We start from the raw sequence: 46,668 nt of genomic DNA, 5'->3' as shown, positions 1-46,668 counted from the left end.
CACCCGTTCAAGAACCCAGCACGCGTGTCACCAACGTCTCCGGACAGCACACCTAGGTCCTGTCCGGTCGATCAGGCCGGATCAGTGAGCGGGCACGCGAGCCCGGCAAGATCGGCCGGACTGGGCCTAGCCGTACGGGATGACCAGCACGGACCGGTCCGTGCCGGTCTGGAGCCGGGCCGTGCCGTGGCCGATGGCGTGCCACACCTCCAGGCGTACGGTGCCGCCCTTCAGGTCGCCGAGCGCGCCCGTCGCCGACTTCAGCCCGCGCGCCTGGCTGTACTCCTCCCAGCCGGTCACCGGGTCGGTCGCGAAGTAGTGGTACGTCTCCGTCCGCTCGAAGGTCCCGTCGCCGGTCAGGTCGTAACCGACCCGCGCCTGCTGACCCAGCCCCACCGTGCTGCCCGCGTCGACCTGGAGCCGGAAGGCGGTGGCCACGCCCGCCTTGAGCGTGCCGTTGACGCCCCTGGCCTCGTACACCAGCGGCTGGTGCGGGGTGCCGTCGTGGTTCGTGCCGCCCGCCGAGGCGATGGTGTCGCTGCCCGCCGCCGCGCCGGTCGCCGTGGTGAGGGTGCCGCCGGTGCGGAGCTGGAAGGTGTCGCCGGTTCCGGGGATGGGGCCGGGGTCGCCGCCCGTGCCCGTCCCCGTGGCGGTCGAGCGCGCCGGGACGGTGAGCTTCGCGCCGTCGGAGAAGGTCACCGTGCGGGCGGAGGAGCCGTGGTTGTGGGCCGCGTACGTCCGTACCGTGCCCTTGCTGAAGACGGCCGACGTCGGAATGTCCCCGGTCACGGTGGCGTCGGGCGCGCCGAGCGCGTCCATCGTGGCGATCCAGTGGTACGTGTGCGCCTTCGACTCGCCCGCTTCGGGGGTGTACGAGGCGTGACCGGCGTCCCACTTCGCCTTGGCGGCGGCGGGGTCGGCCAGCGACTGGAACTCCCAGAGGAGGTCGCGCCATTCGACGGCCGGGCCGCCGTTCTCACGCTCCATCTCGGCGATGTTGCGGCGGATGGCCGCCTTCTCGCCGCCCAGGTGCAGGGAACCTCCGGTGACCGGCAGGACGTTGATCCCGTGGATCTCCTCGGGATTCGCGGTCCACCAGGTGGCGTACGCGGCGCCGCTCCCCCACACCATGCCGGCGGTGTCGTGCCCGAAGGAGGCGGGGAAGACCTGCTGGTCGGCGTCGAACCAGTACTGGGCGATGGCCTCGGACTCGGTGGTCAGCAGGTACGTGCCCAGGTCACGCAGGGCGGTGTCCCCGGTGGCCGAGCCCCACAGGACGAGGCCCGCGCTGAGGTTGGTGGACTCGGACGACGACTCCTGGTTGTTGCCGGCCGCGAAGCCCTGGTGGCCGGAGGCCCAGCTGTGGCCCGCGTACACGTCGAAGCCCCGCAGGAAGGGGAAGGCGCTGTCGGTGCGGCTGGGGTTGACCGCGTCCCGTACGAGCGTCCTGACCATGCCGCCCCATGCGGAGTCGGCGGCCCAGGCGGGGTCGTACTGGGCGACGATCGCCGCCGCGTAGACGTAGTACGAGTAGTGGAAGTGGTGGTCGTTGAGCTCGGTGTCGCTGCCGTAGGAGGCGGGGTAGCCGGTGAGGGTCTTCCAGGTCCGGTCGTACGAGAACTCGTTGGCGCCTCCGGCCGTGAACCAGTCCTGGAGCCGCCCCTTGAGCAGGCCGATCAGCTTGTCGCGGATCGCGGTCTCGCCGATCTGGTCGGCGAGGGGCACCAGTTGGGCGAGGCGGCCGAGGGCTTTCCCGGTCCAGTACGTGTCCGTGGCGCCGGAGAAGGGGTCGGCGGCGTTCGCGGCCTCGTTCAGGTAGCCGCGCAGGCGGGCCGCGTCGACGCCCCCGGACTTGGGCAGCCCGGGCAGTACGGCGGCGGCCCGCTGACTGGTGGTGAAGGTGGTGGACTCGCGGACCTTCATGGTGCCGCGCGGTGAGACGTACGTGTACGGGGTCAGCGCGTCCGTGGTGTTGAGCCACTGGTGCCGGTAGAGGGCCTGGAGAGTGCCGGTCTCGCTGCCCTCCTGGGCCTGGGTGGTGAGGCTGTAGGTGGCCCTGACCGTTCCTCCGGTGGAACTCCAGGCCACTTTCGAGCCGGTGACGAAGCTGTACGCGTATTTCCGGTACGTGGCCAGCGCGTCCGGCGACGGCAGGACGGCGAGCGAGAAGTAGTCCTTGCCGCCGAGCCCGGCCGTCAGCGTGGAGCCGGAGACCGTCCAGTCGGTGCCCGCGGGGGCGAACAGGGCGTAGTGGTGGCCCGCGACGGTGATGCCGAGGACGTTGCCCTGGTCGGCGAAGACGGTCGGGGCGGTGGCGGTGGTGATCCGCGCGTCGCCGCCCGTGCCCTTGGCGTACACGAACGGCATGCCGTGGCCGATGGTCGTACGGAGAGCGCGGGCGCCGTCCGACCAGTAGGGGGTGACGGTCCAGTCCGACCAGGCGTCGGCCTTGGTGTCCGGCGAGTTGAGGCCGGTCAGGCCGAGGGTGAGGTCGCGCTTGTGGGCGTACTCGTACTGTCGGCCATCGCCGACGATCGCGGGGGTGGTCGGGTAACCGATGTCGAGGCCGGCGGCGGTGGCCTGGTAGGTGAGCGGGTGGCCGTACATGGGGGTGGACCAGGGGTTGTCGCCGTACCGCTGGAAGGCCAGCGAGGACCACCAGTCGTTGGTGGGCATCGGCTTGCCCTGGGCGGCGGGGGTGAGCTTGGGGGTGACGGGGGTGCCGGTGTTGGTGGTGGGGCCGGAGGTTCCGGGGGGACGGGTGTCGGAGTAGCTGCCGGCTCCGACGGGGACGGTGGCGGCCGTGGCGGGGGTGGCGGTGGTCGCGGTGAGGCCGAGAGCGGCCACGGTGGTGACGAGGAGCAGTGCGGCTGGCCGGGTGCGGGGGGATGGCATGTCGGCACCTCGAATGGATGGGCGGGAGAGCGTGGCGAGAGCGCTCTCAGGTGCCCAGGAACGTAAAACTCCTGAAACGTGACTGTCAATACAGGGAACCCGTAGGGAAATTGCTGGGGGAGTGGTCGGCATCGACGGCCGTTATGCGTTCGAGTCTTGACGGGGGAAGGGTGCGCGCGGCACGCTCCAGGGCAGCTGCCTGAGAGCGCTCTCAGAGCGTGCCTGGCGCCAGGACCCTGGGACCGCCCTGAACCGCCGCCGCTCCCCCGCCGAAGCCAAGGAGGCTTCCCATGCTCATCGCCCGAGCCGCCACCGTCAGGAGGGCCACCGTCCGACTCGGTGCGCTCGCGCTCACCGGGGTACTGCTCGCCGCCTGCGGATCCGGCGCCTCGGACCAGGCGTCCGACGGCACGGTCACGCTCACCGTGGACCTCTTCGGTTCCTTCGGCTACAAGGAGGCGGGGCTCTACGCCGAGTACGAGAAGCTGCACCCCGGCATCAAGATCAAGCAGACGGACACGGAGGACGAGCAGGACTACTGGAAGTCCCTCCAGACCCGCCTCGCCGGCGGAGGCGGACTCGCCGACGTCCAGGCGATCGAGGTCGGGCGCATCGCCTCGGTCACACAGCAGCAGGCGGACAGGTTCGAGGACCTCACCAGGTACGGGGCGGACAAGCTGAAGGGCCAGTTCGCCGAGGCCAAGTGGTCGGCGGCGACCACGAAGGACGGCCGTGTCCTCGGCCTCGGCACGGACGTCGGGCCCGAGGCGATGTGCTACCGCACGGACCTGTTCCAGCAGGCAGGTCTGCCGACCGACCGCACCGTACTCGCCGAGAAGTGGGCCACCTGGGACGGCTACCTGGAGCTCGGCAAGCAGTACAAGGCCAAGGCGCCCGCCAGGAGCGCCTGGCTGGACAGCGTGGGCAGCCTCTTCACGATCATGATCGGGCAGGAGGAGGAGCGGTACTACGACGCCTCCGGCACGCTGATCTACGAGTCGAACCCGGCCGTCAAGACGGCCTGGGACGCCGCCACACGCGCGGCGGCGGACGGCCTGAGCGCCAAGCTGGACCAGTGGTCCCCGCAGTGGAACCAGGCCTTCGCCGCCGGGTCGTTCGCCACGATCCCCTGCCCCGCCTGGATGCTCGGGTACATCAAGGGCCAGGCCGGTGAGGCGGGCAAGGGCAAATGGGACATCGCCAAGCTGCCGGGCGGCGCGGGCAACTGGGGCGGCTCGTACCTGAGCGTGCCGCGCGCGGCCGAGCACAAGAAGGAGGCGTACGAGCTGATCCAGTGGCTCACGGCGCCGGAGCAGCAGGCCAAGCTCTTCGAGAAGCAGGGCAACTTCCCCTCCTCGACCGGTGCCATCGCTCGGGTCGCCGACGCCAAGGACCCGTACTTCTCGGGCGCCCCGATCGGCCGGATCTTCGGCGACGCCGCCAAGGAGGCCCCCGTACAGGTGCTGGGCGTCCACGACAAGAACGTCGCCGACCAGATCACGAACGCGCTGAGCGAGGTGGAGCGGAAGGGGACATCACCGGAGAAGGCGTGGTCGAACGCGAAGAAGGGCGTCGAGAACGTCACGGGCTGACCCCGAGGCGGGCCCGCCGTCCGGGGCGCTCCCCCGGCCGGGGCGCGGCACCCTGCCGGTGCCTCCCCGGGCGCCCCCGGGGTTGCCCGAGCGCTGGGGGCGTGCCGTTGGGGTCCGCTCCGTGGGCCGTGTCCTGGGCTCTCCTTCGCAAGCTCAGTCGTTTTACGCAGAACACGACCCACTGCGCGTTTCCTTCTGGGGCGGGCCCAGGCCCCGGTCACGTGCGAGCCACGCACCCCGCCGTAACCGTCCACGTCCGTACCGACCCCGAAGGGCCGCACAGTGACCCTCACCGCTCCGGCAGGAACGGCGCGCCGCGCATGGCGGGCCGTCTCGCCGTACGCGTACATCGCCCCGTTCTTCACGCTCTTCGCCGCCTTCGGCCTCTTCCCGCTGCTCTACACGGCGTTCGTGTCGCTCTACCGCGTCGAGCTCCAGACCCCCGGCGACATGGAGTGGCGCGGGCTCGGCAACTACGCCGCCCTCTTCACCGACGGGTTCTTCTGGATCTCGCTGCGCAACACCTTCACCATCGGGGTCATCTCCACGGTCCCGCAGCTCGTGATGGCGCTGGGCCTGGCCCACCTGCTGAACTACAAGCTGCGCGGGCGGACGTTCTTCCGTACGGCGATGCTGCTGCCGTACGCCACCTCCGTCGCCGCCGCGACGCTGGTCTTCGCGCAGCTCTTCGGCCGGGACTTCGGGCTCGTCAACTACGCACTGGGTCTGGTCGGCGTCGACCCGGTCGACTGGCAGACGGACACGGTCGCCTCCCAGATCGCCGTGTCGACCATCGTCGTCTGGCGCTGGACCGGCTACAACGCACTGATCTACCTCGCGGGCATGCAGTCCATCCCGAGCGAGCTGTACGAGGCGGCGGAGATGGACGGGGCGTCGCGGTGGCGGCAGTTCTTCCACGTCACGCTGCCGGGGTTGCGTCCGACGATCGTCTTCACCGCCGTCGTGTCGACGATCGGCGCCACCCAGTTGTTCGGTGAGCCGTTGCTGTTCGAGGGGTCGGTCTCGGGCGGCATCTCGCACCAGTACCAGACCCTCGGGCTGTACATGTACGAGCAGGGCTGGGGCTTCTTCCACCTGGGCCGTGCCGCCGCCATCGCCTGGGTGATGTTCCTGCTGATCCTGGTGCTCGTCGGGGTCAACGCCCTGATCGTGCGCCGACGTTCCCTCAAGGAGGCCGGCCGATGACCGTACGGCGTGCTGGGCGCACCCTGCACGGCGGCAGGGTCGCGTACGCGATCCTCGTCGTCGCCGTCCTCGTGTCGGCCTTCCCGTTCTACTGGACGATCGTCGCCGCCAGCCGTTCCAACGCCGACCTGGCGAAGGTGCCCCCGTCCCTCCTCCCCGGCCCGAACCTGATGCGGAACTTCGAAGCCGTGATGGAGGAGGCGGACATCGGCAAGGCCCTGCTCAATTCTCTGATCGTCTCCGGCTCCATCACCGTAGGCACGGTGCTGTGCTGCACCCTCGCCGGGTTCGCCTTCGCCAAGCTGCGCTTCCGTGGCCGGGGCGCGCTGCTCGCAGTCACGGTGGGGACGATGATGATCCCGCCGCAGCTGGGTGTGATCCCGCTGTTCATGCTGATCGCGGAGCTGGAGTGGGTGAATCAGCTCCAGTCGGTGATCCTGCCCGGTCTGGTGTCGGCGTTCGGGGTGTTCTTCATGCGGCAGTTCCTGGTGCAGGCGCTGCCGGACGAGCTGATCGAGGCGGCGCGGGTGGACGGCGCCTCCTCCGCGCGGATCTTCCGGTCGATCGTCGTTCCGGTCGCCCGGCCGGGCATGGCGGTGCTGGGTCTGCTGACCTTCATGGCGGCCTGGAACGACTTCTTCTGGCCGATCGTCGCGCTGTCCTCGCAGAACCCGACCGTGCAGGTCGCGCTGCGCCAGCTCGGCGGCGGTTACGTCCACGACCAGTCGGTGATCATGGCGGGCACGCTGCTGGGCACGCTCCCGGTGCTGCTGGTGTTCGGTCTGCTGGGCCGGCAGATCGTCGGCGGGATCATGCAGGGCGCCGTCAAGGGCTGATTCCCCTTTTCCTCCGTCTTTCGTTGGGAGTCTCATGACCGAGCTCACGTTCCCGGCCGGTTTCCGCTGGGGCACGGCCACGGCCGCGTACCAGATCGAGGGTGCCGCCGACGAGGACGGCCGGGCGCCGTCCATCTGGGACACCTTCAGCCGTACGCCGGGCGCGGTCCGCAACGGCGACACCGGTGACATCGCCGCCGACCACTACCACCGGATGGCCGAGGACGTCGCCCTGATGAAGGACCTGGGCGTGACGGACTACCGGTTCTCGGTGGCGTGGCCGCGTGTGCAGCCGACCGGGCGGGGTCCGGCCAACCAGAAGGGATTGGATTTCTATCACCGCCTTGTCGACGAGTTGCTGAGCGCGGGTATCAGGCCGGTCGTCACCCTCTACCACTGGGACCTGCCGCAGGAGCTGGAGACTGTGGACATCAGCGGCTCCGCCGCGGGGGGCGGCTGGCCGTACCGGGAGACGGCCGAGCGGTTCGCCGAGTACGCCGGGCTGGTGGCGGACGCGCTGGGCGACCGGGTCGCCACGTGGACGACGCTCAACGAGCCGTGGTGCGCGGCGTTCCTGGGGTACGCCTCGGGGGTGCACGCCCCGGGCCGTACCGACGCCGCCGCGTCCCTGCGCGCCGCGCACCACCTGAACCTGGCGCACGGGCGGGCCGTTCAGGTGCTCCGTGACGCCCTCCCGTCGTCGGCGGAGGTGTCGCTGACGCTCAACCTCCATGCGGTGCGGGCCCTTTCCGGCAGCGGGGCGGACCGTGATGCCGCGCGGCGCGTCGACGCGCTGGGCAACCGGCTCTTCCTGGACCCGGTCTTCCACGGGCGTCTCCCGGCGGACCTGGTGGAGGACACGGCGGCGCTGACGGACTGGTCGTTCGTCCGGAACGGGGACCTGGACGTGATCGCGACGCCGGTCGACTCGCTGGGCATCAACTACTACTCCCCCACGGTCGTCGCGGCCGGTACGTCCGCGTTCCCGTCGCCATGGCCGGGCGCCGAGCCGCATGTCCGTTTCGTACCGGCGCCGGGCCCGCGTACCGCGATGGACTGGCCGGTGGACGCGGAGGGGTTGTACGAGCTGCTGACGCGGCTGCGGGACGAGCTGCCCGGCGTACCGCTGATGGTGACGGAGAACGGCGCGGCGTACGACGACTACGCCGACCCGTCGGGTGACGTCCACGACCCGGAGCGGGTCGCCTACCTGCACGCCCACCTGGCGGCGGTGCACCGGGCGCTCGCGGACGGGGTGGACGTACGGGGGTACTTCCTGTGGTCGCTGCTGGACAACTTCGAGTGGGCGTACGGCTACGGCAAGCGGTTCGGCATCGTGCACGTGGACTTCGCGTCGCAGCGCCGTACGCCCAAGGACAGCGCGCGGTGGTACGCGGACGTCATCGCGCGGGGTGGGCTGCGCGGCCTGCGCGCGCTTCGGGGCTGAGCCGGTACCGCCGGCGGGCCTCCCGCGCGAGCGGAAGGTAGCGCAGCCGCTCGGGCAGTACGGGTACCACGGCCCGGACGACCCGCCCGAAGCGGCGCAGCGCCCGCTCCTGCTCGTCGGTCCACTCCAGGCCGATGGCCTCCCGGGCGTCCGGTGGCATCAGTCCGATGGTGACGAAGCGGCGGAAGCGGGCGAGCGGCGGGAGCAGCACCGGCCACAGGAGGCGGAGGAGGAGCCGCAGCGGCAGCGGGCCCTTGTCGGGCGGCGGGACGGGGCTGTTGGTGGCGACGAGTTCGCGTACGACGACGGTGGCCTCGATCTCGTCGGCGAGGATCTTGCGGTAGTAGGGCCAGAACTCCTCGATGGTCCGGGGCATGTCGCGGTCGTGGATGCCGAGGACGCGCCCGACCTGGAGCCACTCGGCGTACAGCTTGCGTTCCTGGGCCTCGGTCATGGGCCGGATCAGGTAGCGGGCGGCGTGCTGGTAGACGGGGAAGCCGGTGGCGTGGACCCAGGCGTAGTTCGCGGGGGTGAGGGCGTGGTAGCGGCGCCCTCGGGTGTCGGTGCCCTGGATGGTGGCGTGGAGCTTGCGGAGCCGGCGCCCTTCCTCGGCGGCGTCCTCTCCTCCGTACACCCACAGCTGGAGCGAGCGCAGGGAGCGCTCTCCGCGGCCCCAGGGGTCGGTGCGGAAGACGGAGTGCTCGTCGACGCCGGCGCCGACGGCGGGGTGGGCGACCTGGAGGGTGAGTGCGGCGGGCAGCATGAGCAGGCCCCGGATGTCGCCCGCGAGGCTCCAGAGCACTCCGCCGGGCGGGGGCGGTGCGGGGGCGTACGCGGCGGAGGAAGTGCTCATGGTCCCAGTATCCGCCGCGGATGAGTTGGTGTGGTGGACCGGGGTCCGCAAGATTCCCGGCACACGATGGCTACCGGAAAGTAACCGTGGCTGATTTGATGTGCGGCGCGATGTCCAACCCCCCACTTCCGTCTGGAGTTTCCGTGCCGCGATCTGTGAAGCGCGCCGCGCTGTCCGCCGCCCTTTCGACCGTGCTCGCCGCCGCCGCGGTGGCCGCGACGGCCCCGTCCGCTTCGGCCGCCTCCGCCGAGGCCGGGACGCCGGCGCTCAAGGTGCTGTCGTACAACGCGTTCCTTTTCAGCAAGGCGCTGTACCCGAACTGGGGACAGGACCACCGGGCGAAGGAGATACCGGCGGCGCCGTTCTTCCGTGGCCAGGACGTGGTGGTGCTCCAGGAGGCGTTCGACAACTCCTCCTCGGAGGCTCTGATGCGCAACGCCGCCGCCCAGTACCCGTACCAGACGCCGGTGATGGGCCGTGGCAAGGACGGCTGGGACGCCACGAGCGGCGCGTACTCGGCCACGACGCCGGAGGACGGCGGTGTCACGGTGCTCAGCAAGTGGCCGATCGTCCGCAAGGAGCAGTACGTCTACAAGGACGCCTGCGGCGCCGACTGGTACTCCAACAAGGGCTTCGTGTACGCCGTGCTGAACGTGAACGGCTCGCGCGTGCACGTCGTCGGCACGCACGCCCAGTCGACCGACCCGGGGTGCTCGGCGGGTGAGGCGGCGCAGATGCGCAGCCGGCAGTTCAAGGCGATGGACGCCTTCCTGGACGCGAGGAACATCCCGTCGTCCGAGCAGGTGCTGGTGGCGGGCGACTTCAATGTGGACTCGCACAGCGGCGAGTACGCCACGATGCTCGCCGACGCGGGCCTCGCGGGGGCGGACGCGCGCACGGGCCATCCGTACTCCTTCGACACCGAGGAGAACTCGATCGCCGCCGAGCGCTACCCCGACGACCCGCGCGAGGATCTCGACTACGTCCTCCACCGCGCCGGCCACGCGAAGCCGGCCGGCTGGACCAACGAGGTGATCAAGGAGCAGAGCGCGCCCTGGACGGTCTCCAGCTGGGGCAGGCAGTACACGTACACGAATCTGTCGGACCACTACCCGGTCATCGCGTCCGGCAGGTAGGCGCAAGGCCTTCGCAGCTGGTCAGGGACCGCTTTTCGGCAGTGGCTGCAAGGCGGTCCGGCTGCCATGGTGGTGTCCATGACTGGTCATGGACACCACCATCATCACCATCACGGGGAGCGGATCGACGCCGCTTTGGAGGTGTCGGCGGCGGGGCTGCGGACGCTGTGGTTCTCGTTCGCGGTGCTGGCGGTCACGACGGCCGTCCAGGCGGTCATCGCCGCGCTGTCGGGCTCGGTCGCGCTGCTCGGCGACACCGTGCACAACGCCACGGACGCCCTGACGGCGCTGCCGCTCGCGCTCGCCTTCGTGCTGGGGCGACGGGCCGCCACCCGCCGCTACACCTATGGCTTCGGCCGGGCCGAGGACCTGGCGGGGGTGTTCGTGGTGCTGGTGATCGCCGCGTCGGCGGCCTTCGCCGGGTACGAGGCGGTGCGGCGGCTGCTGGACCCGCACGACGTGAGCCATCTGCCGGCCGTCGCGGCGGCCGGTCTGGTGGGCTTCGCGGGCAACGAGTGGGTGGCCAGGGCCCGTATCCGTACGGGCCGGGCGATCGGCTCCGCCGCGCTGGTCGCCGACGGGCTGCACGCCCGGACCGACGGGTTCACCTCGCTGGCGGTGCTGCTGGGCGCGGGCGGGGCGGCACTGGGGTGGCGGTGGGCGGACCCGCTGATCGGGCTGGCCATCACGGGCGCGATCCTGCTGGTACTGCGGGGCGCCGCGCGCGAGGTGTGGCACCGGCTGATGGACGCCGTGGATCCCGCGCTGGTGGACCGTGCCGAGCATGTGCTCTCCCATGTCGAGGGCGTACGGGGTGTGGGCGCCGTGCGGATGCGGTGGCTGGGCCACTCCCTGCGCGCGGAGACGTCCGTCGTGGTGGCCCCCTCGCTGACGGTCGTCCAGGCGCACGCGGTGGCGGTCGCGGCGGAGCACGCCCTGCTGCACCAACTGCCCCGGCTTGCGGCGGTCACCGTCCACGTCGACCACGCGCGTGTGGCCGACGCGGACCCGCACGCCACGCTGGCCCACCACTTCCCGGCGACGGCAGGTCAGGGCTCGTAGACGTACGGGGTCGTCGCGGACAGCCGGGTGAACCCGAGCCCGCTGAGGATGGGGCGGCTCTGGTCGGAGGCGTCGACCTGGAGGTAGCGGTAGCCGCGCTCGGCCGCGAGGCGGGCGCGGTGGGCGACCAGGGCGCGGTAGATGCCCCTGCCACGCCACTCGCGTACGGTGCCGCCGCCCCACAGGCCGGCGAAGGCGGTGCCGGGCGGCAGCTCCAGGCGCGCCGAGCTCACCGGCCGGTCGCCGGCCATGGCGACAACGGCGGCCACGGTGCCCGGCCGCGCGGCCAGCTGGTCGAGCAACCGGCGCCGGAGGCCCGCGCCGTCCGTGTCGAACGCCCGCTCGTGGACCTCGGTCACCAGCTCCACCCCGGCCTCGTCCGTGACCGCCCGCACCTCGATGCCCTCGGGTGGCTCGGTACCGATGACGGTGCCGTGGAGGCCGGCGATCTCGGCGGCCATCAGCGCCTCCTCCGGTTCCGGGCGGAAACCGGCCGCCTCCAGTCGGTCCGGAAGGTCTCCGGGCCGGTCGTGGGCGTACAGCTTCCACTCGAAGGCACGGCCGCACGAGGTGAAGTACGCGACCTGTCCGGCGATCACCCCCTCCACGCCCGCCGTGTCGAGCCGGTCGAGGCCCGACCACAGGACGCCGTTCCAGCCGTGCGCCGGTCCGACCTGCCGCACCACGTCCCCCACCCGCTCGACCCGCGACCCGGGCCCGTCGGGGCGGGCCTCACGCCGCATCTGCCGGTCGAACAGCCCCAGTACCGTGTGTCGATCCATGTGGGCAGCCCAGCAGCGCGGCACGAGAGACGGCAACCGGTTTCCCGGCGTCGCCCTCAGGCCCCGTGGTCGTACACCGTCACCGGTATCCCCCGCGCGACCAGCCGCCCCGCTATCAGCGGCTCCACCCGGGACCACTTCCCGCCCGCCAGCCCGCAGCCGATGCGCGGCATGTGGACGGAGGCGCCCAGCTCGGCGGCCCGGTCGGCGAGCGAGGCGAGGGCCGTGTCGATCGCCTCGTACCGCACGGGCACGCCTTTGCTGCCCGTACGTATCCCCCGCTGGCCCACCATGTTGGCCACCCATAGGTACGGCCCCACCTGGACGTACTGCACGGCGCCCAGCCCGAAGTCGTCCCCGGCGCGCTCCCGGTGCCGGCGCCGGTACGCCGCTTCGGGCTCCGGCCAGCGGCGGGAGAGGGCCGGCACGAATCCCTTGCCCCAGCCGCCCAGGTCGTTGCAGACATGCGCGATGATCTTGACGCCCCTGCCGCCCGGCGCGGTGGCGTCCCCCCGTACGTACGCGATCCCCGTCATGGGAACTACCGTACGGGCCACCTCTGACAGAGCGCCCCGTGCCGGTGCGGGACCTGCTCAGCACGGGGCGGTGCTCACGGGATACGGAACTCCTTCGCGTCCGGGTATGTCACGTGGGTACAGCCGCGCTGCTTCGTGATGTCGGCGACGTACGCGCGGAACAGGGCGGACAGCCTCTGAGAGCCGAGCACGCCGTCGTAGGTGTAGCTGGAGCTGAGGGTGTGCAGGGCGGGCTTGCCACCGCAGATCGAGGAGGCCCACCAAGCGCCACTTGCGTGCCCGGCCGTTCCCGTCTTGATGATCTTGTCCTCGCCGCCGATGACGTCGTATCCGACCGTGCGCGCCTCTGCGCCGAAGTAGGAGACGGTGCGCAGCCACCAGGGCGAGTGGGTGAGCGCACTGCGGGCGTAATCGTGCTCGTCGTCTTTCAAGCCGCCGGCGATACGGCGCACCTGGTCGGGGCTGACCGCCAGCAGGCAGCTCTCGATGGGGTTCGTGCGCCGGGCGGGTACTGCGAGGGCACGGTCGGGCAGCCGGCCTTGCCCCTGCGCCTTGATGTGGCGGGCAAACCAGTTGCACGAACCGTCCGCCGCCTGCGCAGGGCGAAGGGCTGACGGAACGGGAGTCAACCGGTGGTCGGGCAGGGCGGGCAGCTGCGTCTGGCAGCCGATCCGGTCGGTGAGCTCCTCGGCTGCCGAGCGCGCGATGCGGGCCAGGCGATCACGGTCCGCCGCGGAGACGTTCTCGTAGTCGGCGCGGGCGGTGACGTTCAGCAACTTGGGGGCCGTCGCGCTGCTGCCGGGGCCGCACTCGGCGCGGATGGTGGTGTACCAGTTCCCGTACCAGCCCAGGGTGCCATCACCCACGGGCCGCGATTCGGGGCGCCGATCGGCGACAGCGGTGACATCCGGCTCGTCGCTGCCGTCACTGTCGTCACCGCCGGAGAATGGCTCGAGCCTGACGTCATCACCGATCCAGTTCAACGGCTTGGAGCTGCCACTGCCCCGCACCACCAAGGTGAACAGGCTCGTGGTCTTGCCGGGGCCGGGCACCTTGTAGATGGCGCAGGACCCGAATGGCTCGCGCGGATCGAGCCTGAGCTCGTCGTCGCCGGCCGTTGCCCTGACCATCCCGCCCTGCAGGTCCATCACCTCCGCCCCGGACACCAGCCGATCGCACGCCGCACTGATGTCGCGCTCGCTGGAAGCGCGGTCCCGGATGTCATCGACCGTCAGCCAGCCCGCGTACAGGCTCAGTCCGATCCCGCCCCACGCCACCCACCGCCACAGTCCGATCCACCCCGCGCGCACCGCACACTCCCCTTGAGACCCGTCTGGCGCGATCGTTGCGCGCCAGGCAACGAGCGTAGATGTCCGGCCTCGGGCAAGTCGGCGGAGGGCAGGGTACTGTCCTGCAATGCCGCGACTTGCACTGAATGAATTGTTGCGTGTCAAGTCCAGCGGGTGACCGTCAACCGGGCGTGACCGAGCGCGGTCACGCGATGCTGCCCACAGCCTCACCGCCAGCCGTATGCCCCGCCTGGGTAGGCGGTGAGGGTACGCAGGTAGGGCCCCGGTCACGTGGCAAGGCGGAACGGCGCGCCGTGGACAGTGGTGCACAGGATGCGTTGGAGCCGTCGGTCCCGATCCGTGCCGCCGCGGCCCGCCGGTGCGGGACGCCACTCTCCAGGGCGAGGAGTTACCACTGACAATCATCCATGACTTTCACAGCAATGGTGAGACAGCAATACTGTTGTACTGGACCAGCGCACCAGCCGGAAGTGAGGCCCCCGCATGGCGACCGAGGTGACCGAGGCGACGGAGGCGACCGGGACGGAGGAGCAGCCGCCGACGCTGACCGTCGACGAGCTTGCCGCCCGGGCGGGCGTCACCGTGCGCACCATCCGGTTCTACAGCAGCCGTGGACTGCTTCCGCCGCCGGTCATCGGCCCGCGACGGGTGGGGCACTACGGGCCCGAGCACCTGTCCCGGCTCGCGCTCATCGAGGAGCTCCAGCACCAGGGCATGACGCTCGCCGCGATCGAACGGTACCTGGAGCAGCTCCCGCCGGACCTGAGCGCCCACGATCTGGCCATCCACCGGGCCCTGGTGGCGACCTGGGCGCCGGACGCGCCGGAGGAGTTGACCCGGGCGGAGCTGGAGCGGCGGGCCGGCAGGGCGCTCGGCGACGAGGACCTGGACCGGCTGGCCGCGATGGACGTCCTGGCCCGCACGGGGCAGGACGACACCTTCCGGGTGGACCCGGGCCTGTTGCGGCTGGGCGTGCGGCTGCTGGACGTGCCCATCGCGCACGAGACGATCCTGGCGGCGCGCACCATGCTGGTGGAGCACACCCGGTCGGCCGCGCACGAGCTGACGCGGCTGTTCCGGGACGAGGTGTGGGACCCGTACCGGGAGCGCGAGTCGGACCCGGAGCACCTGGCGGCGATGAAGTCGCTGTCCGCCCATATGCAGCCGCTGGTGGTGCAGGCGCTCGTCACCGCGTTCCAGCGGTCCCTGAAGGAGGAGCTGCGCGCCGCGTTCCGCGCGGAGTGAGGCGGAGTGAGGCGGAGTGAAGCCGAGGGTGGCACGATGCAGGCCATGGCCATGCTGTTCGAGCACCAGGGGCACGCGCCCACCGTCGACCCCACCGCCTATGTCGCGCCCAATGCCACGCTCTGTGGCGACGTGCGGGTCGGGCCGGGCTGCCGGGTCCTGTTCGGGGCGGTCCTGACGGCCGAGGGCGGGCCCGTCGAGCTGGGTGAGGGCTGCATCGTGATGGAGAACGCGGTGCTGCGCGGCACGCGCCAGGACCCGCTGCGGCTGGGCCGGCACGTGCTCGTCGGCCCGGGCGCGTACCTCGTCGGCTGTGAGGCGGCCGACGACGTGTTCTTCGCCACCGGTACGCGCGTGTTCAACGGTGCGCGTGTCGGGGCCCGCTGCCAGGTCCGTATCAACGGCGTCGTGCATCTGCGGACGGTCCTGGCCGAGGACACGACCGTACCGATCGGCTGGATCGCCGTGGGGGATCCCGGGCAGCTGTTCCCGCCGGACGACCATGGCGAGATCTGGGCGGTGCAGCGGGAGCTCGACTTCCCCGGGTACGTGTTCGGGCTCGCCCGCCCGGCCGCGGGCGAGTCACTCATGCCGGAGATCTCGCGCCGCTACGGGCGGGCGCTGGGCCGGCACCTGGACGACCGTCCGGTGGACCCGGACGGCCGCCCCGGCGGCGTCAGTCGCTGAACGTCCCGCCCCGTTCCGCCTTCTCCACCAGCAGCGCCGGCGGCTCGAACCGCTCCCCGTACCGTTCGGCCAGCTCCCGCGCACGCGCCACGAAGCCCGGCAGCCCGCCCTCGTAGCCGTTGATGTACTGGAGCACACCGCCGGTCCACGCGGGGAAGCCGATGCCCATGATGGAGCCGATGTTGGCGTCGGCGACCGAGGTGAGGACGCCCTCCTCCAGGCAGCGGACGGTGTCCAGCGCCTCGGAGAACAGCATCCGCTCCTTCATGTCGTCGAAGGGGACGGCGGCCTCGGGCTTCGAGAAGTGCTCGCGCAGGCCCGGCCACAGGCCCTGGCGCTTGCCCTCCTCGTCGTAGTCGTAGAAGCCCGCCCCGCCGCTGCGGCCGGTGCGGCCGAACTCGTCGACCATCCGGTCGATCACCGCGTCCGCCGGATGCTCCTGCCAGGTGCCGCCCGCCTCCTCGACGGCCCGCCGCGTCTCGTTGCGGATCTTGCGCGGGAGGGTGAGGGTCAGCTCGTCCATCAGGGACAGCACCTTCGCCGGGTAGCCGGCCTGCGCCGCCGCCTGCTCGATCGACGCGGGCTCCACGCCTTCGCCGACCAACGCCACGCCCTCGTTGATGAACTGGCCGATGACGCGGGAGGTGAAGAAACCGCGCGAGTCGTTGACGACGATCGGCGTCTTGTTGATCTGCCGTACGAGGTCGAAGGCGCGCGCGAGCGCCTCGTCACCGGTCCGCTCGCCCTTGATGATCTCGACGAGCGGCATCTTGTCGACCGGTGAGAAGAAGTGCAGGCCGATGAAGTCGGCCGGGCGCTCGACGCCCTCCGCGAGGAGCGTGATCGGGAGGGTGGAGGTGTTGGAGCAGAGCAGCGCGTCGGGCGCGACGATGTCCTGGATCTCCTGGAACACCTTGTGCTTGAGCGCCGTGTCCTCGAAGACGGCCTCGATGACGGCGTCGCAGCCGGCCAGATCGGCCGGGTCGGCGGTCGGCGTGATGCGTGCCAGCAGCGCGTCGCGCTTGGCCTCGGTCGTACGGCCCCGGGCCAGCGCCTTGTCGAGGAGCTTGACGGAGTACGCCTTGCCCTTCTCGGCCGCCTCGGCCGATACGTCCTTCAGGACGACGTCGATGCCCGCCTTGGCGCAGGAGTACGCGATGCCCGCGCCCATCATCCCCGCGCCGAGGACCGCGACCTTGCGGACCGTGCGGGGCTCGATGCCCTGGGGGCGGCTGGCGCCGGAGTTGACCGCCTGGAGGTCGAAGAAGAACGCCTGGATCATGTTCTTGGCGGTCTGGCCGGTGACCAGCTCGGTGAAGTACCGCGCCTCGATGGTCAGCGCGGTCTCGAAGTCGACCTGGGAGCCTTCGACGGCCGCCGCGAGGATGTTGCGGGGCGCCGGGTAGGGGGCGCCGCCCAGCTGCTTCTTCAGGTTGGCCGGGAAGGCCGGCAGGTTGGCCGCGAACTTGGGGTGCGCCGGGGTGCCGCCGGGGATCTTGTAGCCGGGGACGTCCCAGGGCTGCTGCGACTCGGGGTGCGCGTCGATGAACGCCCTCGCCTTGGCGAGCATCTCCTCCTCGGTGGCGGCCACTTCATGGACCAGGCCGTTCTCCAGGGCCCGCTGAGGCGGGTACTGGGTGCCCTGGAGGAGCACCTTCAGCAGGGCGTCGGCGATGCCCATGAGGCGTACGGTACGGGTGACGCCGCCGCCTCCGGGGAGGAGGCCGAGGGTGACCTCGGGCAGGCCGATCTTGGAGCCGGGCGCGTCGAGGGCGATCCGGTGGTGGGAGGCGAGGGCGATCTCGTACCCGCCGCCGAGGGCGGCGCCGTTGATGGCGGCGACGACCGGCTTGCCGAGGGTCTCGATGCGGCGCAGGGACCGCTTGATCTCCGTGGAGGCTTCGAAGACCTGCCGGGCGTCGGCGGGCCCGGCCTTCATCATGTCCTTGAGGTCGCCGCCCGCGAAGAAGGTCTTCTTGGCGGAGGTGTAGATGATGCCCCGGATGGAGTCCTTCTCGGCCTCGGCGCGGTCGGCGACGGCCGCGATCGATGCCTTGAAGGCCTGGTTCATGGTGTTGGCGGACTGGTCGGGGTCGTCGAGGACGAGGGTGACGACGCCGGTCTCGTCCTGTTCCCAGCGGATGGTGGTGGACTGGCTCATGGCTGTGGCTACTCCGTAAGGCCGTACGGGAAAGGACGGGGTCAGACGCGCTCGACGACGGTGGCGATGCCCATGCCTCCGCCGACGCAGAGCGTGGCGAGGCCGTAGCGCTTGTCCTGGCGCTCCAGTTCGTCGACGAGGGTGCCGAGGATCATCGCGCCGGTCGCGCCCAGCGGGTGTCCCATGGCGATGGCGCCGCCGTTGACGTTGACCTTGTCCAGGGACAGGCCCATGTCCTTGACGAAGCGCAGCACGACCGCCGCGAACGCCTCGTTGATCTCGACCAGGTCGATGTCGTCGATGGTCAGCCCGGCCTTGGCGAGAGCCTTCTTGGAGGCGGGCGCCGGGCCGGTGAGCATGATGGTGGGCTCGGAGCCGGAGACGGCCACGGAGGCGATCCGGGCGCGGGGCGTCAGCCCGTACCGCTCGCCGACCTCCTTGGTGCCGATGGCGACGAGGGCGGCGCCGTCGACGATGCCGGAGGAGTTGCCGGCGTGGTGGACGTGGTCGATCTTCTCGATCCAGTGGTACTTCTGCAGCGCCACGGCGTCGAAGCCGCCCATGTCGCCGATGGCCGCGAAGGAGGGCTTGAGGCCTGCGAGCGAGTCGGCGGTGGTGCCGGGCCGCATGTGCTCGTCGTGGTCGAGGACGACCAGGCCCGCGCGGTCCTTGACGGGGACGACGGACCGGTCGAAGCGGCCGTCCTTCCAGGCGGTGGCGGCCCGCTCCTGCGAGAGCGCGGCGTACTCGTCGACGTCGCGCCGCGAGTAGCCCTCGATGGTGGCGATCAGGTCGGCGCCGATGCCCTGGGGGGCGAAGTTGGTGTCCCAGTTGGTCATCGGGTCGGCGAACCAGGCGCCGCCGTCGGAGGCCATCGGCACCCGCGACATCGACTCGACGCCGCCGGCGAGGACCAGGTCCTCCCAGCCGGAGCGGACCTTCATCGCGGCCATGTTGACGGCTTCGAGGCCGGAGGCACAGAAGCGGTTCTCCTGTACGCCGGCGACGGTGTCGGGCAGGCCGGCGGCGATGGCGGCGATACGGGCGATGTCGGAGCCCTGGTCGCCGACGGGGCCGACGACGCCGAGGACGATGTCGTCGATCGCGGCGGGGTCGAGGCCGGGGAATCGGCCGCGCAGTTCGTGGATGAGGCCGACCACCAGGTCGATCGGCTTGGTGCCGTGCAGGGCGCCATTGGCCTTCCCGCGCCCGCGCGGGGTGCGGATCGCGTCGTACACGTACGCTTCGGTGCTCACTGGGCAAGCCTTTCAGGGAGGGGTCAGCCGAGCAGGGAACGGCCGATGATTTCCTTCATGATTTCGGTCGTACCGCCGTAAATGGTCTGGATCCGGCCATCGGTGAAGGCCTTGGCGACCGGGTATTCGGCCATGTAGCCGTAGCCGCCGTGCAGCTGCAGGCAGCGGTCGGCGACCCGCTTCTGCAGTTCGGTGGCCCACCACTTGGCCATGGAGGCGTGAACGGCGTCGAGCTCCCCGTTGGTGTGGTCGACGATGCAGCGGTCGAGGAACGCGCGCGTGACGGCGCATTCGGTGGCCATCTCTGCGATCTCGAAGCGGATGTGCTGGAGCCTGGCGAGCGGCCGCCCGAACGCCTCGCGCTCCTTCACGTACGCCGTGGTGATCTCCAGCAGGTGCTCGGCGGCGGCGATGCCGGCGACCGCGATGCTCAGCCGCTCCTGCGCGAGGTTGGTCATCAGGTGGACGAACGCGCCGTTCAGGTCGCCGAGGAGGTTGTCCTTGGGGACGCGCACGTCGTGGAAGAACAGCTCGGCCGTGTCCTGGGACTTCTGGCCGATCTTGTCCAGGTTGCGGCCCCGTTCGAAGCCGTCCATGCCGCGCTCGACCACCAGGAGGGACAGGCCGTGCGCGCCGCCCTCGGGGGTGGTCCTGGCGACGACGATCACCAGGTCGGCGAGGATGCCGTTGGAGATGAAGGTCTTGGAGCCGTTGAGCAGCCAGTGGTCGCCCTTGTCCTCGGCGGTGGTGCGGATGCCCTGGAGGTCGGACCCGGCGCCGGGCTCGGTCATGGCGATCGCGGTGATGATCTCGCCGGTGCAGAAGCCGGGCAGCCAGCGCCGCTTCTGTTCGTCGGTGGAGAGCGAGGTGAGGTAGGGGCCGATGACGTCGTTGTGCAGGCCGATGGCGAGCCCCGGGGCGCCCGCTCGGGTGAACTCCTCGGCGAGGACGGTGCTGTAGCGGAAGTCGGTGGTGCCGCCGCCTCCGTACTCCTCGGGGACGGCGATGCCGAGCAGGCCCTGGCGGCCGGCCGCGAGCCAGGCGTCGCGGGGGACGATGCCGTCCTTCTCCCACTGCTCGTAGTGCGGGAGGACCTCCTTGGCGAGGAAGGTGCGGACGGTCTCGCGGAACGCGTCGTGCTCGGGCTGGAAGATCCGGCGCTTCACCTGGTCCCCCTGTCGTGGTCGGCGTGGATGCTCGGTACGTCCCAGTCCCGGGCGACGTCGTCGGTGTCGGCGCCCGGCTGGGCGGGCGGCCGGGTCAGCGAGCCGGGCGTCGCGGAGAAGCGGGGCGCGGGGGCGGGCTGGGTGATCCCGCCGTGGTCGGTGAAGGTGCCGCGCGCGGCGAGGTGCGGGTGGGCGGGCGCCTCACGCAGGGACAGGACGGGGGCGACGCAGGCGTCGGAGCCCTCGAAGACGGCCGTCCACTCGGCGCGGGTCTTCTCCTTGAAGCGCTCGGTGACGGCGGTGCGCAGCTCGCCCCAGCGGGCGAAGTCCTTGCGGAGGGGGGCCATGTCCCTGATGCCGAGCAGGCGGACGAACTCGTCGTAGAACTGATGCTCCAGCGCGCCCACCGCCATGTACTGGCCGTCGGCCGTCTCATAGGTGCCGTAGAAGGGGCAGCCGCCGTCCAGGAGGTTGGCGCCGCGCCGGTCCTGCCAGCCGCCGGCGGCCATCATGCCGTGGATCATCGTGGCGAGGTGGGCGGCTCCGTCGGTGATCGCCGCGTCGACGACCTGGCCGCTGCCGCCCTCCACGCGCGCGTGGTGCAGCGCGGCGAGGACGCCGACGACCAGGTAGAGCGAGCCTCCGGCGTAGTCGCCGACGAGATTGGCGGGCACGGTCGGCGGCTCACCCGCCTTGCCGATCATGGACAGGGTGCCGGTGATGGCGATGTACGCGATGTCGTGCCCGGCCCTCTGGGCGAGCGGGCCCTCCTGCCCCCAGCCGGTCATCCGCCCGTAGACCAGCTTCGGGTTGCGGGCCAGGCACTCCCCCGGCCCGACCCCGAGGCGTTCGGCCACGCCGGGACGGTATCCCTCGATGAGGATGTCGGCGCGCTCGACGAGGTCCAGGACGCGCTCGGGGCCGCCGTCCGCCTTGAGGTCGATGAGCACGGAGCGTTTGTTGCGGTTGGTGAGGTCGTACGCCGGATCGATCGCGAGTCCGGCGCCGCCGGGCCGGTCGACCCGTACGACGTCGGCGCCCAGGTCGCCCAGGAGCATGGCGGCGAACGGGCCGGGCCCGATGCCCGCCAGCTCGACCACGCGCACCCCGGCGAGCGGGCCGTTGCCTGTCGCTGCCATCAAACCCCCAGCACTGTGACACAACTGCTGTAACAGCAATGATGCTAAGAACGTGTTCCACTCCGCACAAGCCCTGTGGACAAGCGCTTGGAAAGGACACCCGGGTCATCGCTCCTCATCCCGCACGCTAGCCTCTGCCTCCGACAACGGCGCGGACGGCGGAGGGCTGGATGGACACACGGGACGGCACGGAACGGGCGTATGACGTCGTGCTCTTCGGGGCGACCGGATTCGTCGGGGAGCTGACCGCCCGGTACCTCGCCGCGCACGCGCCCGCGACCTGCCGGTGGGCGCTCGCCGGGCGCAGCCGGGCCAAACTGGAAGCGCTGCGCGACCGGCTGGCCGCCGAGCAGCCGCGCTGCGCCGAGCTGCCGCTGCTGACCGCCGACGCCGCCGACCCGGACTCGGTGCGCGCACTCGCCGAGTCGGCCCGCGTCGTCGCGACCACCGTCGGGCCGTACGTCTGGTACGGCGAGCCGCTGGTGGCCGCCTGCGCCGAGGCCGGTACGGACTATGTGGACCTGACCGGTGAGCCGGAGTTCGTGGACCTGATGTACGTACGCCATGACGCGCGGGCCCGCGAGACGGGGGCGCGGATCGTGCACGCCTGCGGCTTCGACTCGGTCCCGCACGACCTGGGCGTGTACTTCACGGTGTCGCAGCTCCCCGAGGGCGTGCCCCTGGCCGTGGACGGGTTCGTCCGCTCCAACGCCTTCTTCTCGGGCGGTACGTTCGCCTCCGCGCTCACCGCCATGGGGCGGGGCCGGCAGATGCTGCGGGCGGCCCGCGAGCGGCGGCTGCACGAGCCGCGGCTGGTGGGGCGACGGGCCCGGGCGCCGCTCGGGGCGCCGCGCTTCAGCCGGGAGACCGGGGCGTGGGCGCTGCCGCTGCCGACCCTGGACGCGGGGGTGGTGGCGCGTTCGGCGGCGGCCCTGCCCCGGTACGGGCCGGACTTCCGCTACCGCCACTACGCGGCCGTCAAGGCCCTGCCCATGGCCCTCGGCGGGACGGCCGCCATAGGCGCGCTGTTCGCGCTGGCGCAGCTGCCGCCCGCCAGGCGGTGGCTGATGGATCGTTACGAGGCGGGCCAGGGGCCGGACGAGGAGCGCCGCGAGCGCAGCTGGTTCACGGTGCGGTTCGTCGGCGAGGGCGGCGGGCGTCGGGTGTTCACGGAGGTGTCGGGCGGCGACCCGGGGTACGGCGAGACGGCGAAGATGCTCGCCGAGTCGGCCCTGTGCCTCGCCTTCGACGCGCTGCCGAGGACCGCCGGCCAGGTCACCACGGCGGTCGCGATGGGGGACGCGCTGCTGGAGCGGCTGAGCCGGGCAGGGATCCGCTTCCGGGTCGCCGACGCGCGCTGAGGCCGGCGGCGCACTCAGTGGCGTACGCGGCAGAAGGGGTGCCCCGCCGGGTCGGCGTGGACGTGCCGGCCACGGGCGGGGTCCCCGTCGTCCAGCGGTGCGGCCCCCAGGGCGAGGACGTCCGCTCCCGCCCGCGCGAGGTCGGGCACCCCGACGTCCAGGTGGAGCTGCTGGGGGCGGGCGGGTGGTAGGGGTCGGCCCGCTGGAAGGCCGGCACCTGTCCGTCGTCCAGGTGGAGGGTCGCCCAGTCCGCGTCGAGTGACCCGCGGGGGCCCGGGCGGCTGACCTCGCCGCCGAGCAGCTACTGGTAGAAGCGGGCCAGGGCCAGGACGTCGGGGCAGTCCGGGACCGTGCACTGGAGCCGGCCGATCACGCCGCCGCCTCCTTGAGGGCGCGCCGGCACAGGGCGTCCGCGCGGCGGGTGGTTTCCGGGATGCGGTAGCGGGGCGTCAGGTGCAGGGTGTGAGCGCAGGCGTTGTCGAGAGTGACACGGTGACCGACCGAGACGAAGACCGGCTTGACGGCCGCCTGGGTGCGCAGCGCCCGGCCGACTTCCTCACCGTCCGCGACCAGGGGGCTGGACGCTCCGCGCTCCGGGTCGGGCTGCTCGTAGGAGAAGGTGAACGGGTTCTTGGCGACGCCGATCACGGGCAGGCCGCTGAGGACGCCGAGGTGGCTGGCGAGGCCGAAGCGGCGCGGGTGGGCCTGGCCGTAGCCGTCGCACACCACCAGTCCCGGGCCGCCGCGGAGCGCGTCGAGCGCGGCCAGCACGGTCGGTATCTCGCGGAAGGCGAGGAGGCCGGGGACGTACGGGAAGGAGACCCGGCCGACGGCGGTGGCCTCCTCGACGACGGTGAGCGTACGGGCGTCCAGGACGACGGCCGCCGCGGCGACGAGGTCGCGCTCGTCGTCGTAGGCCACGTCGACGCCGGTGACCAGTCCGGTGCCGGGCGGCGGGCCCGGCTCGTCGAGGACGACGCGGCCGCGCAGTTCGTCCTGGACGGCCAGTGCCTCGGACTCGTCGGACGGCCAGTCGGCGGGCTTTTCGATGATCGTCATAGTGACGGTCACTTTATGTCCGCCGGGGGGCGCCGGGCTCGGTGACCGGGACTGTCAGTGGGGCCCGCTGGCCTCGCGAGCATGTTCGTACTGGAATTGACCTGCACCGGGCCCGTCGAGCGGGTGGACGAGCTCCTGGCGGATCATGTCGCCTGGCTCGACTCCCACTACGCGTCGGGGGTGTTCATCGCCTCGGGGCGCAAGAATCCGCGCGACGGCGGGGTCATCCTGGCCGTCGGGGCCGACCGCGCGCGCATGGAGGAGATCACGGCGACCGACCCTTTCGTCACCCAGGGCGTGTGCGCGTACCGCGTCACCGAGTTCATGGCGACCCGGACGGCGCCCGAGCTCGCCCCGTACCGACAGCAGCTCCCCGGCTAGGGCCGCGGTTCCAGGCGGGCGGCGCGTCCCTTCTCGCCCGAGGCCCAGCAGCCGAAGTCGGCGGCGCAGTCGACCGTGTCGTACGAGCCGGTGTCGACGGTCCGCCAGGTGTGCCCGCCGTCCGTCGTCAGGTCCGTTCCGGTGGGGCCGACGGCGAGGGCGGCCGACCGGCTGTGCGGCAGCCAGGTCACGCCCGAGCGGTAGGCGGGCGGCGGGGTGTGCGCCTGCCGCCAGGTGCGCCCGCCGTCCCGGCTGACGGCTCCCGCCCGGGGCGAGGGCTGCCCCGTCCGGTAGTCTCCGCCGACGGCGAGGCCGTGCGTACGGTCACGGAAGGCGAGGGCGAAGACCCCGCGCGCCGGGTCCCCGGCCGGGATCGTCGACTCGGCGACCGTCCAGTTCAGGCCGCAGTCGGCGGAGTGCAGTACGCGCGCGGTGGCACCGCCGCCGGTGGCCAGCCACACGTCCGTGGGGCCGGCGGCGACCAGGCACTGGCCGCTCGCCGCGAAGGCCGCCTCGCCCGGGAGCGCGGCGGGCATGCCGGTGTCGGGCAGCTCCCTCCAGGTGCGGCCGCCGTCACCGGTCGACAGGATGCGGTACTTCCCGTCGACCGGGTCGCTCATGGCGAGTCCGTGCCGGCTGTCGAAGAAGGTGACGCAGTCGTAGAACGCCCGGGGATCGGTGTTGCGGAACGATTCGGTCCAGCTCGCGCCGCCGTCGTCGGTGCGGAAGATCCGGGACGCCTCGCCCTCCCCGATCGCCAGCACCACCGCGCGGCGGCCGTCGAACGCCTCGATGTCGCGGAACTCCAGCTCGCCGGCGCCCGGCGGCGACACGTTCCGCCAGCTGCGGCCGCCGTCCGAGGTACGCAGCACCGTGCCCTTGGAGCCCGCCACCCAGGCGGTGGAGCGGCTGACGGCCGCCAGGCCCCGGAACCGTACCTCCGTGCCGGTGGGCTTCAGCTCCCAGACGGATCCCGCCGGTTCCGTCCGGTCCGGAGCCGCCTGGGCGGGGCCGGTCAGTGCGGCCGCCAGCGCCGCCCCGCACAGCCCCACCGACACCGCTCGTCTCGTCTTCCCCATGGACGTCATGGCGCGGGAACGTAGCCGACGCCGGATCGGCCGTCCAGGGCGCGTAAGTGACGCAGGTCACACCACCCGTCAATGCACGCGGCGACGGATTTCGTCGTCCTCCCTGGTGTAAGGGAGGCGTACGCCGCAGCCGCGTGTGAGGGAGCAGGCCTTGTCCACCGTCATCGAGCAGGCCGTACAGGCCCGCCTGGTCGCGTCCACGCCCCGTACGGAAACCGTCTCGGCGACACTGCGCTACGACCGCGAGGACCCCTTCGCCGTGCGGATGGCCTTTCCCGCGCGGGCCACCCTGGAGGGCGTCGAGGTGTCCTGGGAGTTCTCCCGGGAACTGCTGGTCACGGGGGTCGAGGAGCCGGCCGGGGTCGGCGACGTCCGCGTACGGCCCTTCGGCTACGACCGTACGGTCGTGGAGTTCCACGCCCCCGAGGGCGTCGCGATGGTGCACGTGCGCACCTCCGAGGTGCGCCGTTTCCTCAGGCGCGCCCAGCACTTGGTGCCGGCCGGCTGCGAGCACCAGTTCCTGGACCTCGACCAGGACCTGACCGAGCTGCTGCGCGACGCCTGCTGACCGCCGACCCACCGCGTCAGAACAATTGCGTTGCAGCCCGGAGCGAACCGGGCGTAACTTCCTTCCCGGCCCTTGTCGTCGCCGAATGGAGTAGGACGTTGCTCGTCTGAGGTCTCGAGACACCGTGTCGCACAGCCGCGTTCGGCGCTGTGCGCGCTGATGTGTGCGACCTCGGCCCCTGAGCCGTCCTGGTGTCTCACCCGTTGCCCTTTCTCTTCTCACGCAACCGGGAGACCCGTATGTCTGCCTTCCCCACCTCCATCACCTGCACCGATCTGTCCTTCTCCTGGCCGGACGGCACGGAAGTCCTGGACGGCTTCCAGCTCGCGGTCGGTCCCGGCAGGACCGGCCTGGTCGGCCTCAACGGCTCCGGGAAGTCGACCCTGCTGAAGCTGTTGGCGGGTGAACTCACCCCCACCGACGGCACGGTCCGCACCGCGGGCGAGATCGGCTACCTGCCGCAGAACGCCACGCTCGACACCGCACTGCGCGTCGACCAGGCGCTCGGGATCGCCGCCACCCGTGCCGCGCTGCACGCCATCGAGGGCGGTGACGCGAGCGAGGAGCACTTCACGGCCATCGGTGACGACTGGGACGTGGAGGAGCGGGCGCGCGCCACGCTCGACCAGCTCGGCCTCGGGCACATCGGCCTGGACCGCACCATCGGGGAGGTGTCGGGAGGCGAGTGCGTCCTGCTGCGCCTCGCGGCCCTGCTGCTGGCCCGGCCGGACGTGCTGCTGCTCGACGAACCGACGAACAACCTGGACCTGTACGCCCGCCGCCGCCTGTACGCGGCCGTGGAAGCCTGGTCCGGCGTCCTCGTCGTGGTCAGCCACGACCGCGAACTGCTGGAGCGGGTCGACCAGATCGCCGATCTCCGCGACGGGGAGGTGACCTGGTACGGCGGCGCCTACTCCGCGTACGAGGAGGCGCTCGCCGCCGAACAGGAGGCGGCCGAGCGCATGGTGCGGGTCGCCGAGGCCGACGTACAGCGCCAGAAGCGGGAACTGGCGGACGCCCAGGTGAAGTTGTCGCGACGCAAGCGGTACGGGCAGAAGATGTACGACACCAAGCGCGAGCCGCGCGCCGTGATGAAGCTGCGCATGCGGGCGGCCCAGGAGTCGGCCGGAAAGCACCGCGTCATGCACGCCCAGAAGCTCGCCGAGGCCAAGGAGCGGCTGGACGAGGCGGTGGAGGCGGTACGGGACGACGACGAGATCCGTATCGAGCTGCCGTACACCACCGTCCCACCGGGGCGGGGCGTGCTGCTGCTCCGCGACCTGGAACTGCGGTACGGGGCGCGGGTCGGCGGCGAGTGGGAGCTGCGCGGCCCGGAGCGGATCGCGCTCGTCGGGCGCAACGGCGCCGGCAAGACGACGCTGCTGCGCACGGTCGCCGGTGAACTGGAGCCGGTGTCGGGCGAGGTGGTGGCGCACGTCCCGCTGCGCTTCCTGCCGCAGCGGCTGGACATCCTCGACGACGACCTGAGCGTGGTGGAGAACGTCGCCCGGTTCGCCCCCGAGGCGACCAACAACCGGATCCGGGCGCGGCTGGCCCGTTTCCTGTTCCGGGGCGCGCGGGCCGAACAGCCGGCCGGGACGCTGTCGGGCGGCGAGCGGTTCCGGGCGGCGCTGGCGGCGCTCCTGCTGGCCGAGCCGGCACCGCAGCTGCTGATGCTGGACGAGCCGACGAACAACCTGGACATGGCCGGCGTACGGAAGCTCGCGGCGGCGCTGGACGTGTACGAGGGGGCACTGATCGTCGCGAGCCACGACGTGCCGTTCCTGGAGTCGATCGGGATTACGCGCTGGCTGCTGCTGGAGGACGGCGAGCTGCGTCCGACGACGGCGGAGGAGGTGCTGTCGAACCGGTGACGACCTGGCGAATACCCGACAGGAGGTGTCGGGTATTCGCCATAGCGTCCCCCGTATGGCTTCACACATCGTCATCGCGGGCGCCCGCGAGAACAACCTCCGGGACATCTCCCTCACCCTGCCCAAGAACCGCATCACCGTCTTCACCGGCGTGTCCGGCTCCGGCAAGTCGTCGGTCGTCTTCGACACGATCGCCGTCGAGTCGCAGCGGCAGCTGAACGAGACCTTCACCTGGTTCATCAGGAACCGGCTGCCGAAGTACGAACGGCCGCACGTCGACGCGATCGACGACCTGTCGGTGGCGATCGTCGTCGACCAGAAACCCATCGGCGGCAACGTCCGCTCGACGGTCGGCACGATGACGGACATCTTCTCGGTGATCCGGGTGCTGTTCTCCCGGTACGGCACTCCGAGCGCGGGCCCCGCGACCGCGTACTCCTTCAACGACCCGTCCGGGATGTGCCCGGTGTGCGACGGGGTGGGGCGGACGGTCCGGCTCGACCTGGACAAGGCCGTCGACTGGTCGAAGTCCCTCAACGGCGGCGCGCTGCGGCTGCCGGGCACGTCCGTCGGCAGCTGGCAGTGGAAGCTGTACGCCGACTCGGGCCTCTTCGACCCGGACAAGCCGCTCGCCGACTACACGGCGGAGGAGCGCCGGGCGCTGCTGTACGGGACGGGCGGGGGCTCGGACCTGAAGGTGCGGCTGGTGATGAAGTCCGGTGCGGCGGACGTGCGGTTCGAGGGGCTGGTGGACCGGTTCGACCGGCTGTACCTGAAGCGTGACACGGCCGGGTTGTCCGACGCGTACAAGGAGACCGTGCAGAGCGTCACCACACAGGGGGTGTGCGAGGCGTGCGGCGGGGCGCGGCTGAACGAGGCGGCGCTCGCGACCCGTATCGACGGGCTGAACATCGCCGACTGCACGCGGATGGAGGTGGCCGACCTGGTCGAGGTCCTGGCGGGGATCGACGACCCGGTCGCCACGCCGATCGCGGCGGCCGCGCGTGAGCGGCTGGAACGGCTGGTGGGGATCGGGCTGGGCTATCTGAGCCTGGACCGGGAGACCACGACCCTGTCGGGCGGCGAGGGCCAGCGGCTGAAGATGGTGCGGCACCTGGGCAGTTCGCTGACGGGGCTCACCTTCGTCTTCGACGAGCCGAGCGTGGGGCTGCACCCGCGCGATGTCGGGCGGCTCAACGACCTGCTGCGGCGGCTGCGGGACAAGGGCAACACGGTCCTGGTGGTGGAGCACGACCCGGACGTGATGGCGATCGCGGACCACATCGTCGACATGGGGCCGCGCGCCGGCACGGACGGCGGAGAGGTGGTGTACGCGGGGCCGTTCGCCGGGCTGCGGGAGGCGGACACGCTCACCGGACGGTGTTTGCGCCGGCGTACGCCGTTGAAGGAGACGTTCCGCTCGCCCACCGGGTGGCTGCCGGTGACCGGGGCGGACCTGCACAATCTGAAGGGCATCGACGTCCGCTTCCCGGCCGGGGTGCTGACGGCCGTGACGGGAGTGGCCGGGTCGGGCAAGTCGACGCTCGTGTCTGAGGTGTTCACGTCCGCGTACCCGGAGGCGGTCGTCATCGACCAGGGCGCGATCACGGCGTCGTCGCGGTCGACCCCGGCGTCGTACCTGGGGATCATGGACACCGTACGGAAGGTCTTCGGGAGGGAGAACGGCGTCCCGGCCTCCCTCTTCAGCTTCAACTCGGCGGGGGCGTGCGGCACCTGCGCGGGACGGGGTGTCATCCACACCGACCTGGCCTTCATGGACCCGGTCACGACGACCTGCGAGGCGTGCGAGGGGCGGCGGTTCCACGACGACGTGCTGGAGCACCGGGTACGGGGCAGGTCCATCGTCGACGTACTGGAGATGACGGCGGCGGACGCGATCGCCTTCTTCGACGACCGGGCGCTGCAGCGCAAACTGCGCACGCTCAACGACGTCGGGCTCACCTACCTCACGCTCGGGCAGCCGCTCAGCTCGCTTTCGGGTGGCGAACGGCAACGGATCAAGCTGGCGACTCAGCTGCACCGCACGGGCAGTGTGTACGTGCTGGACGAGCCGACGACCGGGCTGCACATGGCCGATGTGGGCACGCTCGTCGCGCTGCTGGACCGGCTGGTCGACGCCGGCAACACGGTGGTGTGCGTGGAGCACAACATGGATGTGGTCAAGCGGGCGGACTGGGTGATCGACCTGGGCCCGGACGGCGGCAAGCACGGCGGTGAGCTGGTCTTCGAAGGGACGCCCGCCCGGCTGCTGGAGCACCGGAAGTCGTTCACGGCGGAGTACCTGCGGCGGGACCTGGACGTCGAGTAGTCCGCCGCCGACGGGGTAGGGGTGGGCGGACCACCGACTTCTGGAGGCCTGCCCGTGCCCAGCAGAAAAGCCCTGGTCCGCCGACCGAGCCCGCGCCTCGCCGAGGGCCTGGTCACTCATGTCGAGCGCACAGCCGTCGACCCCGCCCTGGCCACCGCCCAGTGGGAGCGGTACGTCGGCGCCCTCCGCGCGCACGGGTGGCAGACCGTGGAGGTGGAGCCGGCCGACGACTGCCCGGACGGGGTCTTCGTCGAGGACACGGTGGTGATGTTCCGCAATGTGGCGCTGATCTCCCGGCCGGGCGCGGAGTCGCGGCGGCCGGAGACCGCGGCCGTCGAGGAGGCGGTGGCCCGGCTGGGCTGCTCGGTGAACCGGGTGCGGGAGCCGGGCACGCTCGACGGGGGCGATGTGCTCAAGATCGGCGACACCGTGTACGTGGGGCGGGGCGGGAGGACCAATGCGGCGGGCGTGGCGCAGCTGCGGGCGGCGTTCGAGCCGCTGGGCGCCCGCGTGGTCGCCGTACCGATGAGCAGGGTGCTGCACCTGAAGTCGGCGGTCACGGCGCTGCCGGACGGCACGGTCGTGGGGTACGAGCCGCTGGTGGAGACGCCTTCCGTCTTCCCGCGCTTCCTGCCGGTGCCGGAGGAGGCGGGCGCGCATGTGGTGCTGCTGGGCGGTGGGAAGCTGCTGATGGCGGCGAGCGCCCCGAAGTCGGCGGAGCTGTTCGCGGATCTCGGGTACGAGCCGGTCGTCGTCGACATCGGCGAGTTCGAAAAGCTCGAAGGGTGCGTGACATGTCTCTCCGTACGCGTCCGTGACCTCTACGCATAACGGAACGTAAGCGTCCATCCGCGAACCCGGGCTTGGCTGGGGCTTACGGGCCCCTTAACCTACGGTCTCGTAACCTACGAAGCCGTAAGTAATTCTCCCGTCCCCAGGAGTACCCGTATGACCCTCACCTCTCCCCACCTCGGCAGTTCGGACGTGTGGACCGACGCCCGGCTGCTGTACGCCTTGGAGGAGGTGGTCGAGAAGGAGCTCAACCGCCATCTGAAGGTCGTCAAGGACTGGATGCCCCACGAGTACGTCCCGTGGTCGGACGCCCGTAATTTCCCGGGCTTCTTCGAGGACGGCGAGGCCTGGGAGCCTGAGCAGTCCAAGGTCACCGACATCGGCAAGATCGCGCTCGTCGTCAACCTGCTGACCGAGGACAACCTCCCCAGCTACCACCACGAGATCGCCACGCTCTTCGGGCGGGACGGCGCGTGGGGCACCTGGGTGCACCGCTGGACCGCCGAGGAGGGCCGGCACGGCATCGTGATGCGCGACTACCTGCTCGCCTCGCGCGCCGTGGACCCGGACAAGCTGGAGCAGTTCCGGATGGCCCACATGAGCGAGGGCTTCGAGTCGGACAACCGCCACTCGATGCTGCACTCGGTCGCGTACGTCGCCTTCCAGGAGCTTGCGACCCGCATCTCGCACCGCAACACCGGCCACCAGTCGGGTGACCCGGTCTGCGACCGGATGCTGGCGCGCATCGCGACCGACGAGAACCTGCACATGGTCTTCTACCGGAATCTGCTGAGCGCGGCCTTCGAGCTCGCCCCGGACCTGACCATGCAGGCGGTCCGGGACGTGGTCGTGAACTTCCGCATGCCGGGGCACGGCATGCCGGGCTTCGAGCGGGCGGCGGCGCAGATGGCGATCGGCGAGATCTACAACCTGCGCATCCACCACGACGACGTCCTGCAGCCGGTGCTGCGCTTCCTGAAGGTCCTGGAAATCGACGGGCTGGGCCCGGAGGGCCTCAAGGCGCAGGAGGAGCTGGGCCTGTACATGGACGGCCTCGACACGGAGGCGAGCAAGTTCGACGAGAAACTCGCCGCCCGCAAGGCCCGCATGGCGGCCCGCGGCCGCTGACCCGCCGGGCGGGTCCCCGTAGCGGCACGGCCCCGCCCCGGACGTCCGGCACCGGCCCGGCGGGTGCGGTTCACCCGCCCGCCGGCCGGCCGCGCGGCCCCGTCCGGCCCCGCCGGTCCCGGAGACCGGGCACCCGGGGTGGCGTCAGCCGTGGGCGGCTGTGGCGGAGGCTCGAGTTCCCTTCGCGCCGGACGCGCTCGGCGCACAGGGCGCTCACAGGGGGCGCGAAGGGGCGTCGTACGCTGTGGCGCGTGAAGCCTGTGACCCGCTTTTTCCTGATCGGTGCTCCGATAGCCGTCGCCGCCGCCATCGTCTTCGGCGGAGGCGACGGTTCCGTACGCCCCGCCGACGCCGCCGATGACAGCCCCGTCCCGCAGGCGCCCACGGCCACGGGGGCACCGAACCCGCTCAAGGCGGGCACGCTGGACGAGCAGAAGGCCCTGGAGGCGCGCATCGCCAAGATGCCGCCCGGCCTGGCCGCGCCCGGCAAGAAGGAGCTCGCCGCCCAGCTGGTGGCCAGCGCCGACAACTCGACGCTCGACTGGCGCGGCGAGTACGACGACATCGAGGACATCGGCGACGGCAACGGTTACACCGCCGGCGTCATCGGCTTCTGCTCCGGCACCAACGACATGCTTCAGCTCGTCGAGTACTACACGAAGCAGCACCCGGACAACCCGCTGGCCGCGTACCTCCCGGCGCTGCGCGAGGTCGACGGCACCGACTCGCACGAGGGTCTCGACCCCGGCTTCACCGACGCCTGGAAGAAGGCTGCGCTGGACCCCGCCTTCCGCGCGGCGCAGGACGAGATGCGGGACCGCATCTACTTCGACCCGGCCGTGCGGCTGGCGAAGATGGACGGCCTGTCCACGCTCGGCCAGTTCATCTACTACGACGCGATGGTGCTGCACGGCCCCGGCGTGGGGCCCGAGGCGTTCTACGGGATCCGCGCGGCGGCGATGAAGAAGGCCGGGACCGCGGCGGAGGGCGGTGACGAGAAGGCGTACCTCAACGCCTTCTTGGACGCGAGCCGCGCCGTGATGAAGGCGCAGAAGACCGAGCGGGAGCGGGACACGTCCCGTATCGACACGGCCCAGCGCGTGTTCCTGCGGGACGGGAACATGGACCTGAAGGTCCCGCTGACGTGGCAGACGTACGGGGAGACCTTCCGTATCACCACGCAGCCCGCTGGTAGTCCTTGAGGAAGACACCGGCGACCGGCGCGCCCGCCTCGCCCCGCACGATCGGGTCGTAGACGCGGGCGGCGCCGTCCACGACGTCCAGCGGGGTACGGGTGCCGACGGCGGCGATCCGTGCCTTGCGGGGCGCCGGGTTCTCGTCGGTGATCCAGCCGGTGTCGACGCTGCACATGTGGACGCCCTGGCCGGCGAGGTGCTCGGCGCTGGTGCGGGTGAGCATGTTGAGCGCGGCTTTCGCCATGTTGGTGTGCGGGTGGCCGGCCGTCTTGTTGCGGACCGCGAACCGCCCTTCCACCGCGCTGACGTTGACGATGTAGCGGCGCGGGTGTGGCGAGGCGAGCAGCAGCGGCAGCAGGCGGTCGCACAGGAGAGCCGGTGCGAGGGCGTTGACGAGCTGGGTCTCCAGCAGCTCGGCGGGGTCGAGCTCGCCGAGCCGGGCGGACCAGGAGTTGTGGGGCGCGGGGTCGGGCAGCAGCCCCGCCTCGTCCGTTTCGGCGTCTTCGCCGTCGAGTACGAGGGCGAGGGCGCCGCCACTGGTGGCCGGAAGGGCCGGGGCGTACCCGGGAGCCGCGATGACCCCGCCCGGCAGCTCGCCCCGCTCCCCCGCGTGGAGCGCGGCGTAGGACTCGGGCGGGCGGCGTATGGTCTGGGCGGCGTTGTTGACGAGTATGTCGAGGGACCGGCCGTCGGCGAGGAGGCGCTCGCACAGGCCGAGGACCTGGCGCGGGTCGCGCAGGTCGATGGCGACGACCGTGAGCCGCTCCAGCCACTGCTCGCTGCCCTCGGCGGCGCGGAAGCGGCGCAGGGTGTCGTGCGGGAAGCGGCTGGTGACGAGGAGTTCGGCGCCGTCGCGGAGCATCATCAGCGCGAGCTGGAACCCGATCTTCACCCGGCCGCCGGTGAGCAGCGCGCGGCGCCCGGTGAGGTCGGTGGACTGGGCGCGGCGGGCGGCGTTGTCGGTGGCGCAGACCGGGCAGAGGCGGTGGTAGAACGCGTCGGCCTGCCGATAGGGCGCTTTGCAGACATAGCAGTGGCGGGGCTTGAGGAACTCCCCGACGGTGCCGCGCCGGGTCGGCAGGGGCGCGTCCTCGCGGCGGTCGAGCGCCCCGGTGGCGGTGGCGGCGGTGAGCACGGCGTCGGCCTCGGACCGCGCCCGCTGCCGGGCCCTGCGGCGCTTGTTGCGGCTCTCGCGGGCGAAGGAGGCGGCGAGTTCCTCGGCCCGCATACGTATGGGGTCGTCCAGCGGCAGGGTCCGTAGCCGCCCCACCGTACGGCCGAATTCGGCCAGCTCGTCGTCCGTCACCGCGCTGTGTCGCTGCTGCTCCATGCGCATGTGATCTTAAGGGCGGGCGGCTCGGCCGGGCATCCGGTTATCCCCGCCGCCTCAGCGCGTACCGTTCCTTCTCGGAGAGGCCGCCCCAGACGCCGAAGCGTTCGTCGTGGGTGAGGGCGTATTCGAGGCAGGCCTCGCGGCCTTCGCAGGCGGCGCAGAGGCGCTTGGCCTCGCGGGTGGAGGAGCCGGGGTCGGGGAAGAAGAAGTCCGGGCCCGTCTGGGCGCACAGGGCGGTTTCCTGCCAGGAGAGTTCGTGGTCGTCGGTCGTGGTGCGGTTGATCGGCATGCCGAACACGCTGCCCCGCTCCGATAAACGGGACGTCAACGATCCATCAACGCCGAACGGGGCGAGGGGCGTGGTTGTTCGCTCCGTAAGCATGGGCCTCCGGGGCGTGGCCGGCAAGGGGTTCGAGCGGGGTGTCCCGGGTCGCTAGGGCTGCGCCGGGGCACTGGTGATGACCGCGAAGCGGGCGCCATAGGGGTCGGTCAGCTTGGCGAGGCGTCCCACGCCGCCCAGTTCGGTGGGGGCGAGCCGGACGGTGCCGCCCAGTTGTTCGGCCTTCGCGGCTGTGGCGTCGGTGTCGGGAACCTCGAAGTAGGGGGTCCAGTACGGGCCTTCCGCCTCCTCCACCGGGTCCGTGCCGAGGGGGACCACGCCGCCGAACGAGGCGTCGTCGCCACCGCCCGCGGGGGTGAGGAGGATGTAGGAGCCGGTGCCGTCGGGCCACGGTACGGAGGACGACTCGATGCCGAGCACCGACCCGTAGAAGGCCATGGCGGCGGCCGGATCGCGGGTGTACAGCTCCGTCCAGCACAGGCTGTTCGGGTCGTTGACCACGTCCAGGCCCTTGTTGGCGCCCGGCTGCCAGACGGCGAAGCCCACGTCCGCCGGGTCGGCGAAGACCGCCATGCGGCCGAGGTCGAAGACGTCCATCGGCTCGAACAGCACGGTCCCGCCACCGTCCCGCACGGCCGCCGCCGTGGCGTCGGCGTCGGGCGTCTGGAAGTAGACCGTCCACCCGGGCGGGGCCTGGTCGGGCGGGACGGTCATGCCGCCCGCGACGGTCCTGCCGTCGAGCTGGAACATTCCGTAGCCGCCGGCCTCGGGACCGGCGGACCGGAAGCGCCAGCCGAACAGGGCGCCGTAGAAGGATTCCGCGCCCTGGAGGTCGGGCGTGCCGAGGTCGACCCAGTTCGGGGAGCCGGTGACGTAACGGGTGGTCAGCATGGGCCTGAGTCTGCTGCCGTCGCCGGACCGCCGCATCAGGAGCGCGCCCGCACGTATGATCGGCCCCATGACGACCAGAAAGGCTCATGCCGCGTAGGGCCCCCGTCCCCCGCCCCTCGGCGAACGCGCCGCCGGTTCTCCCGTACCGAGAAGTGGAGATCCGCGTCCAGCACCGTTCCGAGGAGCGAGAAGCAGCATGAAAGCCATCCGTTCGACCCCGTACGCCCGCCTTCCCCGCGCGTACCGGGAGTCGCATGTCATCGGCACCACCGTCGACGCGTACGGCCGTGCGCACTGGGTGGCCGCCGGGCCCACCCCGTACGAGGGCGTGATCGTCACCGTCGACGCCGGGCGGACCGAGGAGACGCACCTGAGCGCGGTTCTCCCGCGCCACGCGCGCGTGGACGCGCTTCCGGACGGCGGCTTCGTGATCGCCGATACGGGCGGCGGGGTGCGGGTCTTCGACGCGCTGGGGCGGCTCTCGTGGACGTTCGGGGTCGGGTACGGCGTGGAGTACCTGCTGACCGACACGGCGGGCGATCTGTGGGTGGGGTACTTCGACGAGGGCATCTACTCGGGTGATCCGCTCAGCGGGGCGGGGCTTCGGCGGTGGAGCAGTACCGGGGAGCCGCTGTGGGCCTGCAAGGCGCCTCCCGGCGTCGCGGACATCTGGGACATCTGTTCCCTGAATGTCGGGACGAACGGTGTGTGGAGCTCGCCGTATGGCGGAGCCCCGCTCCTGGAGATCCGCGACGACGGCGTACGGGTGCGCACCGGCCCCGTCCGGGGCGCCATGGCCCTTGCCGTCCATGGCGATCTTGCCGTGTTCCTCAGCGGGAACGGTGAGGACGCGGACCTGCTCACCTACTGCCGACTGACACCGGCCACGGCGGAGCCGGTCTCACGGGGACGGTTCCGCCGGGCGGACGGCAGCACCCCCTTCCGGCACCAGCGGATCTGCCGCGGCTCGCGCATGTACGTGCGGCACGAGCCGTCCCCCGACTGGGAGGTGCTCGACATCGCGGGCTGACCGCACGACCGTGCGTTCAGTACGCTGGGCGGATGACGGACGGACGGGACGGACGTGTCGAGCGCGGCAACCAGACCCGGCGGCTGATCCTCGGCCGCACGGTGGACATCGCCTCGGTGGAGGGGCTGGAGGGCCTCTCCCTGGGGCGTATCGCCACGGAGCTGAAGCTCAGCAAGAGCGGCGTCTTCGCGCTGTTCGGCTCCAAGGAGGAGCTGCAGCTGGCGACGGTACGGGCCGCGGTCGCCGTGTACGTGGAGCGGGTGATCGCCCCGGTGCGGGACCTGCCGCCCGGGCCGGGGCGGGTGTGGGCTCTGTGCGAGAACTGGCTCGGGTACTCCGAGCAGCGGGTGTTCGCGGGCGGGTGCTTCTTCTACGGCGTGTCGGCGGAGTTCGACGCCCGTAGCGGGCCGGTGCGCGAGGCGATCGCCAAGGCGCGCCAGGACTGGGTGGCGTATGTGGAGCGGACCCTGGAGGAGGCCCGTACAGCGGGCGGTTTCGACGCCTCCATGGACGTGGGTCAGGTCGCGTTCGAGCTGATCGCGCTGATGGAGGCGGCGAACGCCCAGTCGGTGCTGCACGACGACGACTCGGCGTACGACCGGGCCGCGAAGGGCATCCTGAGCCGGCTCCGGGCCGACGTCACGGACCCGGGCGCACTGCCTCAGCGGCCGTAGGCGTCCAGGGGCGTCCCGGGCGTCGTGGACGTAGGTGGTGTGGGTGCGGGCGCAGGGGCGGAAGCCGAGCCCGCGGCAGAGGATCCGCGGTACGGGGTGGGCGGCGCCGCGCGGGCAGACGACCGCCCGGTCCGCCCCGGCGTCGCGCAGGTCGTCCGCGCCTCGTACCGCGGCATGGCCACCCTCAATGGGCGACCACGCTGTCACGGCAGGGCGTCGGCGGTGACGACGAAGTCCACGGTCCGGGCGACGACTTCCGGGTCGCCGAGGATGCGCCGGTGGCCGAGGCCCCTGGTGACGACGAGGCGGGCGCGCTCGCCGTGGGCGGTGGCGGCGAGCCGGGACTGGGCGACGGGAGACATGTCGTCGTCCTCGTCGTGGAACAGCAGCACGGGCACGGCCAGTCGCTCGGGCTCGTAAGCGACGGTCAGGCGCTCCCATATGCCCGGCTCATCAGGGAAGAGACTGTGCTCGACGTAGCCGCGTAGGTCACGCTTCAGCCGCTCGTGCACGCCGAGCCGCGTACAGAAGGCGTGGACGAGGTGGTCGAATTCGGTGACGCCTCCGATGCCGACGAGCCGGTGCGCCACGACGCCGTCGTGCAGCGCGACGAAGGACGCCAGTACGCCGAAGGAGTGCGCGATGACGGCGTCGAAGTCACCGTGCTCGGCGTGCAACCGCCCAATGATCTCGCGGTAATCGCGGATGTTGCTCGCGCGGCCCTCCGAGTCGCCGTGCCCGGGGGCGTCGAAGGTGACGGGGCTGTAGCCCTTGTCGCAGAGCGCGCTGATGAACGCGCTGAACCGGGAGCTCCGGGACGACCAGCCGTGGACCACGAGCACCGGCCGGACGCCGTCGCCCCACGCGTATGTGACGACTTTGCTGCCGCTCACGCGCAGGGTGCCGAGCCGCGCCCGGTCCAGCAACGGACGCTCGTCCGGACGCACGCGGCTGCGCCCCAGGGGCTGGACGAAGACGGCGAAGGCGGCCCGGCCGGCGAGGCGGGGGGCGATGCGGGAGGTGGTGTTGAGGGCGGTGCGAAGGAGTGGAGCCATGGGATGCATGCCGGGTTCTCCTCGGTCGGCCGGGTGAGGCTGGAATACTAGCACGATCGTTCGTATAGTTTTACGGGGAACGAAAAGCCCGCCCCGGACGCCTCCGGGGCGGGCTGCTCATGGACGCGGGCCGCTCAGTGGGCGTGCGTACGGCCGGTGGCCGTCGCGGGGTGGTGCGGCTCGTAGCCCGGGATCGTGCCGTCCGGCTTGGCCACCAGGAAGAGGCCGGCCATGCCCATGTCCGAGTGGCTCTGCACATGGCAGTGGTACATCCAGGCGCCGGCGCCCACATGCTCGCCCGCGATGATCTGGAAGCCGAAGGAGTCGGCGGGGCCGGTGATCTTGTTGTCGACGACCCGGCTGGGGTCGTCGGGGCCGGTGAGCAGACCGGTGCGGTTGTCCGCCCACCGGTGACCGTGGATATGGAAGGTGTGGTAGTACTCGCCGTGGGTGATCATGATGATCTCCACCCGGTCGCCCACCGTCGCCCGGAAGTCGGGGCTCTGGTGGCCGGGCTTGTTGTTGATCGTCATGTCGTTGAAGACGATGGTGAACTGCTTGTCCGGCAGGATGTCGCCCTGGCGCCGCACGACGACCGGGCCGTACAGCCCCTTGCGGATGCCGCCCGTGCCGTGGTCGGTGCCCACGACGTGGTCGTGGTAGTGCCAGTAACCCGCGCTGCCGGCCCGCCATGTGCCGTCCTTGCGGCGGCCGGGGGCATGGGTGCGCCAGGTGTAGGTACGGGTACCCCCGGGCTCGACATGACTGCGGTTCATCTTCGTGCCGTCGCTCGCGATGTCGCAGTCCACACCGTGGACATGCAGGCTGGCCGGGACGTCCATGGTGTTCTCGAACTCGATGTGGAGCGTGTCCCCTTCGTTCAGTTCGATCAGCGGCCCCGGGATGGTGGCCTTGCCCTTGTCCAGGCCGTAGCCCATCTGACCGTCCGCCAGTTTCTCGGCGTACAGCTTGAGGTGACGCACCTGACCACCGGCAGGGGCGGTCGGCGGCGGCGTCTCGGCCGATACGGCGTCGGGCGCGGAGGCCACGGACAACGATGTCACGCCGGTCGCGGCAACCGCTCCCCCGGCCAGCAGGCGCCGGTTGAAGCTCCGTCTGTCCATGCCGAACTCCCCTGTGCGGTGCGGAGGATGACGGGGCGGAGGGGCCCCCGGGACGGGCACACCGTAGCCGGGTGAACCGGGGTTTATCCACAGCCAGGACAAAGTTCGCGTGATTGGTGTCAAGCTATTGGCGTGTCACGGAAAGAGGTCTAGCTTCATCGTCGTTTGCTGTGACCACAGAGGGGTGGGTGAACACATGCACCGTGCACCACATCACCGGTCAAGATCCCGCCGCCGGGCGGCGGTTGCTCTCGCCGCCGGAGCCATGGCGGCCTCCCTGCTCGTCGGTACGCCGGCCACCGCCGGACCCAATCCCGGCGAGCCCGGTCCGAGCACTTGGACAACGTTGTCGATACAGTCGCCGCCCGGTGGGGCCCAGGTGCGGGTGCTGGTCTTCCACGCCTCGGCCACGGCTGAGTCCCCGACCGTCGACGCCGGTATCGCGGCGGTCGAGTCGATCGGCCAATCGGGCCCGGCGGCCCAGCAGTTCCGCACCGAGGCCACGGACGACGCCTCGGTCTTCACCGACGCCCGCACGCTCGGCCGGTACAACGTGATCGTGTTCCTGACCGGTGGGGGTGATGTGCTCGACCCCGAGCAGGAGGCGGGACTGGAGGCGTACATGGAGGCCGGCGGCGGCTTCCTCGGCATCCACAACGCCGCGCGCACCGAGCCGTATTCGGACTGGTTCACCGGTCTGGTCGGCGCCCGGCCCGCCGCGAACAGCCCCACCGCCGTCCAGCGTGCCACCGTGGAGGTGGGCGACCGGCAGCATCCGGCCACCAAGCAGCTTCCGCTGCACTGGAAGCGCCCCGACCAGTGGCTCAACTGGACGGTCAACCCGTCGGGCACCGTGCACACGGTGGCACGGGTCAAGGAGAACACCTACACGCCGGGCGCGAGCGCCAACGGCTGGGACCATCCGGTCTCCTGGTGCCGTGACTACGACGGTGGCCGGTCCTTCTACACGGGCATGGGCGGTACGGTCGAGTCGTTCGCCGAAACCGACTTCCGCGACCATCTGCGCGGCGCCCTGCTGTGGACCACCCGGCTGTCCCGCGCCGACTGCAAGGCCACCATCGACGCCCACTATGCCGCCGAGCGGGTCACCCAGCCCAACCAGCCGGGGCAGAACGACCAGATCGGTGAGCCACACGGCCTGGTCGCCGCCCCCGACGGCCGCATCCTCTACATCGGGCGCGGCGGCGCGGACTCCTCCCAGCCCGTGGTCACGGACTGGAACGACCCCGGCATCGGCAAGGGCAAGGGCGAGATCCACGTCTACGACCCGAAGACCAGGAAGGTGCGGCTCGCGGGCGCGCTGACGGTCTTCGGGAACAAGGGCGGCGGCGACGAGCTGATCAAGAACGAGGAGGGTCTCCTCGGCATCGAGCTGGACCCGGACTTCCTGTCCAACGGCTGGGTGTACCTGCACTACACACCGCACTCGCGGATCAACCGCGACACGCACATGGCGGAGCGGTACGTCTCCCGTTTCACCCTCGACCTCGCCACCGACAAGCTGGACCTGGCGAGCGAGAAGGTGCTGCTGAAGTGGCCGGTACAGATCCACAGTTGCTGTCACGCGGGCGGCGGCATGGCCTGGGACTCCAAGGAGAACCTGTACATCGCCACCGGTGACAACAACTCCAGCGGCTTCAGCTCGGGGTACTCGGGCAACAACCCGGAGCCGGACTTCAAGGGCGTGTCGTTCGCCGACGCGCGCCGCACCTCGGGCAACACCAACAACCTCAACGGCAAGATCCTCCGCATCCACCCGGAGGACGACGGGACGTACACGATCCCCGAGGGCAACCTCTTCACCGGCGAGGAGCCGGACGAAGGGGGCGGCAAGACGCGCGGCGAGATCTATGTGATGGGCGTGCGCAACCCGGCCCGGATCTTCGTCGACAAGCAGACCGACATCCTCTACGCGGGGTGGGTCGGCCCCGACGCCGGTGCTCCGTCGACCACATGGGGTCCGGCGAAGTACGACACGTTCGCCGCGATCACCAAGGCGGGCAACCACGGCTGGCCGTACTGCATGGGCAACAACCAGCCGTACCGGGACCGCAACCTGCCGGATCCGAGCAAACCGCTCGGCTGGTACGACTGCGCCAGGCCGAAGAACGAGTCGCCGAACAACGACGGCCTGGTGAACCTGCCACCGGTTACGCCGAACACCATCTGGTACGCGCCGCAGGGCGGCGGCCCGGACTTCCCGAGGAACGCGGCCGGTGTGCCCAGCTACAAGACGGAGGAGCAGAAGCTGCTGTTGCCGTGGCTCAAGGGCGGCGGCCAGGCGACCATGAACGGCCCGGTGTACCGGCACGACGCGACGAGCGACAGCACGGTGAAGTGGCCGGCGTACTGGGACGGCAAGTGGTTCGTCGGCGACTTCTACGACGGCGACCAGCCGCGGCACGCCGTACTGATGGACCCGAGGACGGTCGGCAAGGGCGGACTGCCGGTGCACGCCGAGTCCCTGAAGAAGATCATCCCGGTCGGAGCGAACGGCATCCGCAACCTGATGGACTGGAAGTTCGCGCCGGACGGCTCGCTGTACGTCCTGGACTACGGGCGCGGCTTCTTCACCTCCGACGCCAAGTCCGCGCTGTGGCGGGTGACGTACAAGGGTGGCGAGCCGACGCCCGCCGCCGACGCTCTCGCGAGGAAGGCGGCCGCACAGTGAGACGTTCTCCACGGATCTGGACCGCCCTGCTCGGGTCCCTGCTGATGGTTCTGGGGCTGACGTCGACCGCCGCATACGGGCGACCCGACAACGGTCCGGCGGCAGGACCGGCGGCCGCGGCGGAGCAGGTGCTGACCTGGACCGCCGGTGACCCCATCGAGCGCTATCTGACCTTCCCGACCACCGCGGTGGCGGGGCCGACGACGATCGTCTTCGAGAACAGCACGGCCACCGGGAACACCACCGGCATGCCGCACACCCTGACGTTCGACGTCTCGGACCCGGAGTACAACAACGACGTCCAGCTGAACATCCTGGCCAACCCCAACGACGACCAGGGCGGCAAGCACACCGCGCAGGTCACCCTGACGCCCGGGCGGTACCGGTTCTACTGCACCATCCCGGGCCACGGTGCGATGCAGGGCATCCTCACCGTGACGGAGGCCGGCGGCGGCGAGGACACCACGGCGCCGGAGACCTCGGCGAAGGTCGAGGGCGAGCGGAACGCCGACGGCGCGTACATCGGCCACGCCAACGTCACGGTCTCGGCGACCGACACCGGCGGCTCGGGCGTGGACCGGATCGAGTACGCGGTCGGGGCGGACGGCGCCTGGCAGGCGTACACCGCGCCGGTGATGGTCCACGAGGTGGGCACCCACCGGATCCGCTACCGAGCCACCGACAAGGCGGGCAACACCTCCGCCGAGAAGGCGGTCGACTTCACCGTCGTCGCCCCGCCGACGGACGACAGGACCCCGCCGGAGACGTCGGCGACCGTCAGTGGTGAGAAGAACGACCAGGGCCAGTACCTGGACATGGCGACGGTCACCGTCACCGCGTCCGACACCGGCTCGGGCGTCAACACCATCGAGTACGCGATCGGGGCCGACGGTGCCTGGCAGACCTACACCGCCCCGGTGATGGTGCACCAGGCGGGCACCCACACGGTCCGCTACCGGGCCACGGACCGGGCCGGGAACGTGGCGGCGGAGAAGTCGGTGCGGTTCACGGTCGTCGCCCCGCCCGCCGAGGACACGAACCCGCCCGAGACGACGGCCACGGTGACCGGGAGCAAGAACTCCGACGGGGCCTTCATCACCAGCGCCACCGTGACGGTCACGGCGACCGACACCGGCGGCTCCGGCGTCGACAAGGTGGAGTACTCCCTGGACGGCGGGCCGTACCTGGCGTACACGGCACCGGTCGTGGTGGACCGGGTGGGCTACCACACGGTGCTGCACCGGGCCACCGACAAGGCCGGCAACACCTCGGCCGCCAAGCAGGTCGCCTTCAACGTCGCGGAGGGTGGCGGCGTACCGGCGCCCAACTGCCCGGAGTACGACGAGCGGCTCACCGTCATCGTGGGCACGGTCGACAGCGGCGTACCGAACCGGATGACGCGCGGCCGGTGCACCATCAACGAGCTGATCGAGGACGAGAAGGACTGGTCGTCGCACGCGCTGTTCCTCAAGCACGTGGACGCGGTGCTCGACACGCTGCTCGCCGAGGGGGTCATCGACGCCCGCGAGCACCGGACGATCTACCGCGCGGCCAAGGAGTCAGGGATCGGCAAACCGGGCCAGACCACCGGCTACCGCACACTGTTCGACGGCTCGGCGGAGACCTTCGCCAGGTGGCAACACGTGGGCGGCGGGAAGTTCGCGCTCAACGGCGACGGCTCGATGACCAGCAGCACCACGGTCCCGGGCATGGGCATGCTGTGGTTCCCGCAGCGGCAGTACGGAAACTTCTCGCTGAAGCTCCAGTGGCGCGACGACGCCCCGGGCACCGGCAACGCCAACTCCGGTGTCTTCGTCCGTTTCCCGAACGTCCACAACCACCCGGAGGAGCCTCGGCCGGAGTGGGTCGCCATCAAGTTCGGGCACGAGGTCCAGGTGCTGGACCGGCCGGACGGCGACATGTACAAGACGGGCTCGGTCTACGGGTTCGACCGGGTGGGGCTCGGCGGCGCGGGCGTCACCCCGAAGGGCACCTGGAACGACTACGAGATCCGGGTGGAGGGCCAGCACTACTCGGTCTTCCGCAACGGTGTCCTGATCAACGAGTTCGACAACAACGCCGGCCAGGAGTTCTTCCCGCCGCGCGACGGCGACCCGGGCACCGACGGCCGGCGGTACGCCACCGGCTACATAGGACTCCAGGTCCACGGCACGACGGATGTGATCTCGTACCGCGACATCCGGATCAAGGAGCTGTGACCGGCTAGTCGCTCTTCTTGGCGCGGCTCGGCTGTACCCGCTTGGGCTCACCCGGCATCTTGGGGTAGTCCGGCGGGTACGGCAGGTCCGCCAGGCCGTGGTCGCGCTCGTCCTTGGCGGCCATCTCCAGCAGGCTGTCCAGCGAGAAGGCGTGGTCGTCCATGTCCGCGTGGATGTCGCCGTAGTCGGCGTACCGCACGGGCATGGTCGCCAGGTCGAAGTCGCGGGGGTCGACATCGTCCAGTTCGTCCCACCGGAGCGGGGCGGACACCGGGGCGTGCGGCTTGGGGCGGATCGAGTAGGCGGAGGCGATGGTCCGGTCACGGGCCGTCTGGTTGTAGTCGACGAAGATCTTCTCGCCGCGCTCCTCCTTCCACCACGCGGTGGTGACCCGGCCGGGCATGCGCCGTTCCAGCTCTCGGCCCACGGCGATGGCGGCGCGGCGCACACGGGTGAAGTCCCAGCGCGGTTCGATCGGTACGTAGACGTGGATGCCACGCCCGCCAGAGGTCTTCGGCCAGCCGCGCAGTCCGTGCTCGTCGAGCAGGGCGTGCAGCTCGTGCGCGGCGGCCACCGCCTCGGCGAAGCCGGTGCCGGGCTGCGGGTCCAGGTCGATGCGCAGCTCGTCGGGGTGGTCGGTGCGGTCGCCGCGTACCGGCCAGGGGTGGAAGGTGAGCGTGCCGAGGTTGGCGGCCCAGATGACGGCGGCGATCTCGGTGGGGCGGATCTCGTCGGCGAAGCGTCCGCTGGGGAAGGAGATGTGGGCGGTGGGGATCCAGTCGGGGAGGTTCTTGGGCGCGCGCTTCTGGAAGAAGGACTCGCCCTCCACGCCGTCGACGAAGCGCTCCAGGGTGGTCGGGCGGTCGCGCAGGGCACGCGTGATGCCCTCGCGTACGGCGAGGAAGTAGCGCGCCACGTCCAGCTTCGTGAAGCCGCGCTCCGGGAAGTAGACCTTGTCCGGGTTGGACAGGCGTACGGTCCGCCCGCCGGCCTCCAGCTCCACCGCGTTTGCCATAGGCGCCACAGTAGGACGCCCGGATAGAGCTCGCATATCGGGCATATCCAGATGCGGTCGGGCAGAATCGAGCCATGGACCTGCCGGTGATGCCGCCCGTGAAGCCGATGCTGGCCAAGTCCGTGAAGAGGATCCCGCCCGGCATGCAGTACGAGGCCAAATGGGACGGCTTCCGGGCGATCGTCCACCGGGACGGGCCCGAGCTGGTGATCGGCAGCCGCACCGGAAAGCCGCTGACCCGGTACTTCCCCGAGCTGGTCACCGCCCTGCCGCCCCGGCTGCCGGAGCGCTGTGTCGTGGACGGCGAGATCGTGATCGCCCACGAAGGGCGGCTGGACTTCGACAAGCTCACCGAGCGCATCCACCCTGCCGCGTCCCGGGTGAAGATGCTGTCGGAGCGGACCCCGGCGCGGTTCATCGCCTTCGACCTGCTGGCCCTCGGTGACGAGTCGCTCATGGACACGCCTCTCGTCGAGCGCCGGGCGGTGCTGGAGGAGGCCCTGCACGGTGTCGACGCCCCCGTCCACCTGGCGCCGTCCACGACGGACATCGAGGTGGCGCGGGGCTGGTTCGACCAGTACGAGGGCGCAGGGCTCGACGGCGTGATCGCCAAGCCCCTGAACCTGCCCTACCGGCCCGACGCCCGGCTCATGTACAAGATCAAGCACGAGCGGACCGCCGACGTCGTCGTGGCCGGCTACCGCTTCCACAAGAGCGGCCCGGTCGTCGGCTCCCTGCTGCTCGGCCTGTACGACGACCAGGGCACCCTCCAGCACGTCGGCGTCTGCGCGGCGTTCACCGAGAAACGGCGCGCGGAACTGGTCGACGAGCTGGAGCCGCTGCGCATGGACCCGCCCGACGAGCACCCGTGGGCGGCCTGGACGGACGAGGCCGCGCACGAGACCGCCCGGCTGCCCGGGGCGCCGAGCCGCTGGTCCGGCAAGAAGGACCTGTCCTGGGTGGCGCTGCGGCCCGAGCGGGTGTGCGAGGTCGGGTACGACCACATGGAGGGCACCCGGTTCCGGCACACGGCCCAGTTCCGCCGGTGGCGGCCGGACCGTACGCCGGAGAGCTGCGGGTACGGGCAGTTGGAGGAGCCCGTCTCCTACGACCTCGGTGAGGTGCTGTCAGGGGGTGGGAGTGGGGCTGGGGGTGGGGGCTGAGCAGGGGGCAGGGGCGGGATCGGGAGCGGGAGGCGGGGACGGGCAGG

38 protein-coding genes and 1 pseudogene are annotated in these 46,668 nt (G+C 71.2%); 21 read left to right on the top strand and 18 right to left on the bottom strand.

Translation table 11 applies throughout. The annotated features are described in order from the left end of the window. Nucleotides 1-126: 126 nt before the first annotated feature. On the bottom strand, nt 127-2,895 hold the full coding sequence (locus BKD26_RS36365; RefSeq protein WP_084907146.1) for a glycosyl hydrolase: 2,769 nt from the start codon (nt 2,893-2,895) through the stop codon (nt 127-129). Between the two features lie 290 nt (nt 2,896-3,185). Here BKD26_RS36365 and BKD26_RS36360 point away from each other — a divergent pair, with 290 nt between their 5' ends. The 4 genes from BKD26_RS36360 to BKD26_RS36345 all read left to right on the top strand — a co-directional run bounded on the left by BKD26_RS36360 (nt 3,186) and on the right by BKD26_RS36345 (nt 7,976). Then, a complete protein-coding gene (locus tag BKD26_RS36360) occupies nt 3,186-4,487 on the top strand; it encodes an extracellular solute-binding protein (protein WP_084907144.1) in 1,302 nt (433 codons plus the stop codon). A 282-nt stretch (nt 4,488-4,769) separates the two neighbouring features. Beyond that, complete coding sequence (locus tag BKD26_RS36355; RefSeq protein ID WP_084907142.1) at nt 4,770-5,693, top strand: sugar ABC transporter permease; 924 nt, start codon at nt 4,770-4,772, stop codon at nt 5,691-5,693. After that, nucleotides 5,690-6,529: a carbohydrate ABC transporter permease gene (locus BKD26_RS36350; protein ID WP_107418119.1), complete on the top strand. Its 840-nt coding sequence runs from the start codon at nt 5,690-5,692 to the stop codon at nt 6,527-6,529. Before BKD26_RS36355 ends, BKD26_RS36350 begins: the two co-directional genes overlap by 4 nt. 34 nt (nt 6,530-6,563) lie before the next feature. Beyond that, a complete protein-coding gene (locus BKD26_RS36345; RefSeq protein ID WP_084907138.1) occupies nt 6,564-7,976 on the top strand; it encodes a GH1 family beta-glucosidase in 1,413 nt (470 codons plus the stop codon). On the opposite strand, the gene BKD26_RS36340 is transcribed toward BKD26_RS36345, so the two are convergent. Then, nucleotides 7,930-8,829: an oxygenase MpaB family protein gene (locus BKD26_RS36340; protein WP_084907136.1), complete on the bottom strand. Its 900-nt coding sequence runs from the start codon at nt 8,827-8,829 to the stop codon at nt 7,930-7,932. The genes BKD26_RS36345 and BKD26_RS36340 overlap by 47 nt on opposite strands. A gap of 110 nt (nt 8,830-8,939) precedes the next feature. On the opposite strand from BKD26_RS36340, the gene sph reads away from it, so the two are divergent. Together sph and BKD26_RS36330 are read left to right on the top strand one after the other, a co-directional pair. Beyond that, complete coding sequence (sph, locus tag BKD26_RS36335; protein WP_241519011.1) at nt 8,940-9,965, top strand: sphingomyelin phosphodiesterase; 1,026 nt, start codon at nt 8,940-8,942, stop codon at nt 9,963-9,965. A 78-nt stretch (nt 9,966-10,043) separates the two neighbouring features. Continuing rightward, nucleotides 10,044-11,027, top strand: a complete 984-nt coding sequence (locus BKD26_RS36330) for a cation diffusion facilitator family transporter (RefSeq protein WP_084907132.1) — start codon at nt 10,044-10,046, stop codon at nt 11,025-11,027. On the opposite strand, the gene BKD26_RS36325 is transcribed toward BKD26_RS36330, so the two are convergent. The 3 genes from BKD26_RS36325 to BKD26_RS36315 form a co-directional block, all read right to left on the bottom strand. After that, the gene (locus BKD26_RS36325) at nt 11,015-11,809 is read right to left on the bottom strand and encodes a GNAT family N-acetyltransferase (RefSeq protein WP_084907130.1); all 795 of its coding nucleotides are present in this window, start codon (nt 11,807-11,809) and stop codon (nt 11,015-11,017) included. The two genes, BKD26_RS36330 and BKD26_RS36325, sit on opposite strands and share 13 nt — an antisense overlap. 56 nt (nt 11,810-11,865) lie before the next feature. Beyond that, nucleotides 11,866-12,345, bottom strand: coding sequence for a macro domain-containing protein (locus BKD26_RS36320; protein WP_084907128.1), 480 nt, complete (start codon nt 12,343-12,345; stop codon nt 11,866-11,868). Between the two features lie 74 nt (nt 12,346-12,419). Continuing rightward, nucleotides 12,420-13,655: a hypothetical protein gene (locus BKD26_RS36315; protein ID WP_084907127.1), complete on the bottom strand. Its 1,236-nt coding sequence runs from the start codon at nt 13,653-13,655 to the stop codon at nt 12,420-12,422. Between the two features lie 483 nt (nt 13,656-14,138). On the opposite strand from BKD26_RS36315, the gene BKD26_RS36310 reads away from it, so the two are divergent. Further along, a complete protein-coding gene (locus tag BKD26_RS36310) occupies nt 14,139-14,900 on the top strand; it encodes a MerR family transcriptional regulator (protein ID WP_084907125.1) in 762 nt (253 codons plus the stop codon). A gap of 45 nt (nt 14,901-14,945) precedes the next feature. Next, complete coding sequence (locus BKD26_RS36305; protein WP_206603752.1) at nt 14,946-15,587, top strand: gamma carbonic anhydrase family protein; 642 nt, start codon at nt 14,946-14,948, stop codon at nt 15,585-15,587. Here BKD26_RS36305 and BKD26_RS36300 read toward each other — a convergent pair. The 4 genes from BKD26_RS36300 to BKD26_RS36285 are packed head-to-tail and all read right to left on the bottom strand — an operon-like array spanning nt 15,577 to nt 21,309. Then, nucleotides 15,577-17,748: a 3-hydroxyacyl-CoA dehydrogenase NAD-binding domain-containing protein gene (locus BKD26_RS36300; RefSeq protein WP_084907123.1), complete on the bottom strand. Its 2,172-nt coding sequence runs from the start codon at nt 17,746-17,748 to the stop codon at nt 15,577-15,579. The genes BKD26_RS36305 and BKD26_RS36300 overlap by 11 nt on opposite strands. Before the next feature lie 41 nt (nt 17,749-17,789). Further along, nucleotides 17,790-19,004: an acetyl-CoA C-acetyltransferase gene (locus BKD26_RS36295; RefSeq protein ID WP_084907121.1), complete on the bottom strand. Its 1,215-nt coding sequence runs from the start codon at nt 19,002-19,004 to the stop codon at nt 17,790-17,792. Nucleotides 19,005-19,027: 23 nt separating this feature from the next. Continuing rightward, complete coding sequence (locus BKD26_RS36290; RefSeq protein ID WP_084907119.1) at nt 19,028-20,170, bottom strand: acyl-CoA dehydrogenase family protein; 1,143 nt, start codon at nt 20,168-20,170, stop codon at nt 19,028-19,030. After that, nucleotides 20,167-21,309 (bottom strand): CaiB/BaiF CoA-transferase family protein, encoded by a 1,143-nt coding sequence (locus tag BKD26_RS36285; RefSeq protein WP_179166836.1) that lies wholly within the window; start codon nt 21,307-21,309, stop codon nt 20,167-20,169. The genes BKD26_RS36290 and BKD26_RS36285 overlap by 4 nt, the downstream gene beginning before the upstream one ends. Nucleotides 21,310-21,479: 170 nt before the next feature. On the opposite strand from BKD26_RS36285, the gene BKD26_RS36280 reads away from it, so the two are divergent. Beyond that, the gene (locus BKD26_RS36280) at nt 21,480-22,670 is read left to right on the top strand and encodes a saccharopine dehydrogenase NADP-binding domain-containing protein (protein ID WP_084907115.1); all 1,191 of its coding nucleotides are present in this window, start codon (nt 21,480-21,482) and stop codon (nt 22,668-22,670) included. Nucleotides 22,671-22,684: 14 nt separating this feature from the next. On the opposite strand, the pseudogene BKD26_RS36275 reads toward BKD26_RS36280, so the two are convergent. Together BKD26_RS36275 and BKD26_RS36270 are read right to left on the bottom strand one after the other, a co-directional pair. Next, nucleotides 22,685-22,971: pseudogene (locus BKD26_RS36275) on the bottom strand (VOC family protein). A gap of 68 nt (nt 22,972-23,039) precedes the next feature. Beyond that, entirely contained in the window at nt 23,040-23,729 is a 690-nt protein-coding gene (locus BKD26_RS36270) for an endonuclease V (RefSeq protein WP_084907113.1), read from the bottom strand. Nucleotides 23,730-23,810: 81 nt separating this feature from the next. Between BKD26_RS36270 and BKD26_RS36265 the strand changes: the two genes are divergently transcribed. After that, on the top strand, nt 23,811-24,110 hold the full coding sequence (locus tag BKD26_RS36265) for a YciI family protein (protein WP_084907111.1): 300 nt from the start codon (nt 23,811-23,813) through the stop codon (nt 24,108-24,110). Here the strand turns inward: BKD26_RS36265 and BKD26_RS36260 are convergent. Next, the gene (locus tag BKD26_RS36260; RefSeq protein ID WP_179166835.1) at nt 24,107-25,198 is read right to left on the bottom strand and encodes an oxidoreductase; all 1,092 of its coding nucleotides are present in this window, start codon (nt 25,196-25,198) and stop codon (nt 24,107-24,109) included. The genes BKD26_RS36265 and BKD26_RS36260 overlap by 4 nt on opposite strands. Before the next feature lie 151 nt (nt 25,199-25,349). On the opposite strand from BKD26_RS36260, the gene BKD26_RS36255 reads away from it, so the two are divergent. The 6 genes from BKD26_RS36255 to BKD26_RS36230 all read left to right on the top strand — a co-directional run bounded on the left by BKD26_RS36255 (nt 25,350) and on the right by BKD26_RS36230 (nt 33,091). After that, nucleotides 25,350-25,766 carry an SsgA family sporulation/cell division regulator gene (locus tag BKD26_RS36255; protein WP_084907109.1) on the top strand — a complete coding sequence of 139 codons (417 nt, stop codon included), beginning with the start codon at nt 25,350-25,352 and terminating at the stop codon, nt 25,764-25,766. Between the two features lie 239 nt (nt 25,767-26,005). Continuing rightward, nucleotides 26,006-27,640 carry an ATP-binding cassette domain-containing protein gene (locus tag BKD26_RS36250; protein WP_084907107.1) on the top strand — a complete coding sequence of 545 codons (1,635 nt, stop codon included), beginning with the start codon at nt 26,006-26,008 and terminating at the stop codon, nt 27,638-27,640. A gap of 55 nt (nt 27,641-27,695) precedes the next feature. Next, complete coding sequence (locus tag BKD26_RS36245) at nt 27,696-29,969, top strand: excinuclease ABC subunit UvrA (RefSeq protein ID WP_084907105.1); 2,274 nt, start codon at nt 27,696-27,698, stop codon at nt 29,967-29,969. Between the two features lie 54 nt (nt 29,970-30,023). Beyond that, nucleotides 30,024-30,800, top strand: coding sequence for a dimethylargininase (gene ddaH, locus BKD26_RS36240; protein WP_084907103.1), 777 nt, complete (start codon nt 30,024-30,026; stop codon nt 30,798-30,800). A 117-nt stretch (nt 30,801-30,917) separates the two neighbouring features. Next, nucleotides 30,918-31,889, top strand: coding sequence for an acyl-ACP desaturase (locus tag BKD26_RS36235; protein ID WP_084907101.1), 972 nt, complete (start codon nt 30,918-30,920; stop codon nt 31,887-31,889). Nucleotides 31,890-32,149: 260 nt separating this feature from the next. Further along, nucleotides 32,150-33,091, top strand: coding sequence for a chitosanase (locus BKD26_RS36230; RefSeq protein WP_084907099.1), 942 nt, complete (start codon nt 32,150-32,152; stop codon nt 33,089-33,091). Here the strand turns inward: BKD26_RS36230 and BKD26_RS36225 are convergent. From BKD26_RS36225 to BKD26_RS36215, 3 genes are all read right to left on the bottom strand, one after another. Continuing rightward, nucleotides 33,063-34,415, bottom strand: coding sequence for an SDR family oxidoreductase (locus tag BKD26_RS36225; RefSeq protein ID WP_107418120.1), 1,353 nt, complete (start codon nt 34,413-34,415; stop codon nt 33,063-33,065). The two genes, BKD26_RS36230 and BKD26_RS36225, sit on opposite strands and share 29 nt — an antisense overlap. Nucleotides 34,416-34,458: 43 nt before the next feature. Beyond that, nucleotides 34,459-34,707, bottom strand: a complete 249-nt coding sequence (locus BKD26_RS36220) for a WhiB family transcriptional regulator (protein ID WP_084907154.1) — start codon at nt 34,705-34,707, stop codon at nt 34,459-34,461. 144 nt (nt 34,708-34,851) lie between these two features. Then, a complete protein-coding gene (locus BKD26_RS36215) occupies nt 34,852-35,649 on the bottom strand; it encodes a VOC family protein (protein WP_084907152.1) in 798 nt (265 codons plus the stop codon). Between the two features lie 196 nt (nt 35,650-35,845). Between BKD26_RS36215 and BKD26_RS36210 the strand changes: the two genes are divergently transcribed. Beyond that, nucleotides 35,846-36,679: a hypothetical protein gene (locus BKD26_RS36210; protein WP_084907094.1), complete on the top strand. Its 834-nt coding sequence runs from the start codon at nt 35,846-35,848 to the stop codon at nt 36,677-36,679. A gap of 32 nt (nt 36,680-36,711) precedes the next feature. Continuing rightward, nucleotides 36,712-37,353, top strand: coding sequence for a TetR/AcrR family transcriptional regulator (locus BKD26_RS36205; protein ID WP_084907092.1), 642 nt, complete (start codon nt 36,712-36,714; stop codon nt 37,351-37,353). A 203-nt stretch (nt 37,354-37,556) separates the two neighbouring features. On the opposite strand, the gene BKD26_RS36200 is transcribed toward BKD26_RS36205, so the two are convergent. Together BKD26_RS36200 and BKD26_RS36195 are read right to left on the bottom strand one after the other, a co-directional pair. Continuing rightward, entirely contained in the window at nt 37,557-38,408 is an 852-nt protein-coding gene (locus BKD26_RS36200; RefSeq protein WP_241519010.1) for an alpha/beta hydrolase, read from the bottom strand. 134 nt (nt 38,409-38,542) lie between these two features. Next, entirely contained in the window at nt 38,543-39,532 is a 990-nt protein-coding gene (locus BKD26_RS36195; RefSeq protein ID WP_084907088.1) for a multicopper oxidase domain-containing protein, read from the bottom strand. Nucleotides 39,533-39,728: 196 nt separating this feature from the next. Between BKD26_RS36195 and BKD26_RS36190 the strand changes: the two genes are divergently transcribed. Together BKD26_RS36190 and BKD26_RS36185 are read left to right on the top strand one after the other, a co-directional pair. Further along, entirely contained in the window at nt 39,729-42,224 is a 2,496-nt protein-coding gene (locus BKD26_RS36190) for a ThuA domain-containing protein (RefSeq protein WP_084907086.1), read from the top strand. Between the two features lie 44 nt (nt 42,225-42,268). After that, nucleotides 42,269-44,443: a family 16 glycoside hydrolase gene (locus tag BKD26_RS36185; protein WP_084907150.1), complete on the top strand. Its 2,175-nt coding sequence runs from the start codon at nt 42,269-42,271 to the stop codon at nt 44,441-44,443. A gap of 4 nt (nt 44,444-44,447) precedes the next feature. Here the strand turns inward: BKD26_RS36185 and ligD are convergent, their stop codons facing one another. After that, complete coding sequence (gene ligD / locus BKD26_RS36180) at nt 44,448-45,458, bottom strand: non-homologous end-joining DNA ligase (protein ID WP_179166834.1); 1,011 nt, start codon at nt 45,456-45,458, stop codon at nt 44,448-44,450. A 74-nt stretch (nt 45,459-45,532) separates the two neighbouring features. On the opposite strand from ligD, the gene BKD26_RS36175 reads away from it, so the two are divergent. Further along, a complete protein-coding gene (locus BKD26_RS36175) occupies nt 45,533-46,621 on the top strand; it encodes an ATP-dependent DNA ligase (RefSeq protein WP_084907084.1) in 1,089 nt (362 codons plus the stop codon). The last annotated feature ends 47 nt before the right edge of the window (nt 46,622-46,668 follow it).

It is taken from the genome of Streptomyces sp. CB03238 (assembly GCF_002099185.1).
Lineage (GTDB): Bacteria > Actinomycetota > Actinomycetes > Streptomycetales > Streptomycetaceae > Streptomyces.
This window is presented reverse-complemented; position numbering and strand designations above follow the sequence as displayed.

Coding starts and splice junctions, on each gene's coding strand:
- BKD26_RS36365 (WP_084907146.1), bottom strand. CDS start 2,895: ATGCCATCCCCCCGCACCCGGCCAGCCGCACTGCTCCTCGTCACCACC.
- BKD26_RS36360 (WP_084907144.1), top strand. CDS start 3,186: ATGCTCATCGCCCGAGCCGCCACCGTCAGGAGGGCCACCGTCCGACTC.
- BKD26_RS36350 (WP_107418119.1), top strand. CDS start 5,690: ATGACCGTACGGCGTGCTGGGCGCACCCTGCACGGCGGCAGGGTCGCG.
- BKD26_RS36345 (WP_084907138.1), top strand. CDS start 6,564: ATGACCGAGCTCACGTTCCCGGCCGGTTTCCGCTGGGGCACGGCCACG.
- BKD26_RS36340 (WP_084907136.1), bottom strand. CDS start 8,829: ATGAGCACTTCCTCCGCCGCGTACGCCCCCGCACCGCCCCCGCCCGGC.
- sph (WP_241519011.1), top strand. CDS start 8,940: ATGTCCAACCCCCCACTTCCGTCTGGAGTTTCCGTGCCGCGATCTGTG.
- BKD26_RS36330 (WP_084907132.1), top strand. CDS start 10,044: ATGACTGGTCATGGACACCACCATCATCACCATCACGGGGAGCGGATC.
- BKD26_RS36325 (WP_084907130.1), bottom strand. CDS start 11,809: ATGGATCGACACACGGTACTGGGGCTGTTCGACCGGCAGATGCGGCGT.
- BKD26_RS36320 (WP_084907128.1), bottom strand. CDS start 12,345: ATGACGGGGATCGCGTACGTACGGGGGGACGCCACCGCGCCGGGCGGC.
- BKD26_RS36310 (WP_084907125.1), top strand. CDS start 14,139: ATGGCGACCGAGGTGACCGAGGCGACGGAGGCGACCGGGACGGAGGAG.
- BKD26_RS36305 (WP_206603752.1), top strand. CDS start 14,946: ATGGCCATGCTGTTCGAGCACCAGGGGCACGCGCCCACCGTCGACCCC.
- BKD26_RS36300 (WP_084907123.1), bottom strand. CDS start 17,748: ATGAGCCAGTCCACCACCATCCGCTGGGAACAGGACGAGACCGGCGTC.
- BKD26_RS36285 (WP_179166836.1), bottom strand. CDS start 21,309: ATGGCAGCGACAGGCAACGGCCCGCTCGCCGGGGTGCGCGTGGTCGAG.
- BKD26_RS36280 (WP_084907115.1), top strand. CDS start 21,480: ATGGACACACGGGACGGCACGGAACGGGCGTATGACGTCGTGCTCTTC.
- BKD26_RS36270 (WP_084907113.1), bottom strand. CDS start 23,729: ATGACGATCATCGAAAAGCCCGCCGACTGGCCGTCCGACGAGTCCGAG.
- BKD26_RS36265 (WP_084907111.1), top strand. CDS start 23,811: ATGTTCGTACTGGAATTGACCTGCACCGGGCCCGTCGAGCGGGTGGAC.
- BKD26_RS36260 (WP_179166835.1), bottom strand. CDS start 25,198: ATGACGTCCATGGGGAAGACGAGACGAGCGGTGTCGGTGGGGCTGTGC.
- BKD26_RS36250 (WP_084907107.1), top strand. CDS start 26,006: ATGTCTGCCTTCCCCACCTCCATCACCTGCACCGATCTGTCCTTCTCC.
- BKD26_RS36245 (WP_084907105.1), top strand. CDS start 27,696: ATGGCTTCACACATCGTCATCGCGGGCGCCCGCGAGAACAACCTCCGG.
- BKD26_RS36235 (WP_084907101.1), top strand. CDS start 30,918: ATGACCCTCACCTCTCCCCACCTCGGCAGTTCGGACGTGTGGACCGAC.
- BKD26_RS36225 (WP_107418120.1), bottom strand. CDS start 34,415: ATGGAGCAGCAGCGACACAGCGCGGTGACGGACGACGAGCTGGCCGAA.
- BKD26_RS36220 (WP_084907154.1), bottom strand. CDS start 34,707: ATGCCGATCAACCGCACCACGACCGACGACCACGAACTCTCCTGGCAG.
- BKD26_RS36215 (WP_084907152.1), bottom strand. CDS start 35,649: ATGCTGACCACCCGTTACGTCACCGGCTCCCCGAACTGGGTCGACCTC.
- BKD26_RS36210 (WP_084907094.1), top strand. CDS start 35,846: ATGAAAGCCATCCGTTCGACCCCGTACGCCCGCCTTCCCCGCGCGTAC.
- BKD26_RS36205 (WP_084907092.1), top strand. CDS start 36,712: ATGACGGACGGACGGGACGGACGTGTCGAGCGCGGCAACCAGACCCGG.
- BKD26_RS36200 (WP_241519010.1), bottom strand. CDS start 38,408: ATGGCTCCACTCCTTCGCACCGCCCTCAACACCACCTCCCGCATCGCC.
- BKD26_RS36195 (WP_084907088.1), bottom strand. CDS start 39,532: ATGGACAGACGGAGCTTCAACCGGCGCCTGCTGGCCGGGGGAGCGGTT.
- BKD26_RS36190 (WP_084907086.1), top strand. CDS start 39,729: ATGCACCGTGCACCACATCACCGGTCAAGATCCCGCCGCCGGGCGGCG.
- BKD26_RS36185 (WP_084907150.1), top strand. CDS start 42,269: ATGGTTCTGGGGCTGACGTCGACCGCCGCATACGGGCGACCCGACAAC.
- ligD (WP_179166834.1), bottom strand. CDS start 45,458: ATGGCAAACGCGGTGGAGCTGGAGGCCGGCGGGCGGACCGTACGCCTG.
- BKD26_RS36175 (WP_084907084.1), top strand. CDS start 45,533: ATGGACCTGCCGGTGATGCCGCCCGTGAAGCCGATGCTGGCCAAGTCC.